The following is a 57,117-nucleotide window of genomic DNA, read 5'->3' on the forward strand; positions in this document are numbered from 1 at the left end:
CAGTCGAACATGAGTCATCCTTGAAGCGAGGTGTTTAAAAACGCACAGCGGCTGCGCAAAAACTAACATTCTTTTGACGAAAGCTAACAACTAGGATGACCGACAACAAGAACAACAACATGAGGTCACGGATGCAGACTTCCCTGGATGAATACGACTACATCGTGGTCGGGGCCGGCCCGGCCGGTTGTTTGCTGGCCAATCGGTTGTCGGCCAACCCGCAACATCGCGTGCTACTGCTAGAAGCCGGCGGCCGCGACAACTATGCGTGGATTCACATCCCCGTGGGTTACCTGTTCTGCATCGGCAACCCGCGCACCGACTGGTGCTTCAAGACTGAAGCGCAACCCGGCCTGCAAGGTCGCGCCCTGAGTTATCCGCGTGGCAAGGTGCTCGGCGGCTGTTCCTCGATCAACGGCATGATCTACATGCGCGGTCAGGCCGGCGACTACGACGGCTGGGCGGCTCAGGGCAATCCCGGCTGGAGCTGGAACGACGTGCTGCCGTTGTTCAAAAAAAGCGAAAACCATTTTGCCGGCGACTCGGAGTTTCACGGCGCCGCCGGTGAATGGCGGATCGAACGTCAGCGACTGTCGTGGCCGATTCTCGATGCCTTCCGTAGCGCCGCCGAGCAAAGCGGCATCGCCAGCATCGATGACTTCAACCAGGGCGACAACGAAGGCTGCGGCTACTTTCAGGTCAACCAGAAGGCCGGTGTTCGCTGGAACGCGGCCAAGGCGTTTCTCAAACCGATCCGCAACCGCCCCAATCTCACCGTACTGACTGACGTCGAAGTCGACCGAGTGCTGTTGGATAACGGCCGTGCGTCAGCGGTCAGTGCGCGTTGGCAGGGTCAGGCGAAAACCTTCAAGGCGCGCAAGGAAATCGTGCTGTGCGCCGGTTCCGTCGGCTCACCGAGCATCCTGCAACGTTCCGGGATTGGCCCTCGCCCGCTGCTGCAACGATTGGGGATCGGCGTTGCCCATGAACTGCCCGGCGTGGGTGGCAACCTGCAGGATCACCTGCAACTGCGCCTGATCTACAAACTGGAAAACGCCCGCACCCTTAACCAGATCGCCGGCAGCCTGTGGGGCAAGATGGGCATGGGCCTGCGTTACCTGTATGACCGCAGCGGCCCGTTGTCCATGGCGCCGAGTCAACTCGGGGCCTTCGCCCGTTCGGGACCGGAGCAGACGTCGGCGAATCTTGAGTACCACGTTCAGCCACTGTCGCTGGAGCGTTTCGGTGAGCCGCTGCACACCTTCCCCGCCTTCACGGCGTCGGTGTGCGATCTGCGCCCGCAAAGCCGTGGTCGCATCGAGATTCGCTCCACCGACCCGCAGGAAGCGCCACTGATTCAGCCCAATTACTTGAGCCATCCGGAGGACTTGCGGGTGGCAGCAGATGCGATTCGCCTGACCCGCCGCATCGTCGCCGCACCGGCCCTGCAAGCATTCAATCCGGTCGAGTACTTGCCCGGCGACAGTTTGCAGAGCGACGAGGAATTGCATGAAGCCGCCGCTCGCATCGGCACAACGATTTTCCATCCGGTCGGCACCTGCCGCATGGGCAACGACGCGGACGCCGTGGTTGATGCGCAACTCAAAGTCCATGGCATCCCAGGCCTGCGCATCGCCGACGCCTCGATCATGCCGCGCATCACCTCGGGCAACACCTGTTCGCCTACGCTGATGATTGCCGAAAAGGCAGCACAAATGATCCTTAACACTTCGACTGTAAACCTATCCCCTGTGGGAGCGAGCCTGCTCGCGAAAGCGGTGGATCATTCAACATCGAGTTGACTGACACGACGCCATCGCGAGCAGGCTCACTCCCACAAGGATCGCACTAGATTCACGGACATTGAGCTTTAACCCTGCAAGGAACACGCAACACCAGTGGAACAAAAAAAACAATCACTGTGAGGGATACCGATATGTCAGAACATGTTCAGCCGTTGGAAGCCGTGCGTAGCGCGGGCACCAGCAAGGAAACCCAGAAAGTCATCTTCGCTTCGTCGCTCGGGACGGTCTTCGAGTGGTACGACTTTTTCCTCTATGGCGCCCTCGCGGCGGTGATCAGCAAACAGTTTTTCGCCGGGGTCAACGACACTACGGCGTTCATCTTTGCGCTGATGGCCTTCGCTGCCGGTTTCATCGTGCGGCCGTTCGGCGCGCTGGTGTTCGGCCGGTTGGGGGACATGATCGGGCGTAAATACACCTTCCTTGCGACCATCATTCTCATGGGCTTGGCGACCTTCTGCGTCGGGCTGCTGCCGACCTACTCAAGTATCGGCATCGCCGCGCCGATCATTCTTGTGCTGCTGCGCATGCTTCAAGGCCTGGCCCTGGGCGGTGAATACGGCGGAGCTGCCACTTACGTGGCCGAACATGCGCCGATGGGCAAGCGCGGCTTCCACACCAGCTGGATTCAGTCCACCGCAACCCTCGGCTTGCTGCTGTCGCTGCTGGTGGTGCTCGGTTGCCGCTACTTCACCGGTGACCAGTTCGAAGTCTGGGGCTGGCGGATTCCGTTCCTGTTTTCGATCATTCTGCTGGGCATCTCGACCTGGATTCGCATGAGCCTGCACGAGTCGCCGGCGTTCGTGAAAATGAAAGAGGAAGGCAAACTCTGCAAGTCACCGCTGCGCGATTCCTTCGGCAAATGGGAAAACCTTAAAGTCGTACTGATTGCCCTGTTCAGCATCAACGCCGGGCAAGCCGTGACCTTCTACGCGGCGCAGTTCTACGTGCTGTTCTTCCTCACCCAGTTCCTGAAAATGGACCCGGCGCTGGCCAACAGCCTGCTGATCGTCAGCGTGATCATCGGCGCCCCGTTCTTCATTTTCTTCGGCTGGCTGTCGGATAAAGTCGGGCGCAAACCGGTGCTGATGATCGGCCTGCTGTTGGCGACTGCACTGTACTTCCCGATCTTCAAATCCATCGCCCACTACGCCAACCCGGCCATTGACCAGGCCAGCCGTCAGGCACCGATCACCGTGCTGGCGGACCCGGCCACCTGCACCTTCCAGTTCGACCCGGTGGGCAAGGCGAAATTTGATAGCCCTTGCGACAAGGTCAAAACCTTCCTGGTGAAACAGGGCCTTCCCTACAACAGTGAAGCCGCACCGGCCGGCAGCGCCATACAGGTGAGCGTCGGTGAAGTGAAACTCGAAGGCTACGATGAAGCGGCCCTGCGAGGCGCCGTGACCCTGGCGGGCTATCCGTCAAAAGCCGACATTCAACTGATCAACAAACCGATGATCGTGGCGCTGATCGTCGCGCTGATCATCATCTCCGCCATGTGCTACGGCCCGCTGGCGGCGCTGATGGTCGAACTGTTCCCGACCCGCATCCGCTACACCTCGATGTCCCTGCCGTACCACATCGGTAATGGCTGGTTTGGCGGTTTCCTGCCAACGGTGTCGTTTGCCTTGGTGGTGTACACCGGGGACATCTTCTACGGGCTGTGGTACCCGGTGCTGATTACCGGGGTGAGCCTGGTCGTCGGGATGATCTGTTTGCGTGAGACCAAGAACGTAGACCTGGATACCAACTGACAGCACGAGCAAAAAAAACGCCCCGCAATGCGGGGCGTTTTCGTTAATCTGACTCTACGCTCGACGCAACCATCGCCCCGCCACTCACAGACCGAGGCACCATGATCATTTCATCCGCATCTGACTATCGCGAGGCAGCACGTCGCAAACTCCCGCGTTTTTTGTTTGATTACATTGATGGCGGGGCCTACGCAGAGCATACGCTGAGGGCCAATAGCGCTGATCTGACGGGCATCAGCCTGCGTCAGCGCATTCTGAAAAACGTCGAAACCTTGAGTCTTGAAACCACCCTCTTCAACCAACCGCTTTCAATGCCAATCATATTGGCCCCGGTCGGCCTGACGGGCATGTTCGCCCGTCGTGGCGAGGTGCAGGCGGTTAAAGCGGCGGAGAACAAAGGCATCCCGCTTTGCCTATCAACGGTTTCGGTGTGCTCGATCGAGGAAGTCTCGGCACAAAGCCAACAGTCCATCTGGTTTCAGCTGTATGTGTTGAAGGACAGAGGCTTCATGAAAAATGCACTGGAGCGGGCGAAGGCCGCCGGTGTGAAAAACCTGGTGTTCACCGTGGACATGCCCACGCCCGGCGCCCGATACAGGGACGCACACTCGGGCATGTCAGGCCCTTTTGCATCATCGCGGCGAATGCTTCAGGCCATGACCAAACCCGACTGGGCATTCAACGTCGGCGTCATGGGACGTCCACACGACCTGGGCAATATCTCGAAGTACCTTGGCAAAGCCGTCACGCTCGAAGACTACATGGGCTGGTTGGCCAACAACTTCGACCCTTCGATCAGCTGGAGCGATCTGGAGTGGATTCGTGAGTTCTGGAAAGGCCCGATGATCATCAAAGGCATTCTCGATCCTCAGGACGCCAAAGATGCGGTCAGCTTTGGCGCGGATGGCATTGTCGTGTCGAACCACGGTGGACGACAGCTGGACGGCGTGCTCTCTACCACCAAGGCATTGCCGCCCATCATGCAAGCCATCGGTAATGATTTGACGGTGCTGGTCGACTCGGGAATCCGCTCGGGGCTTGATGTCGTACGGATGTTGGCGCTGGGCGCAAAAGGCGTATTGCTGGGGCGCTCTATGGCTTATGCACTGGCCGCCGATGGTCAACGTGGGGTGGAGAATATGCTGGATATTTTCGCCAAGGAAATGCGCGTCGCCATGACCTTGACCGGGGTGACTTCGATTAGTCAGATTGATGAATCCACGCTGGTGGGGGCTGTTCGATGAGTTGAGCGCAAGGTTGGGGGGCATATCCGTTTCTGCGGTGATGGCGGCTGGCGGTTTCGCTCTTACAGCGACTCCCTTTTCCAAACGCCGAAAAGGAAGCAAAAGGCTTTGCCCCTCCATTCGGTGCCTCGCTGTGGCTCGGCATGCCCTCACTCCGGCATTGCTCCGGGGGCCCGCCGCCATCGGCCATCCATGGCCGGGGGCGGCTACCGCGGCATCCTTGCCGCGGTGCCCCCTGCGCAACGCCTGCGTTCGGCCTCTGGGAAAGGGGCAAGCAGATCAAGATCAAAAGCCAAAGCAACAGCAACAGCAACAGCAACGGCAACGGCAACGGCAACGGCAACGGCAACGGCAACGGCAACGGCAACGGCAACGGCAACGGCAACAACAAGATCAACAGCTTCGCGAGCAAGTCGAATCGTCGCACCGCCGCTCCCACATAAAGCAGATCGGCGTACAGCTTTTGCTTCTCACCACTCAACAGGCCGAGCGTTAGCTCGCCTGCAGCTTTTGATCTGGATGCACCGCCGCCTCGGGAGGCCGAGGGGAGGTTCTGCGCAGTGGGCAACCCGGCATGGATGCCGGGTTAGCCGCCCCCGGCCATGGATGGCCGATGGCGGCGGGCCCACGGAGCAGGACCGGAGCGAGGGCATGCCGAGCCACAGCGAGGCACCGAACGATAGGGGCAAGAGCCCTTGGTTACTTGGGGCTTTTCCAAGTGACTCGCTGTAAAAGCGAAACCGATAGCCGCCGTAACCGCAAAAACGGATATACACACAAAAAATCAAAACACAGCTCGGCCGACTCACTCAACGTCTTTGAGAACTTCAAAGGTCACTTGATCGGGATAAAACGCCATGTAACCGCGAATCTGCTCTACCGACACTTTGGGGTCTTCATAGCTCCACACCGCGTTAGCACCCTCATGTCCCGGGACTTGCAGACTGAAATAGCTGGCATCGCCCTTATAGGGGCAATAACTCGTGTGATCGGTGCGGGCATAGTACTTTTCATCGATGTCCTCACGCGGTACGTAATACACCGGAGGATAGTTGGCCTCGAGCAACACCAGCGCCCGTGCGGAGGCGGCCACCTGGATACCGTGAAACTTCACAAGCAGGCAGCCCGGCTGCTCTGCAATGGTGATGACAGGACTAGGACCGGTGCTTTTCATGAAATACGTTCCTCATGACGGTGATGGACCTGCAGGTGCGAGCGATGCGACTTGCCCGCGATGGCGTCAAGCCAGACACATCGGGTTATCGTTCATCGCGAGCAAGCTTTGCTCCTACAGGGGCACGCCGCGACCGCGATTTATTAGGTATACCTCATGTTTTGCACTCACGACGGCTTCGCAGCCGAACGGGAGAAAGCCCCCTCGCCGACCGCTCGATTCTGGACCGGATCAAGCACCAGATGCAGCGTTAAGCGGGGCAAACACTCGAAGTCGGTGAAACATCGTCTACGATCAATAAGACCGTTGACCTCCCTGCTGCCCAGACAGGCAGTCGTGGCATGGCGTGGGGATTTGAGTCTCAGAAACTTGAGGGTCTCACCATGCCCGCCACACAGTTTTCCCTCGACCAAAAGATCATCACCCTCGACGCCCGTCCGGATCGCCTCGACCTGCGCGATCGCATTTTTACCCCACGGGTCCAGTCACTGCCGCCCTCCTGGCCCGCCGACAAGGACATCGCCTGCGAACTATCGGGTTACCTGGACAAAAACATGGTGCTCTACCAGGGCAGCGAAGGCGCGTGCACCGGGTTCGGACTGGCGGCGGTGGTCAATTTTCTGTTGTGGCGGCGAGACAGGGCCTCCACCAAAACGAGTCCGCGCCAGCTCTATCATCTGGCCAAACTCTACGACGAGTGGCCAGGCGAGGACTATGTAGGTTCCAGTTGTCGTGGCGCGTTGAAGGGTTGGCACAAACACGGCGTCTGCGCGCAGGAACTGTGGCCCTATACCGTCAAGCCGGACGGATCGGTTCCAGCCTTTGAAGCACCGGCGGAGAATTGGGCAATGGATGCCATGACGCGGCCGTTGGGGGTTTACTACCGCGTCGAGAAGGACAATGTCACCGCCATGATGGCGGCGCTGTACGAGGCCGGCGCGCTCTACGTCTCCGCCAATGTGCATCAGGGCTGGGCACTGATGCGGCCCAAAGGCAAAAAACAACCGGCGGTGGAATTCCAGAGCATGTCTCAGTTGCCCGTCATCAAATGGCCGGCGGCCAGTGAGGGCGGTCACGCCTTTGCCTTGATCGGGTACACCAATCAGGGGTTCATCGTGCAGAACTCCTGGTCAACCGACTGGGGATTTTCCGGCTTCGCCATCCTGACCTTCGAAGACTGGCTGGCCAATGGTACCGACGCCTGGACTGTGGCCCTTGGGGTGCCGATCGAACGCGGCGCGTTATCGCAAAACGCACGCCCTTCAGGCTCCCGCAACGGTGCTCAATCACCGTTTCGTAGCGCGCTGTCGAGCTCCAGCGCCAAGCGCGAAGGGTTTTCCCTGTTCACGGCCAGCGCCTGCGAGCCCGATCGCAAAGGGCCGCCGCTGTTGACCAAGGATCAGGCTTACGGCCTGACCATCGTGATGGAAAACAATGGCAGCATCGGCCCTCGCCTTACCGACGTGGAAAATGTCCGGGCGGGCGTCAAGCGCATCGTCTACGAGGCGCCTCGTGCCTGGTACGACAATCTGCCAGCCGCAAACAAACCCTCTGTGCTGCGCATCGTCGTCATTGCCCACGGCGGGCTCAATTCCGAGCAGGATTCGATCAATCGAATCTGTGCGATGGCGCCCTACTTCCTTGAAAACGGCATCTATCCGCTGTTTGTCACCTGGCGCACCGGGGCCCTCGAAACGCTGGCGGATATCGTTCAGGACACCCTGCCCGGACTGTTCCCCGAAGCCGGCAGCATCAGCGATGCATTGAAGGCGATCAAGGACAAAGCCGTGGAAGGCTTCGATCGCACGCTGGAACTGGCGACCAAAAAACCCGGCGGCGACCAATGGAGCCAGATGAAACAGAACGCCGAAGCCGCCGCAGTGGCCGGGTTTACCCCGCGTGGGCTGGTGGAAATGGCGGAGAACCTGAAAAGCCTGATCGCCGACATGGGCAAGAAAAACGTCGAGCTGCATTTGCTCGGACATTCCGCCGGCTCCCTGATCAATGGCCACTTGATTCAACTGCTATGGACCAGGGGTTTGCCCACCGAAACATCGACGCTGATGGCCCCGGCCTGCACCCTCGATTTCGCCAACCAGACCTACCGCAAAGTCATCGAAGGTGGAGGTCTCAAGCGCAAGGACTTCCACATCCACCTCATGTCCGACAGCCGCGAACAGGATGACAACGTCATCGGCGTGTACCACAAATCGCTGCTGTACCTCGTTTCCCGGGCCTATGAAGAACTGCAACGCATGCCGCTGCTGGGCATGGCCAAAAGTCTGGACAAGCAGTGCCAGGACTTCAGCAATCCCGATCTGGCGGAGTGGAACATCGCCGCCAAAAACATGACCGAACAGTGGAACCAGTTTTACTTTGGGAAAACCATTCCGACCGGGTTTGCCGCAACGGGTCGCGGGCTTCCCGAAGCGTTCGCGCAAACCCTGCATATCTTCAACGATCCGAAAATGAACTATGGCGCGGGCACCAAAAAAGACACCTCCCACGGCGGCTTCGATAATGATGTGAACGTGATTACCGCCGCGTTGCTGACCATTCTCAGGCGAGAGCCCGGCGCGAAGCTGGACCAACCGGTGGTTAACCTGAACTATTGAGGAGCCTGCGCAATGAATCGCAACGCACCGACTGTACATCCATACAGATAAAGATTGCCCCATCGCTCTTCAGCCGCCATTCTGTCCGCCTCTCGACAGTTGATGAGCGATGGTGGTTATGCGGCTGTACCTCTGTGAAAAACCTTCCCAGGCCAAAGACATTGCGGCCGTCCTCGGCGCCAGGCGTCGTGGCGACGGCTGCTGGCTGGGAACGGACGTCACTGTGACCTGGTGCATCGGCCATCTGCTGGAAACCGCGCCGCCCGACGCCTATGACGCGCGTTACAAGCGCTGGGTGCTGGCGGATCTGCCGATCATTCCAGAGAAGTGGAAGATGACCGTCAAACCGCGCACGGCCAGCCAGTACAAAGCGGTCAAGCGGCTGCTCGGCGAGGCCAGCGAACTGGTGATCGCCACCGACGCCGACCGCGAAGGCGAGATGATCGCCCGGGAACTGGTGGAGCATTGCCGTTATCGCGGGCCGATCCAGCGGCTATGGCTGTCGGCGCTGGACGATGCGTCGATCCGTAAGGCGTTGGCAGCCCTGAAGCCGGGGGCCGAGACCTTTAGCCTCTACCATTCGGCACTCGGGCGCTCCCGGGCCGACTGGTTGATCGGGATGAACATGAGTCGGCTGTTCACGCTGTTGGGGCGTCAGTCCGGTTATCAGGGCGTATTGCCGGTCGGTCGGGTGCAAACGCCGACCCTGCGCCTGGTGGTGGATCGCGACCGCAGCATCGCCGATTTCGTGCCGGTCGCCTATTGGGCCATCGATGTGCAACTGCTGCACGACGGCACCACGTTCACCGCCCAGTGGCGTGCGGCCTCCGAGGTTTGCGACGATCAGGATCGCTGCCTGAATCAGGCGTTGGCGCAGCAAGCAGCGGCGGCAATTGGCAGTGCGGCGAGTGCCCGGGTGATCAAACTGCGTACCGAGCGAATGCGCGAAGTGGCCCCCCTGCCCTTCGATCTGGGCACCTTGCAGGAAGTCTGCTCGAAGAAGCTCGGCCTCGGCGCCCAGGAAACCCTCGACATCGCCCAGGCCCTGTACGAAACCCACAAGGTCATCACCTACCCACGCAGCGACTGCGGTTATCTACCTGTGAGTCAGCACAGCGAAGCACCGGCCATTCTGGCCGCGCTGAGGCAGGCTGATCCGGCACTGAACGCCTTGAACGATTTCCTCGAGCCTCAACGCCGCTCACGGGCCTGGAACGACGCCAAGGTCAGCGCTCACCACGGCATCATCCCCACCGCTGCGGCGAAAAACCTCGAGCGACTGGCGGGCAAGCAGCGGGCGGTCTACACCCTGATCCGCGCGCGTTACCTGGCGCAGTTCCTGCCCAACCATGAATACGACCGGACCCAGGCCGACTTCAACTGCGCCGGTGAAGCCTTGCGTGCCGTCGGCAAGCAGATCGTCGAACCCGGCTGGAAACGCGCCCTGCCCGAGGCTCTCGCCCCAGCCAAGGGCCGCGAAGCACCGGCGCCGCAAACATTGCCGGCATTGGCCGAAGGGCGTGACTGCGCGGTGGCCGACGTCAAGCTCAAGGACCTCTGGACCCAACCGCCCAAACCGTTCACCGAAGGCGATCTGATCAAGGCGATGAAGAACGTCGCCAAACTGGTGGAAGATCCGCTGCTCAAGCAGAAACTCAAGGACACCACCGGCATCGGCACTGAAGCGACCCGCGCCTCGATCATCCAGGGCCTGCTCGACCGTGGTTATCTGATCAAGAACGGCAAGGCCCTGGCCGCCACCCCGGCCGCGTTCAGCCTGATCGATGCCGTGCCGCGTGCCATCGCCGACCCCGGGACCACGGCGATTTGGGAACAGGCGCTGGACATGGTGCAGAGCGGCGAGATGAGCCTGGAAGAATTCGTCACCAAGCAGGCCGCGTGGATGAGCAAACAGGTCGCCCGTTGCGCCGGCCTGAGCCTGACCATCAGCGGACCGGCAAGCCCCGCCGGGCGCGGAGCCACGCCATGGAAAAACAAACGCAAGCCCGCCAAACGCAAGCCCTCGACGGGCACCAAACGCGCGGCAAAACCGGCGAGCAAGGCTTGAGGGCACTTCGACCGAGCCAAAAGGGTCTAGTGTTCTTCAAGCCCGGCAACAGCCCCATTTTCTGATAAGGCATCGACCATGATTATCGTGCATCACCTGAACAACTCCCGGTCCCAGCGGATTCTCTGGTTGCTGGAAGAACTGGCCATCCCTTACGAGCTGAAGTGCTATCAGCGCGACCCGAAGACCAACCTGGCACCGCCGGAATTGAAAGCGATCAATGCCCTGGGTAAATCACCGGTCATCGAAGACGGCGCGCAGAAGCTGATCGAATCCTCGGCGATCATCGACTACCTGATTCGCCGCCATGGCGACGGTCGCCTGCAACCCGATCCGTCCACCCCCCGCCTATGACGAATACGTGCAGTGGCTGCATTTCGCCGAAGGTTCAGCGATGTTGCCGCTGATGTTGAACCTGTACGTGGGGCGTCTCGGTGAAGCCGGCGCGCCATTGCATCCGCGGATCAATTCGGAGGTGGCCAACTACCTGAGCTACCTCGACACGGCTCTGAGCCAGTCCGATTACCTGCTGGGCAATGAGTTAAGCGCCGCCGACATCCAGATGAGTTTTATCGGTGAGATCGCCAGGGCCCAAGGCAAACTCGGTGACTATCCTCATATTGCGGCCTGGATTGAACGCTTTCAGGCTCGCCCGGCCTATCAAGCCGCACTGAAAAAAGGCGGGAAATACGATTTCGCCCCCCACTGAGTGATCATGCCCGGGCCAAGGATGGCCTGCACCTCAGGAGCTATCAACATGCCCTTGATCGAACTGCACGCCGCCCAGCGCGACGAACTGGAAACGATTGAAAACCTGATGCAGTTCTATATGTATGACTTCAGCGAGTGGCTGCCGCTGAAGCTGGGTGAGCATGGCTTCTTCAACGCCCAGCCCAAACCGGGTTACTGGCACAACCCTGCCACCAGGCCGTTTCTGATCAAGGTCGACGGAGAATTGGCCGGTTTTGTGACGGTGGATGACGAAACCCATCTTCACGGCGCCGAGTACAACATCGGCTACTTCTTTGTCAGTCGACGCTTTCGTGGCCAAGGCGTCGCGAAGTTTGTCGTTTCCACCCTCTTGAGCCGGTTCCCCGGTCAATGGCAAATTTTCCACCTCGACGTGAATCAGCCTGCGCAGCGGTTCTGGGCCCGGGTCTTGGCCGACCTCACCCATGGCGAGTTCACCCTGCATCAGCTGCCGATAGACGGTTATCCCTGCACCGTTTACCGATTCCAGGCATCGCTGCCAGCGTCCTGACTGGCGCTTTCCCATTACGCTTTTTAATTCCAAACGACTTTGTCCGACAATATGTAGTGAGCAAAAATAATCACTACAAAACCGTTGACGCCTCCGATTTGCCCTTGCATGATGCAGACGTCTCCCCGATCGGGAGTACAGGCAACACGTTTGAGCAAGCTCGTCTGACCGCCGAGCTGTTTTTCCCGGATACACGCTGCCCACAAGGCAGATTGAAGAAGCTGACCTGGCCTGAACGTCCAGTACAAGGACGAGAAGCGCTGGCGATCAATCCTCATGAAGCTTGTGGCCGACCCTGAAAATGTCGGCAGTGGCCTGAAGGTTTTCGCTGCTTCTCCTCGTTGTGACGCTATTGCGTAGCAGTTATTCAACACGACTACATGCAACAGACGCGGGACCCCGTCAATTTGGCGGCTGACCGCTGACGTCCTGGTTTCGGTGCCAGGGATCAACTAACCGATGGGCTACCTGTATTAGCGAATCAACTTTGAAAGATCACCAAATGGTCAAGGGGCTTACTATGAATCTGAACAATCAACCCACTATCGATGAACTGGCTCATCTGTTCGCTGCGCAAAAAGACAGCCATGACAGCCATATTCTGTGGATCAGCAAGTCGGGCCAGGTGCATATCGACTGCCTGTCGCCTCACGCCCATGAAGCGGAGTTCGACAAGAACAACCAGAACCTGCTCGCCCGACTGAAGATGTACCGTCGCGGCCAAGGCTATGTCGGCAAGAAAGCCGCGGCTGACAAGGACTTCATCGGTCATGTTCTGCAAACGCTGAAACAGGCGTGGGCCTCGATGCAGAACCAGAACGAAGTTCGGGTGATTGACCGGTTCTACTGATACCTCCACACCCCATCCATAAAAAGGCCCCGCTCGTCACATCGAGCGGGGCCTTTTTGTTTGTCTCGTACGCACCAAACAACGCTATTGTTAACCGTGTGCACTGGATCAATGGAGGTTTGTGATGAACATACAACTGACAGGCTTGCTGTTGCTCGTAATGGCCAGTGCTGCCCATGCAAACAGCATCACTGGCGTGCCGTTGTTCGATGCGGATTGCCCCGGCAAAATCATCGTCCACGCGGATCAGGACGGACCGGTGTTGATAAACAGCAAGGAAGCCGAGACCAAAGCCATCGACGATCGACGATTCGAAGCCAAGGGTTCTGGCGTCGTCATCTCGATCCTCCTCTCCGATGACGACTCGGTCACGGTGTCCTCCACGGGCAAGGCGCCCAATGGTGTCTGCCAATTAGTAGAGGACTGAGGTCGTCGACTCACCCGCAACCGCCCCCAACACCAGCTCCATAAACGCCACCGACGCTGCACTGTGATAGTTGTTTTTGCGTCGAAGCAGCGCGGCTCCTCTTTTGGGCGCCTCTCCCAACAACGGGATTTTGCGCAACGCCCGGTCCTCGGTGGCAATGGGCTCCGGAAGGATGGTGGCGATGGCCGTGTGCCGAATGACTTCCAGCAAGGTGCTCACCGAGTTGACTTCGATCACCACCTTCGGCGTGATCTGCTCCTGGGCAAAGTACTCATCAATGCGGGTGCGGGTCACGAAGTCCGGGGCCAGCAGCGCAAATTCCAGTTGCGCGACCTCTTGTGCGGACAATGCGACCTGGCTTTCGTATAACGGGTGATCGCGCCCCACCATAACGCCCAAGGTCTCGGTAAACGCCGGGATCGACTCGATGTCGGCATTTCTGACCTGGGTAAACGCGATGGCGATGTCCAGTGAGTCATCCACCAGCCCGGCCTCGATGTCATCCATCGACAGCTCGAAAATCTGCAGATGGATGTTCGGATACCGCGCCACGTAATCGCGCACCAGCGGCCCCACCAGGTACGCCATGAACGTTGGGGTCATGGCCAGTCGCAAGGTGCCGCGGGACAAATCCTTTACGTCATGCAGCGCACGTTTGCCTGCCTCCAGTTCCACCAGCACCCGACGAGCGCATTCGATGTAGGCCTCTCCCGCATCGGTGGGTTTGACCGTGCGCGAGGTTCGGTCGAACAGGCTCACGCCCAGGGTTTCTTCCAGTTGCCGGATCTGCTGGGACAGGGTCGGCTGCGAAACGTGAAGCGCCTCGGCGGCGCGGGTGAAACCGCCGTGGTCGGCGACCGCCAGCAAATAGCGCAAATGTCGGAGCAGCATTGGGAACCACCATCTATAGGCTGTGCTTATGCGCTGCATTGTATATCGGTCTTGGACGCTATGGGTCGATCGGCAGAAGATGGCTCCACACCCAAGCAACATCACTCCCGACAGGAGAATCACCATGCAACAGTCCCACGCTTACAACGACCCAAGCCTGGCCCTGACCACGTCGATCCTCGATGCAAAAGCGCGCAAGAACCTGTCCTGGCAGGACCTGACCGATGGCACCGGCCTCGGTCTGGCCTACGTCACCGCCGCCCTGCTCGGTCAGCACCCGCTGCCGGAAAGCGCCGCCAAAGTGATTGGCGAAAAACTGGACCTGGACGCCGACTCCGTGGCCCGTCTGCAGATCATCCCATTGCGCGGCAGCCTCTCGGGTGTCCCGACCGACCCGACCATCTACCGCTTCTACGAAATGATCCAGATTTACGGCACCACCCTGAAAGCCCTGGTTCATGAGCAATTCGGCGACGGCATCATCAGTGCGATCAACTTCAAGCTCGACATGAAGAAAGTCGAAGACCCGGAAGGCGGCTCCCGCGCGGTGATCACCCTCGACGGCAAGTTCCTGCCACTGCGTCCTTTTTAAGTGAATACCGGCCCGCACGGATGTGCGGGCCAAACCCGACTCACCCATGAGGACATCGCCATGAAAGCGCTCATCGAAGGTTTTTTGAAGTTTCAGAAAGACGCCTTTCCGCAACGCACCGACCTGTTCAAACACCTGGCCACCACCCAGCATCCGGGCACGTTGTTTATCACCTGTTCCGACAGCCGTGTAGTGCCGGAGCTGCTGACCCAACAGGAACCCGGTGAACTGTTTGTGATCCGCAACGCCGGCAACATCGTGCCCTCTTACAGCCCACACCCCGGCGGTGTGTCGGCCACGGTCGAATATGCGGTCGCGGTGCTCGGCGTCACCGACATTGTGATCTGCGGGCACTCGGACTGCGGCGCCATGACCGCTGTCGCCAAGTGCACATGCATGGACCACCTGCCCGCTGTCAGCGGCTGGTTGCAACACGCCGAGTCAGCGAAAGTCATCAACGAATCCCGCCCTCACGCCAATGAAGCGGCGAAGGTGAGTTCAATGGTTCGGGAGAATGTCATCGCGCAACTGGCCAATATCCAGACGCATCCGAGCGTGCGCCTGGCTCAGGAGAAAGGCCTGTTGAATTTGCATGGTTGGGTTTACGACATCGAGACCGGTTCGGTCGACGCACTGGATGCCAACAGCCACCGTTTTGTGGCGCTCGCCGAGTATCCGGACACCTGCGCCCTTCAAGCCCGATCCGTAGAAGCAGCAGCCTGAAGTGTGTATCCATTGGCAGATAGACGATCGACGCAGCGCTCCCCGCTCACGGGCGCGCTGCACTGACACGATCGACCGGGTTATTTATCGTCCATCTTTGTAGACGATTGAGGCCGGGTTTCAGGGGCCTCTTCCGCGTTGGGTGGTTCTGGAATACTGCCTGGCGTGAACACGTGAGTCAGCAAGTCTCTGGCATCGACATCGACGACCCCCTGAACCGAGCGGGTCAGAGCAACAGCCTGCTCACACTGTTTATGGGTGTTGACGCGGCCGCTCAATGCCACCGTGCCCCCATGGGTTTTGACATGGATTTGCAGGCCAAGGCTGGGTTCGGCCATTGCCAGGGCTGACTTCACCCTGGCGGTAATCCACGTGTCGTGAACGCCCCTTTCCAGATCATGAGAGTATTGTTGGAAGGAATGAAGTTTCATGGTGTAACCCTCTCTCCGTCATCAGATGCACTGCCCGTCCATTGGCTGTGCAGCCTTGACGCTCAGGCGAGCGTTATGGACATCTGATTCGTTTTGGAGTGCTCGCCACGCCCCTACGGACGCACATTAAGTATAGTGCGGCCGTTGACCGGGGTCGTGGTGCTGGATCAGCGTTTGACCGACAGATCCGTCTGGGTCATGCGACTGCGGATCGTGAACACCCCATCTCCCGAGAGAATCGCGCTGCGAGCAAACAGGCGGCCGCTCTCCCAGTTCGAAAGCCCCAGTTCCGGCTTGTTCAGCGCGTACTGTCCGTCGACCCAGCGGGTAATCCCGTTGCCGACAAAAGGTGCGTTGACCGCGTTGTAGAAGCGTTCCTGAGCCGCGGCATCTTCACTGATCAGCGACACGGTGAACTGCGGGCTGTAGCGATTGAACAACGCGATGGCGCTGTCCAGGTCATCGACAATCTTCAGGCTGACTTCAGGGGTTTCTTCCCATTCCCACTCGCGGCCCAACTGATCCTCGGGCAGCGGTTCGGCCAACGCTTCGGTTTGATAGCCTTCGGCGCGGTACACCTCAACGCTGGCGGTCTGCCAATCGGTCGGCAAGTACGACTCGCTACCCTCGACGATGTGCAATTTGCAGCCCTGCCCGCGTGCGGTGCCGGCCTGTTGCAACGCGTCGAGGAACAGCGGCAGCAGTTCTGCGACACGGTCACGGTGAATCAGGCAGACGTTCATCGTGTTGCAGACTTTGCGATCCAGCGAGTTGCGCACTACAGCGGCAAAGCGCGGGGCATCGGCGTTCTTGTCGGCGATCAGCCAGGCACCCCCGGTGCCGTGCAGGCTGACGGCGGTGCCGGCCTGTTGGGCGATGCTGCCCAATTGACTGACGGCACGACCTGAACCACGGGCCACCGCCAGCGACAGGCGTCGGTCGGCGAACATCGCCCAGCCGGCCGCGTGATTGACGCTTTCCACCAGCGACACCGCGCCGGTCGGCAACCCGGCGTCACTCAGTGCCGGATTCAACGCGTGGGTGACGATGGCTTGCGCCGTGCCCAACGCATCGCTGCCAATGCGCAGCACCGCGGTGTTACCCGTGCGCAACACACCGGCGGCGTCGGCAAAGACGTTCGGCCGGCCTTCGAAGACGAACGCGACGATGCCCAGCGGCGAGACCACTTGCTCTACTTTCCAGCCGTCATGCTCGATGCAACTGACCACTTTGCCGCGCGTGGCGGACGCATCGCGCCAGGCCCTGAGGCCGGCGATCATGTCGCGGCGCATGCGTTCATCCGCCAGAAGCCGCGTGGTGGAGCGTCCGCGGGCCTTGGCCCGCTCGATGTCGGCCAGGTTAGCGGCTTCGATCAAGGCCCAGCAGGCAGGGTCTTCCAGGCGTTGGGCGAAGCGATCAAAGAACTCGCTGATGGCTTGATCGGAGACCGCGGACATTGCGCTGAAGGCCGCATCGGCACGCTCGATTGCAATGGCCGCCGCTTGCTGGTCGGCCACCGGGATCTGCAACAATTCGCCGCTGACCTGCTCCACCAGCAAATGGTCCCCGGGCTGAAAGCGCGCGGCCAATTCGGGGCTGACCACAGTGACACGGTTACCAGCGAAAGGGATCGGCGTGCCAGCGACTAGACGTTCGAGCGCAAGAGACATGAAGCGGTTTCACCATGCAATGGGCGGCCGGAAAATGTATAGGAAAATCCCTGGAGCGTCATTAACCGCACGCCTGACCGGTGATCGAAAACCCGGCGGCCCTGCACCCGGTCCTCCTACGCTGAAAGAGATACATCAGCGTTTCCTGTTTTCCAAGGAGGCCGTCATGAGCGATGAATTCACAAGCCATGGAGCGGCCCTGGACGATGAAGGTCTGGCGCAGGCGCTGGACCTTGCCAAAGTCAGTGCCGCGCAACTCTGGGCCGTTTTGGCAGTAGAAACCTCCGGCAACGGGTTCTATCCCGATCGCCGTCCGAAAATCCTTTACGAGCGCCACGTCTTCAGTCGGCTGACCCACCAGAAGTTTGACGCGCAACACCCGGATATCAGCAGCAAAGCCCCCGGCAACTACGGTGCAACGGGGCCGCATCAGTATGACCGTTTGAACCTGGCCGTCGGCCTGAACAGGAACGCAGCCTTGCAAAGTACCTCTTGGGGGCTGGGGCAGATCATGGGATTCAATTTTGCGCAGACCCGTTCGGCGGATGTCGAGACGATGATCAGCCGAATGGTCGAGTCCGAAAACCAACAACTGCTGTGCACCGTTGGCACGTTGATCGAAGGCGGCTCAGTCGCGGCATTACGGGCCAAGGACTGGGCCAACTTTGCACGCCGCTACAACGGCCCCAACTACGCAATCAATAACTACGACGTGCGGCTCAGCGCGGCGTATCAGAAGTTCTCCTATGGCGGGACGCCGGACCTGAGAATCCGTATGGCGCAAACCTACTTGACGTATCTGGGCTGGCATCCCGGCCCCGTCGACGGCATCGTCGGCAAACAGACCCGGGATGCGATGAATCTGTTTCAGGCACAAGAACACCTGAATATCACCACAGTGCTGGACGATGAAACGCTGGCGTGTTTGCGCAGCCGGGTCGAAGCGTTGCCGCTCTGACCTAGAACACCGACCAGCCAATCCGCTGACTCAGCAACTCCAGCGCGGCCATGCCCGCGAGGGAGTTGCCGGCGGTGTTCAATTCCGGCGACCAGACGCACACCGTGAATTGCCCCGGCACCACCGCAACAATCCCTCCGCCCACGCCGCTCTTGCCGGGCAAGCCGACGCGATAGGCAAAGTTGCCGGCTTCATCGTAGAGGCCGCTGGTGGCCATGATCGAGTTGACTTGCTGGGTCTGGCGGGCGGTGAGGATCTGCTCGCCGCTGTGCTTGCAGAAGCCGTCATTGGCCAGAAAACAGAACGCCCGCGCCAGATCCACGCAGCTCATGCGCAGCGCGCAATGGCTGAAGTAACTGCGCAACACCGCTTCGACGTCGTTGTGGAAATTGCCGAACGACTGCATCAGATAGGCCATCGCAGCGTTGCGCGCGCGGTGCTGGTATTCGGACTCGGCGACCTTGCCGTCCACCATGACTTGCGGGTTGCCGGACAGTCGACGGACAAAGTCGCGCATCGACAGTGCCGGCGCGGCAAAGCGTGACTGGTTGATGTCGCAGATCACCAGCGCACCGGCATTGATGAAGGGATTGCGCGGGCGCCCACGCTCGAATTCCAGTTGCACCAGCGAATTGAACGGTTGGCCGGAAGGCTCGTGACCCAGGCGCTGCCAAATGGCTTCGCCGGAGTGCTCGATGGCCTGCACCAGGCTGAACACCTTGGAAATACTCTGTACCGAGAACAGCGTATGGGCATCGCCGGCGCAATACAGTTCGCCGTCATTGCCGTACACCGCGATGCCCAGTTGATCGGCCGGCACCGTACCGAGGGCGGGAATGTAGTCAGCCACCTTGCCCTGGCCGATCAGGGGACGAACTGCGTCAAGGATCTCGTTCAACAGCGCTTGCATGCCGGGTTCCGAAGTCTCGCCCCATGGGATTGCGGGGACACAGACGCTAGACGCCGGTGGTCAGTGCTGGATCACACAATCTTAAAAACACCGCTGTCCCTGTGGGAGCGAGCCTGCTCGCGATAGCGGTGTGTCAGTCAACATCATTGTTAAATGACACACCGCTATCGCGAGCAGGCTCACTCCCACAAGAGATCAGTGGTTTACGTATCACAATGTGTACAGCGCCCCTTCCGACACACCCCGTCCCTAAAACCCCACGCCAAAGACACATCGCAGATACACCTGCTTGATGAACTGTGCCTGTCGATTGGCCACGCCGATCAAAGCGCTCAACTCACTCAATGCTACGGAGTATCACCATGTTCAAGCTCTCGACTTCTTCCTTGACCCTCGGCCTGATCATCGCTGGCGGCCTGGCCTTGTCCAACGTGGCTTCTGCCTCTGAGTCCGAGGCGTTCAGCATGAAACAACTGGCCCACGGCTACAGCCAGGTCCAGGCCGACTCGGCAGAAAAACCGGCGGAAGGTAAATGTGGCGAAGGCAAGTGCGGCGCCAGCGAGTAACCCTTTACATGGGGCACCGCTGTGCCCCTCCTCCCTGACTGAACGGAGATCAAGCCCATGACCACCTCACTCTCATCGGCCGTCAAAGGCCTGCACCTGAACCTTGACCGTGCCGGTAGCTGGATTGCGCCGCTGACCCTGCGGGTGTTCCTCGCCTGGGAGTTCTTCGAATCAGGCCTGGAAAAATTCAATGGCGAAAACTGGTTCGCCGATATTCAGGACAGCTTCCCGTTCCCCTTCAACCATGTGCCAGCCACGCTGAACTGGGAACTGTCGATGTGGGCCGAACTGATCTGCGCCCTGGCCATACTGGTCGGCCTGGGGACGCGGATCTCGGCGATCATTTTGATCGTGGTCACCGTCGTCGCGACCGCCGCCGTTCACTGGCCGGCCGATTGGTCTACATTGAGTGAGCTTGCTCAGGGTTACGCCATCAGCAACAAGGGTCACGGCAACTTCAAACTGCCGCTGATCTACCTCGCGGCCTTTATGCCGCTGTTGCTCTCGGGCGCCGGCAAGCTCAGCCTCGATGCGCTGCTGGCTCGAGTCTTCTGGCGTCGCGATAACCGCTGAAGGGTATTTGCAGTGGACGGTTTCGCCGAATGATGGAAACGTATGCAGGCGATGCCAAGCTTCAAGACCACACAGCCCCAGTAACCTTCACCCCACTCACTTGTGTAGACAGGAGCCACCATGAGCGTGACCACCCAATGGATCGAGATCAACAGCGCCGACGGTAAATTCGGCGCTTACCTGGCGATTCCGCACACCCGCAAAGGCCCGGGGATCGTGTTGATCCAGGAAATTTTCGGCGTGAATGAACACATCCGCTCGGTCGCCGAACAATACGCTGCCGACGGTTATCTGGTGATTGCACCGGACCTGTTCTGGCGCAGCGGCCACCGCATAGAACTGGGTTACGACGAGGCCGGCTGGAAACGCGCCGTCGAGTTGATGAACGCCACCGACGTCGGCAAGGCACAGGCCGACATCGAACTGGCCATCGACGCCTTGAAAGCCCAGCCGGGTCTGGATGGCGGGATCGCTTCGATTGGTTACTGCTTCGGCGGTCTGCTCTCCTACCACACCGCCGCCAATGGGCTGGTGGACGTGGCCATCGCCTATTACGGCGGCGGCATCCAGAATCATCTGGACCGAGCCGATGAAATCGAAGTGCCGCTGCTGATGCACTTCGGTGAACAGGACAGCCACATCCCTCTGGAAGCCGTGGAGAAAATCGCCGAGCGTTTCGATACCAACGATAACGTCGAAATTGTCGTGTACCCGGAGGCCGAACATGGCTTCAACTGCTCGCATCGCGACAGCTACAACCAACGCGCAGCGGCTGAGGCCCATGGCAATACGTTGATCTTTTTGGGTCAGGAACTGTAAGACCAGAGTTTTTTCGCGCCTGTAATGGCCTCATCGCGGGCAAGCCATGCTCCTACAAGGGCAATGCATTCCCCTGTAGGAGCATGGCTTGCCCGCGATGGGGTCGACACGGTCTCAGCCGCTTAACGACTGGTTTCTTCTACCACCTCGTTCACCATCAACGTCGGATGAGCACTGCGTTCATGCACATGGCTCGTCGGTGTGCGATCAATCAGCAGGCTCAGCAGTTCCGGGCGGCTGTAGTGACCGCGCGAATCCATCATGCGTTTACGCTTATCGATCAGTCCCATGTCGAGGTCGACGATCACCTCGCCTTCGCCTTCGGTCAGCGAGCCCTGCACTACGCCGTCCGGGCTGATGATCGCGGTGAAGCAGCCACCGGAAATCGGGCCGATGGGGCAACCGGTGTCGGCCATGATTTGCGCCTGTTGTTCAGGGTTCAGCCAGGCGGTGGAGTTGACCACGAAGCAGGCCGCCTCCAATGCATGCTGGCGGACGCTGACTTCCATTTGTGAAGCGAACAAAGGCCCCGCAAACGATCCTGGATACATCGCCGCATGGATCTGTTCGCCATCGGCCATCAAGGCGTAACGGGCCAGCGGGTTGTAATGTTCCCAGCACGCCAACTGGCCGATGCGCCCTACCGCGCTGTCGGTGGCGCGCAGGCCTGAGCCGTCGCCCATGCCCCAGATCATGCGCTCGTGATAGGTCGGGGAAATCTTGCGCCGATGCTGAATCAGGGTGCCGTCGGCATCGAACAACAACTGCGTGTTGTACAGCGTACCGCCGTCACGTTCGTTAACGCCGATTGAAACCACCATGCCGGCCTGTCTGGCAGCGGCGCCGATGGCCTCGGTGGCAGCCGAAGGGACAGTGACGGCCTGATCCAGCAGTTTGAGGTGTTCAGCCGCCATTTCGAAAGGCGACTGAACGAACGAGAAGTACGGGTAGTAAGGCACGATGGTTTCCGGGAACACGGCGAACTGCACGCCCTGCTCGCCGAGTTCGAGAATCTTCTGCACCACTTTGTCGACGGTGCCTTCACGACTGTAAAGAACGGGGCTGATTTGTACGGCGGCGGCTTTTACGAGGGTCATGGCGGTGATCTCATTGAGGGAGTGGACTTCAACGAGATCAAAATTACGCTAATAATATTTAGGCCGAAATGTCGAATACACCACCTTTTAGGACATCCCGAGCATCACCCGCGATTGGCGCGTTGAATGACCTGTGGTGGCTGGCCAAATGCACGGATAAACGCCCGACGCATCCGCTCCCGATCGCCAAAACCGGTATCGGTTGCCACTACATCGATCGGGTGCCGGCCGGTTTCCATCATCAGGCGCGCCGCCTCCACCCGCAGGTTTTCGATGGCCTTGGCCGGTGATTGCCCGGTTTCGGCATGGAACACACGACTGAATTGCCGAGGGCTGAGATTGGCGGCGCTGGCCAGTTCCTCGACTGACAGCGCGGACTTCAGGTTCTGCTTGGCATAGGCCAATGCGGCCTGGATGCGATCAGTCTTGGGCTCGAGTTCGAGCATTACCGAAAATTGCGACTGCCCTCCCGCGCGCCGGTGGTACACCACCAATTGCCGGGCCACCCGCCGCGCCACTTCCGCGCCCAGATCCTTTTCCACCAGTGCCAGCGCCAGATCGACACAAGCGCTCATGCCCGCGGCTGTCCAGATGTTGCCGTCGTTGATGAAGATCCGGTCTTCCTCGACCTTCACCTTCGGGTACGCCTTCTGCAGCGACGGGGCATGGCACCAGTGCGTGGTCGCGCGCCGGCCATCCAGCAAACCGGCCTCGGCTAGCGCAATGGCGCCGGTGCAGATCGAGCCCAGACGCCGGGTGGTCCGGCTGGCGTTGCGCAAAAACGCCACCATGCCTGGTGATACCGGACGGATCAGGTTGTCGCCCATCACCAACAGCGTGTCGAACGAGCGCTGGTCGAACGCCGTAGTTTCCACGCCAAACCCGGCGGAGGTCTGCACCGTACCGCCGCGCTCGGACAGCAAGGCAATGTTGTACGCCGGTTCGGCGGTGGCCATGTTGGCCAACTCGAACGTGGCGCACATGGCCAGGCCCAACACCTGAAACCCGGGGTAAACGATGAGTCCGATTGTGTGCATGGCGGCGGCTTCTTTTGACCTTAAAGGTGGCATGACTGATTTTACCGCCACTGACTTTGCACTCAACCCTGTTATTGGGTCTATACATAACTGTAATCAGTTGGCCGAGAACAAGAGGCACAGGCCATGGACAACAAGGGTTCTGGCACTAACCTGGCCTTCTGGCTGCCAGGCAGTGCGGTCATCCTGAGTCTGGTGGTATCGATGTTCGCCCTCAACCGCGAACCGTTCCTTGAACCGCGGCCGATCGGTGCACAGTTCCAGGCGCAACTGCCCATCGAAGCCCGGTTATGGCAAGACCCTTTTGACGCGGTCGAGCGTTATCGCAAGAAGCTCACCGACAGCAAGAACCCGGATGCCGAGCATGTCTGCAGCCCGGATCTTTCTCCCCTGGCCGGCGACAAACCGGCGCCGGACATCATGGTGGCGCTGGTCGAAGGCGGCCCTTACGCCGACGAGGTCGAACGGCGCCGGCGCATTCGTTATGCGCTGCTGGCAGGGTTCAAGAATTCCCACCGGGTGCCGGATCAGGAGCAATACATCCATTGCTTGAGACTCGCCGCCAACCTGTCGCTGGAGGCCCCGCAGAAAACCGGTTTCGTCGACGCGCCCTATGAAGTGTTCGTCTCCAACCCCTTCGATCCACCGACAGCCCTTGAAGGCGCGCCACCACCGCCTGACCGAACGATCGTGTTCTGGTTCAAACAGGACGTGCTCGGCTCGACCCCGCTGCAATCGCTCGAAACGCTACGCCAGACCCTGAAAAATAAAATCGCTGTGGCATGCGCTCCAAAACCGTGTGCCGAGCCACCCGACACGGCTGTCCTGAAGGTCATCGGCCCCTCAACCTCAACCGTCCTGCGCGACATGTTCCAGGACCAGGACATCGGCCAGGCCACGCCGAAGGTCGAAATCTACTCACCACTGGCCACGGCCGATAACGAGACGCTGGATCGCGGGTACCCGAAGCTGTCGCCGCCGCTTGCGAGCAGACAATCCATGAAGTTGCTGCGCACCGTTAGCGACGACGGCACCATGACGCAACTGATGTTGGAGGAGCTGAAGTTGCGCCGCGTGGACCCGGCCACAGGCGTGCGTTGCAGCGAAGGCAAGCTGCGACGGATCGGCTCACCGTGCACCCGCGACCTGCGCCGCAGCGGTCACCGTATCGCTCTAATTTCCGAGTGGGACAGTTTCTACAGCCGCGCCCTGATCGAAAGCTTCAAGACACAGGTGGCCAGGGATGCCCACCTGGGCAGCGACGAAAAAAACCATAGGGATGTGGTCGATCAGTGGATTTTGCGCTTCAGCTATTTACGCGGCCTGGACGGACGCCTCCCGGAAGAGTCCGCGAGCAACGACAAGAGCGCCAGTTCCGATCCCGGTAAAAACAAAGACCCCACCCAACTTGATCTCAGTCCGTTGGAGAAATCCGACGGCAACTCCCAGCTCGACTACTTGCGGCGCCTCGCCGACCATATCGCCAACGAGGACGCGGCCTATCGACGCAACGGCGAAAGCGGCATCGGCGCGATTGGCGTACTGGGCGTCGATGCCTACGACAAGCTCCTGGTGCTGCAAGCGCTGAAGAGCCGGATGCCATACAAACTGTACTTTTCCACCGACCTCGATGCCCGCATGTTGCAACGGGGCCAGGCGCAAACCACGCGCAACCTGATACTCGCCGCCCCCTACGGACTCACCCTGACCCGCGCGCTGCAACAGGACGTGCCACCGTTTCGCGACAGCCTGCAAAGTGCGGTGTTCATCTCGGTGCTGGCGGCACTGGCGCCGCAATCCTTCGACGCCAAGCGCGCGAAGTTCGACTATTCCAAATCGGAGCTGCTGTCGCCGGGCATCTATGAAGTGGGGATCAGCGGCTTCATTCCCTTGGCGAGCCGGCTGACCGCCTCACGCCCGGCAAGCTGCGAGGCACCGACACAATCGCAGTCGGAACGAGGCGTACGTCCGCACGACCTGATGGCGCTGCGCTGCCTCCAAGACCCCTCGCCACCGCCCTACCCTGAACCCCAAAAATCAATTCGCGACCGCTTCAAGCAAGCCCAATCCTTCTTCTGGGCAGGGCCACTGACGATCACCCTGCTGATACTCGGCGGGTTCATCGTCTGGTGGCGGATCGAGGGCCCGAAAGATGACCATGACGCACGGCTGGCCTGGGTGCGCGGCGTGCCGATGACGCTGTTTATGGTGGCGGCAGCCTGCGCATTCATCGCCACGCGGTTCTGGCATGCGGAGTTTCTCTGGTTCACCTTCGTGCTGATATTGCTTGGGATCATTTCCTCGAACCTGACCCGGCGCTCCGCGAGGCAACTGGCGATGGCCAAGGACTCGACAGCCAGCATGAGCACGGGCTTATACGACTCCCGGGCGTGGTACATCGTGGTCCCCCTCGTCATGTTCATCCTCGCACTGATGTTGGCGTACCAGATGCGCAGCACATTGACGGAGAACGGACTGGGTGAGCCGATGTTCCTGTTTGAAGGCATCAGTGCCTGGCCCACCGTGGCACTGCGGCTGCTGGCTGTGCTGATCTCCCTCTCGGCACTGGCCTGGGGCTGGCGCAACCTGCGCATCAACCGGACCGAGATCGAAGCCACATTCCATTTGCGCCTGCACATGCGCAAGTACGAGATGACCTTGTGGGGACAGGTTCGGCGCTTGATTCGCCGGGGCAAGGGCTGGACATTGCGTCGTTGGTGCAACGAGCTGGGGCACTGCCTGCTGAGGATTTTCTTCCCGTTGCTGACCGCCAGCGAAGATTGGTCAACGTCCTGCGCACCGGCACAGGCCGCTTGCACGGACGGGCGCAAGATGATCGTGATTGCTCGCTTCTGGGGTGAGCACTGCGTCTGCGGCTCCTTCGGCGCCCGAATGCTGCGGGCCATGCTCGCCACCTGGGTTTACGTCGTGATCACCAGCGTGCTGTTTGTCATCTGGCCCATGGAGGGCATGCCCGTTCGCGGCGCATCGATGTGGTGGATGATGAGTTGGCTGATCCCCACCCTGACGTTCCAGGTGCTGGTGTTCTGGGTCATGGATGCCAACCTGCTGCTGACGCGATTCATCCGCCATCTCAGCGAACATCATGCGATCTGGCCAGGCACCTTGCAGATGGAGCACAAGAAGACCTTCGGCATGCTCCGGCACCCGTGCATCGACGAGTGGATGGATTTGCAGCTGATTGCCAAGCGCACCTCGGCCGTTAACCGCCTGATCTATGCGCCGACGGTGGTCATGTTGATCCTGTTCGCATCGCGCAGCAGCCTGTTCGATAACTGGCCGACACCGCCCAGCCTGATCATTTCCTACCTGCTGACGGCGCTGGTGCTGCTGGTCTCCGCGCTGTCGATGCGCCGTGCCGCGGAAAAATCCCGCACGCTTGCACTGCAACGACTTGACGCCTACCTGCTGCAAACACCTGAAACGACGCCTTGCTACAGCAAGTTCAAGATGATCCGCGAGCGGGTCGCGACGCTCAGTAGCGGCGCGTTCTCACGCTACGCTGAAGACCCGCTGATCCGGGCGCTGCTGCTGTCGCTGACCGGCATCGGCGGCTCGGCCATTGTCGATGCGTTGAACTATGCGAAGTTCTAGCAGCCACGGGTAAAGCGGCAACGAACACAACCCTGTGGCGAGGGGGCTTGTCGGACCGCCGCATCGCCCCGTTGGGTCGCGAAGCGGCCCCCAGTGTTCCTTCAGACAAATCGAGCTGTCCGGATTTACGGCTGCTGCGCAACCGAACGGGGCGATGCGGCGTTCCGACAAGCCCCCTCGCCACAGGGTGATCACCAGGCTCAAGATCTACGTTTTATGAGTAGCTATGCTTAACGTGTTATCAGTCATCGTGAAAGGAGGCGTTCGAGATGCAACTCATCACGTTGAAAATCGACAAACCGGAAGCGACGAACTTCATTTTCGGTCAGACCCACTTCATCAAGTCCGTCGAGGACATCCACGAAGCGTTGGTCAATGCCGTGCCAGGTATCCGCTTTGGCGTGGCCTTTTGCGAAGCTTCCGGCAACTGCCTGGTGCGCTGGTCTGGCACCGATGCCGCCATGATCGACCTGGCCCGGCGCAATGCCCAAGCCATCGGCGCAGGCCATAGCTTCATCATTTTCCTCAACGATGGTTTCTATCCCGTAAACGTGTTGAACGCCGTCAAAATGGTTCCAGAGGTGTGCCGCATTTTTTGTGCAACGGCCAATCCGACTGAGGTGATTCTGGCCGAGACGGACCAAGGGCGAGCCATTCTGGGCGTGGTGGATGGCCTCTGTGCCCGAGGCATTGAAGGCGAGGAAGACATCCTGTGGCGCAAGAACCTGTTGCGGCAGATCGGCTACAAACTTTGAGCAAAGCAGGCGCTGAGATCACGTTCAGCGCCTCATACCTTACGCCCGAGAAGCTTTTTGCAGACCTGGCAGCACGGAACCTGCTCCCAGCGCTGAATGAGCCGCGATAACCTCTGCCTGAGCCGTCGCGGGTTTCTCCCCTTCGACCTCACCATTCAACGCCTTGTGCATTTTCACGGTGTCCAGCGCCCCGACCCATTTGGCAATGGCCATTGTTCCGACGCCATTGCCGATGGTGTTGGTGATCGCACGCGCTTCCGACATGAACCGGTCGACGCCCAACAGCAGCACCATGCCCGCCACCGGAATGGTGCCAAGGGACGATAACGTCGCTGCCAGAATGATGAATCCCGAGCCGGTGACACCAGCAGATCCCTTGGAGGTAAACATCAGCACGGCCAGGACGATCAACTGATCCGTCAGGGTCAGCGGTGTGTTGGTTGCCTGGGCGATGAAGATCGCGGCGATGGTGTAGTAGATCGCCTGCCCGTCCGGGTTGAAGGTCAGGCCCGAGGGAATGATCAGGCCGGCGACGGGTTTGGAAACACCGGCCTTTTCCATCTTGGAAATCATCTGCGGCAGCACCGATTCCGAAGAGCTGGTGCCGAGGACGGTAAACAGTTCTTCCTTGATGAATTTCAGAAACTTCCACAGGCTGAATCCGCTGTAGCGGCAGATCGGGCCCAGTACAAAAATCACGAACACCGCACAGGTCAGGTAGACACAGGCCATCAGCTTGCCGAGCGAGAACAGCGAGCCAAAGCCGTATTTGCCGATGGTGAAAGCAATCGCTCCGAAGGCGCCGATGGGTGCCAGGCGCATGACCATGTTGACGATGCGAAACATGCCCTGCATCAGGCTGTCCAGCGTGTCGACGAACACCTTGGCACGAGGTCCGACATGCGCCAGGGCAATGCCCAGCAGAATGGAGAACAGCAATATTTGCAGCACGTTGCCCTTGGCGAAGGCATCCACGATGGTGTCGGGGATGATGTTCATCACAAAGTCCATGAACGACGCATGCTTCACGGCGCTGGTGTAGGTGGCCAGGCTCGACGTATCCAGCGTGGCGACATCGATGTTCATGCCGACGCCGGGTTTGAACACATCGACGACTACCAGACCGACGACCAGCGCCAGGGTGGACACCACTTCGAAATAGATCAGCGCACGAAAGCCGACGCGCCCCAGCTCTTTCATGTTCTCCATGCGCGCGATGCCCGTGACCACCGTCAGGAAGATCACCGGGGCGAGGAGCATTTTGATCAGTTTGATGAACGCGTCGCCCAAGGGTTTGAGCGCTGTTCCGGTTTCGGGCACGAATACCCCGACGATGGCGCCGAGGATCACGGCGATGAGCACTTGTACGTAAAGTTTGCCGAATATTCTTTTCATGACAGGGCCCTGATTTTTTATTGTTGTCAGGAAATGCCAAGGGGCTCTGATCAGTGATCAGCCCCTTGGCGTTGTGCCGCCGCTTGAATCAGCGTTTGATCAACTCGATGACCGCATCCGTGATCTGGCGGGTGGTGGCCGTACCGCCCAGATCCGGGGTGTGCAGACCGCTCTCGGTCACCGCCTCGATAGCCGACATCAGGTGCTTCGCCGCAGCCGCTTCGCCCAGGTGTTCGAGCATCATTGCCGCCGTCCAGAATGTTGCGATCGGGTTGGCCACGCCTTTGCCGGTGATGTCGAAGGCCGAGCCGTGGATCGGTTCGAACATCGAGGGGAATTTGCGCGAAGGGTTCAGGTTGGCGGTCGGCGCAATGCCCAGGCTGCCGGACAACGCGGCGGCCAGATCGGACAGGATGTCGGCGTGCAGGTTGGTGGCAACGATCACGTCCAGCGTCGATGGTTTGAGCACCATGCGCGTGGTTACGGCGTCGACCAATTCCTTGTCGATTTTGACGTCCGGAAAGTCCTTGGCGACTTCGTAGAAAATCTCGTCCCACAGCACCATGCCGTGACGCTGGGCGTTGGATTTGGTGACCATGGTCAGGTGCTTGCGAGGACGGCTTTGCGCCAGTTCGAAGGCGAAACGATGAATGCGCTCGACCCCGGCACGGGTGAACACCGACACCTCGGTGGCGACCTCTTCAGGCAGCCCCCGGTGGACACGACCGCCATTGCCGGAGTACTCGCCCTCGGAGTTTTCACGCACCACGACCCAGTCGATTTGATCGCCATTGAGCAGCGGGCTTTTAACCCCTGGCAGTACGCGAGCCGGACGCACATTGGCGTACTGGTCGAAGCCCTGGCAGATCGGCAGGCGCAGGCCCCACAACGAAATGTGATCCGGCACGTTGAGCGCACCGACTGCGCCGAAGAAAATGGCGTCGAAGGTTTTCAGCTCTTCCAGGCCACCGTCAGGGATGTAGTAGCCGTTTTTAAGGTAGTTATCCGAGTTCCAGTCGAAGTGTTTGAAATCCAGTTCGAAGCCGGATTTCTTCGACAAGGCTTGCAGCACCTCGACGCCCGCAGCGATCACTTCTACACCGATACCATCACCTGGAACTGCAGCAATTTTGTAGGCGCTCATTAGTTAACTCCACTCTCTTCACGTTCTTGTTGTGCCTGTCGAACGGGGCTGTTCAATCAGGGTGTGAGCGGAGTATATGTAGTGAACAAATGAGCGTGAGTTACTCCAAATCACTACATAGATGAATTTGAGTTACCAATGAGCCAAACCCTGGATTTGTCTTTTTTCTACCTGCTGGCCAACAAAGGCAGCCTCGCGGCGACGGCTCGCGAGTTGGGCGTCACCCCGCCGGCGGTGAGCAAGCGCCTGACCGCGCTGGAAGCACGGCTAGGCATCCGCCTGGTCAACCGCACCACGCGCTCGATGAGCCTGACCTCGGAAGGTGAACTGTATTTCTCCCATGCCGCGCGCATCCTCACGCAGATCGATGAGGTCGAGCAGCTGATCAGCAGCAGCCGGGCAACGCCTAAAGGCCTGATCCGCGTCAACGCTTCGCTGGGATTCGGTCGGCGCTATATCGGCCCGGCCTTGGGCGCGTTCTTCGCGCAGTACCCGGAGGTGGAAATACAACTGGAAATCAGCGACCACCCACTCGACCTGACGACTCACGGGTTTGACCTGGGTATTCGTTTCGGCACGCTGCCGGACGCCGCTTTCCATGCCCGCAAGATCGCGTCCAATCGCCGTCTGTTATGCGCCTCGCCCCTGTACCTGGAAAAGCATGGCGTGCCCCAACGCCTGGCGGATTTACAGCAACACAACTGCATCTTCCTGCGGCAAAACGAAACGCCCTACGGCGTGTGGAGTTTCACCAACGGCGGGCGCACACAAAACATCAAAGTGCGCGGCGCGTTGGGCTGCAACGACGGTGAAGTGGCCCTGAACTGGGCACTGGAAGGTTATGGCATTCTGCTGCGGGCCGAATGGGACATCGCCCGTTACGTGCGCAGTGGCCGCTTGCGCCTGGTGCTGGAAGATCAGACCCCCACCCGCGCCGATGTCTACGCCGTGTATCCGCAACAGTTGCACCTGTCGGCGCGGGTACGCAGCCTGATCGATTTCCTGGTCGAGCGCTTCAAGCACATCGATCATCTGGAAGAACCGGAATCTACGCGCGAATGAACAGGTTGGCGGGCGACTGCTATCGGGCCATTAGCGGGCGTTCGGCCTACATCCGCTTTTGATTGTGGATTCAACTGCTCGACAGAAGTCGAAAATCAATCCCGAGCAATCTTGTCATTTGCCAAGGCTTAGGGCAGGGTCGATACCACTGAGATCTCTGTCAAAGGAGTCACCCCATGTCAAAGCTATATCCCAGTATCGATCCCGAGGGGCTGGTCGAGTACTCAGTGGTCTACACCGACCGCTCGCTCAACCACATGTCGCTGTCATTTCAAGGCGTGATGAAGAACATTTCCAGGACCCTGAAACAGGTCTACAACGCCCAGGCTGTTGCGGTGGTCCCGGGCAGCGGCACATTCGGCATGGAAGCGGTGGCGCGACAGTTTGCCACCGACCAGCAATGCCTGGTGATACGCAACGGCTGGTTCAGTTATCGCTGGAGCCAGATCCTTGAGATGGGCAACATCCCGGCGGCCACCACGGTGCTGAAAGCCCGACCGGTCGAGACTGGTCGCCAGGCTGCCTACGCCCCACCCCCTCTGGACGAAGTGCTGACAGCCATTCAGGCGCAGAAGCCGCAGATTGTCTTCGCCCCCCACGTTGAAACCTCATCAGGGATTATCCTGCCCGACGAGTACCTGCGGGCCGTCGGCGACGCCGTGCATGCGGTGGGAGGCCTGTTCGTGCTGGACTGCATCGCCTCAGGCACGATTTGGGTTGATATGCAGAAATGCGCAGTCGACCTGCTGATCAGCGCACCGCAGAAAGGCTGGAGCGCTTCCCCTTGCTGCGCCCTGGTGATGCTCAGTTCTTTGGCCCTCGAGCGCATCGAACAGACGCAGAGCAGCAGCTTCGCCTGCGACCTGAAAAAGTGGCTTCAGATCATGCAGGCCTACGAACAGGGCGGACATGCCTACCATGCGACCATGCCCAGCGATTCCCTCGCGCGATTTAACGAAGTGATGAAAGAGACGCAAGCCTACGGTTTCGACAAGGTCCGCGGCGAACAACAGGCTCTGGGCGATCGGGTGCGCGCAATGTTGACCGGCAAAGGCATCAAAAGCGTGGCCGCAGCCGGCTTTCAGGCCCCTGGCGTAGTGGTGAGCTACACCGATGATGCCGACATCAAGAGCGGTAAGAAATTTGCCAGCCACGGCCTACAGATCGCCGCCGGAGTGCCATTGCAATGCGACGAGCCGGCCGACTTCCAGACCTTCCGCATCGGTCTGTTCGGACTCGAAAAGCTGCACAATATCGAGCGCACGGTCAGCACCCTCGAGCAGGCACTGGACGAAGTGATGGTTAACTAAAAGCGGGCCGAGCATGAACGATGTCTCATTCAGACATCACAATTCCCGACATGAGCGGGCAAATGCCCGCCCTTAACTATCGAGGATAACGCGGCCTGTGCAGACGCCAAAAAATGAAGGTGCGTGTCAGCAGGTCCACGAGGCCTGGCTCTCACTGTCCAGTCCATAGCGCTTGATCGCCTCGGCGCATAGTTGTCGATCAACCGTGCCTTCGTCGGCAAGGGTAGCGAGGGCTGCCAACACGATGTGATGGCGATCGACTTCGAAAAAGTCGCGTAAGGCCGCACGGGTATCGCTTCGCCCAAACCCATCGGTACCGAGTACGGTATAGCGTGATTGCAGGTACGAGCCGATCAGTTGCGGCAACGCGCGCACGTAGTCAGACACAGCCACCACCGGCGCGCCGCAGGGCAGGCATTCGCCAAGATAGCTGGTGCGGACGTCGGCTTGCGGATGCAACCGGTTCCAGCGCTCGACGTCCCGCGCATCACGAGCCAGTTCACTGAAACTGGTGACGCTCCACACCTCGCTCGCAACCTGCCAATCGTTGGCCAGCAACTCGGCGGCGGCCAGGGCTTCGCGCAGGATAGTGCCCGAGCCGAGCAAGCGCACCTTGCCTTTCGGAGTTGCCGGGTGCTGCTCAATGAAGCAGTACATGCCGCGAATGATCGCCCGCTCAATTCCCTCGGGTAAGGTCGGTTGCGGGTAGTTTTCATTCATCAGGGTCACGTAGTAGAACTCGTCGACGTCCTGTTCGAGCATCTGGCGCATGCCATGGTCGAGAATCACCGCAAACTCGCTGGCGAACGCCGGATCGTAGGCGCGACAGTTGGGTACAGTGGCGGCGATCAGGTGACTGGTGCCGTCCTGATGCTGCAAGCCTTCACCTCCGAGCGTGGTTCGCCCAGCCGTGGCGCCCAGCAGGAAGCCACGGGAACGTTGGTCAGCTGCGGCCCATATCAGGTCGCCGACCCGCTGGAAGCCGAACATCGAATAGTAAATGTAGAACGGCAACATACGCAGGCCGTGGGCCGAATAGCTGGTGGCGGCGGCAACCCAGGAGCTGATGGCGCTGGCTTCGCTGATGCCTTCTTCGAGAATCTGCCCGTCGGTGGCTTCACGGTAACTGAGGATCGAGCCGATGTCTTCGGGCTCGTAACGCTGACCGACGCTGGAGTAGATACCGATCTGCTTGAACAGGTTGGCCATGCCAAAGGTGCGCGCTTCGTCGGCGACAATCGGCACAATGCGCGGGCCCAGTTGTTTGTCCTTCAGCAGACTGCTGAGCATCCGTACGAAGGCCATGGTGGTGGACATTTCCTTGCCCTCGGCCTGAGTGGCGAAGCTGGCATAGCTTGCAATCGGAGGCACCGGCACGGCGGCGGCCGTACGATTGCGCACCGGCATGTAACCACCAAGAGACTGTCGCCGCTGATGCAGATAACGCATTTCGCGGCTATCTTCAGCCGGTTTGCAAAAGCTCAACGACTCGACCTGTTCATCCGACAGCGGCAACTGAAAGCGGTTGCGGAAAGCGATCAACGCTTCGCGGTCGAGCTTCTTCTGCTGATGCGTGGTCATCTTGCCCTGCCCGGCTTCGCCCATACCAAACCCCTTCTTGGTCTGGGCAAGGATCACCGTCGGCTTGCCCTCTTCCTGGCTGGCTGCAAGGTAAGCGGCGTAGATTTTGATGATGTCGTGTCCGCCACGTTTGAGGCGGTCGATCTGCTCATCGCTCAAGCCGTGGGCCAGCCGCGCCAGTGATGCGCTTTGGCCGAAGAAATGTTCGCGGTTGTAGGCGCCATCCTTAGCGGCGAACGTCTGGAATTGACCATCGACAGTCTGCGACAGGGTGCGCACCAGCGCGCCATCCTCGTCCCTGGCCAGCAACGCGTCCCAGTCCGAACCCCAGACCACTTTGATCACGTTCCATCCGGCACCGCTGAACAACGCTTCCAGTTCGTCGATGATCCGCCCGTTGCCCCGCACCGGGCCGTCAAGCCGCTGCAAATTACAGTTGACCACCCACGTCAGGTTATCCAGGCCTTCACGGGCGGCCAGGGTCAGCGCCGACATGCTCTCCGGCTCGTCCATCTCGCCATCGCCGAACACCCCCCAAACGTGCCGGTCAGTGGTGTCTTGCAGGCCACGGTGCTGCAAGTAGCGCATAAAGCGCGCCTGGAAAATCGAGCTGATCGGACCGATGCCCATCGAACCGGTGGGGAACTGCCAGAAGTCCGGCATCAACCATGGATGCGGATAGCTCGACAGCCCTTGGGCACCAGATTTTCGAGCGGTGATTTCCTGGCGGTAGTGCTCAAGATCGGTTTCGCTCAATCGCCCTTCGAGGAAAGCGCGAGCATAGATGCCCGGTGCCGAATGAGGCTGGAAGAACACCAGGTCACCGTCGAAGACGTCGTTACGCGCCCGGAAAAAATGGTTGAAGCCCACCTCGAACAGATCCGCTGCGCTGGTGTAACTGGCGATATGGCCGCCGAGTTCGCCGTACGCCCGATTGGCCCGGACCACCATGACCAAAGCATTCCAGCGCATGATCGAAGCAAGGCGTTCTTCCGTGGCGAGATCACCAGGGAACAGCGGTTGCTGCGACACAGGGATGCTGTTGACATAAGACGTGCCCCGGCGCGGCTGCCAGCCAACGGACGGATCACGTGCCGCTTCAGCCAATTGGTCGAGCAACCGGCGCGCATGCTCGGGGCCGCGAGTGGCCACCAGCGACTCCAGGGCCTCACGCCATTCGCGCAGCTCGTCGAGATCGTTCTGGGTCAGGGGGGCGGCGGTTGTATCGGGATGACTGGAATGGAAACGGCTCATAGGCACCTCCTCGCTTTTTTAATAGTCTATGCCGAGGCCCGCAGCTTTTTTGATCGTTATGCAGCCCCACTTCGATCATTGGCGGCATAAAACACTGTCCATCCTAAAAGTAGAAGCACAATGAACTTCGACAGTATTGACCTGAAGATCCTTAGAGAGCTGCAAAACGACAGCAGCCTGTCAAATGTGGAACTGGCCAAGCGGGTTCATCTTTCACCCTCCCCCTGCCTGGCTCGGGTCAAGGCCCTAGAGGCATCCGGTTGCATTCGCGAGTACGTGGCGCTACTGGCGCCCGAGGCGCTGGGCTTGCGTTTGAATGTTTTCATCTCCATCAGCCTCAAGCAGCAAGGCCGGGAGTCTTTGCAGAATTTCGAGCGCAATATCTGCGAATGCGACGAGGTCATGGAGTGCTATCTGATGACCGGTGATGCTGACTATTTGATTCGCGTAGTGATGGCAGATATGCAGGCGTTGGAGCATTTCATCATCGAGCGACTTTCGCCTATGCCAGAAGTAGAAAAAATTCGTTCCAGTCTGTCGTTGAAACAGGTCCGCTATAAAACCGCCCTGCCCTTAAGAAAAGAAAACGGATAACCACTGTACTTGGCGCATGTCAGTAGAGAAACTTCGCTAATACGTGAACGGCAGAGGTCGGCCGGGAACGGACGTTCAGCCTTCTCACTAAAGACCGCGGAACAGAGTTAACGATGAAAATTATGCTCGGCGGTTCGAATGTGGGCTTTAATGTCCGTGCTTATATGCAGCCACATTAGCTTCGACTCCCTACGAAGGTGGACGCGCCTAACGGCGGGTTCAGGTTGCCATGCATTTGTCTAATCAAGGAAGAAACGACATTGAAAATAGCTTTTGGCGCCCTGTTGTTGACCTGGCTGACTACTCTCGCACTCGCTGACGAGAACCCTGTCGGCTTCCACTCTTCCACACTGGCGGACTCGCAAAATGGCCGTGCACTGGAGATGGTCGTCTGGTACCCCAGTGCAACTACCGCCGCCACGCAATTGATCGGCGATGATGTGGTGTTCGTCGGGGCTTCTGCCGTTCGTGACGCGCCGCCCGCTGCTGGCAAGCATCCATTGTTGGTGCTCTCCCACGGGTACAGAGGTAACTGGAGCAACCAGATCTGGCTCGCCAGTGCTCTGGCTCATAAGGGTTACATCGTCGCCGCAATCAATCACCCTGGCACCACCACTCATGACCGTAGCCCTCAAGCAGCGGCGCAGTTATGGCAGAGGCCCGTTGATTTGAGCCGAGCCATTGATAGCGTCACGACTCAACCTGAAAAATTCGGCTGGGTCGCCAATGACCGAATTGCAGTGGTGGGCCATTCACTCGGCGGCTGGACCGCCCTGGAGATCGCCGGTGCTCGCTTCGATCCAGACCGCTTCGCCCATGACTGCAAAGCCCACCCGCAGTTATCAAGTTGCACCGTCTATGGAAAGATAAACCCCGCAAGCACCTCAGAATCAAAGGCCGCGCTGGCCGCCGATTTGCGCGATAAACGCGTCACGGCTGTGGTTACCTTGGACCTGGGCCTTTCACGGGGCATGACCGATGAAAGCCTGGCCGCACTGCCGGTACCCGCGCTGGTGATCGCCGCCGGCGTACCGTCGGACGAGCTTCCCGCTGAGTTGGAGTCTGCCAACCTGGCCAAACGCCTGCCTGCGGCGTCAAGCCGTTACGTCGAAATCAGCGACGCAAGCCACTTCAGCTTCTTGTCGGTGTGCAAACCTGGCGCGCAAGTAATGCTCGAAGAAGAAGTACCAGGCGATGGCATCATTTGCCGGGATGGCGACAGCGCTCGCCCGCGCGGGGTGATTCAACAGCAGGTTACGTCGCTGATAGCAGAGTTTCTTCAGTCATCTATCTACAAAGAAGACAGTTTGTAGAATCGTGATACGAGAAACTGCCGCAGCTCAACAAAAAACCGCTGGAGCAGTTTAAACGCCCGTGCAATCTGTCAGATCGGTTAGCCAGGGATGAGCGCTCTGGGTCGATAGTGGTCGTTCGCGAGCGACTGCTATCGGCTGTGGATTCAACCGGTCGACCAAAGACGAAATGAAGCAAGTCAGCACGCCTTGTGCTGACAACCATCTATTCCCAATACGAAATGAACCTACGATTGAATAGATACCGATGCAGTCATTTGCGCGTGACACACCGCCAGAATCTCATCGGCCAGCGCCGAGTCGTCAGGACAGGCGCGCGATAACATGATCGCGCCGACCGCGCGCGCCAGCAGGTCGATCATTTTCACCCTCGCCTCACCCGCCGGCGCATCCGGCCCGGTCGGGTATTTTTCGCCGAGCGTTTGCAACGTGCGCTCAATGCCCTCAGCGAATGCTGACTTCAAATCGCCGGACTGACGCGCAGCGTCGCCGCACAACGCCGCCATGGTGCAACCCGTGGCGCGCCCGTCGCGATGATCCCTGGACACATACACATCGATGAAATCCTTGATGCTCAGTGCTTCAGCGCTGATCAGCGATTGCGCAAGGCTGTTGGCCGAGGCCTCAGCCATCAAGTCGGCCTTCGAACCGAAATGTTTGTAGAAACCGCCATGGGTGAACCCGGCAGCGGCCATCAAGTCGGCCACGCCGACACCGTCAAAACCGCGTTCGCGAAACATGACCGAGGCCGTTTCGACGATGTGCTCCCGATTTGCCTGGGCCTGGGCCTTGCTCACTCGCATGTTCGATACCTCGTTACCGCTTGGAAATTCATGGGTTGATGATACATAGATGTTGACCATAATCAAAGTTGTTGACAGTTTAGATTTCGATCATCATCCTAAATACCAGCAATATGAAGTTCACCAACGGGCACGGAACAAACACCCATGAGCGACCAGAATCTGTTTTCCCCTTACACGCTTGGCACGCTGAAACTGTCAAACCGCGTGGTTCTCGCCCCGCTGACACGCAATCGCGCCGGAAAAGGCTTTGTACCGAGTGAATTTGCTGCTGCCTATTACAGCCAGCGAGCCAGCGCGGGCTTGCTGATTTCCGAAGCCTCGCAGATATCTCAGCAGGGACAGGGCTATCAGGACACGCCAGGCATTTACACACCGGCTCAGATAGAGGGATGGCGCAAGGTGACCGATGCCGTGCACGCCAAGGGCGGGAGAGTGTTCCTGCAACTGTGGCATGTGGGCCGTGTTTCCCACGTCGATCTGCAACAGCACGGTGCGGCGCCGGTAGCCCCTTCCGCGCTTCGTCCTGCGACCAAGGTGTTCGTCAACAACCGCTTCGAGGACGTTTCCGAGCCGCGAGCTTTGGAAGCTGACGAGTTGCCGGGCATCGTCAACGATTTCCGCCAAGCGGCGGCAAACGCCATTGCGGCAGGCTTCGATGGCGTGGAAATCCACGGTGCAAACGGCTATTTGCTGGATCAGTTCATCAAGGACGGCTCCAACCTGCGTACTGATGCGTACGGCGGCTCAATCGAAAACCGTGCGCGTCTGCTGCTGGAAGTGACGGCTGCCGTGGCCGCCGAGATTGGTGCTGATCGCACGGGCATTCGCCTTTCGCCGGTCTCGCCGGCCAACGGTGTATCGAGCCGTGATCCGCAGGCTCAGTTCGATTACATCGTCGATCAACTCAATGCTCTGGACATCGTTTATCTGCACGTCGTCGAAGGCGCGACCGGTGGACCTCGCGACGTGGCGCTCTTTGATTTCGGCGCCTTGCGTCAGCGCTTCAAGAACACCTACATCGCCAACAACGGCTATGACCTGGACCTGGCCACGGCACGCCTTGCGCATGACAAGGCCGACCTGATCGCCTTTGGCCGTCCTTTTATTGGCAACCCTGATCTGGTGGAGCGGCTCAAAACCGGTGCGCCACTGTCCGCCTTTGACCCTTCCACGCTCTACGGCGGCGGAGCGGCGGGATACATCGACTACCCGACGCTTGGCGAATCCAGCGCTGTCGCGAACCAGGCACAGGCTGATCGGGCCTGATTTTGATCGTGCATCCATCCCATTCATGTTCCCGAAAAAAGAGCTGACATCATGACTACTCGTCCTACCGTTCTCATCACTGGCGCTTCCACCGGCATCGGCGCGGTTTATGCCCAACGTTTCGCCCAACGCGGGCATGATCTGGTGTTGGTCGCCCGCGACCACTCGCGCCTGGAAACGCTCGCCGCAAGGTTGCGTGACGAACACAGCGTCGCCATTGAGGTGGTTCCGGCCGACCTGACTCAACTCAGCGATCTGCACACTGTCGAAGCGCGCCTTCGGGATGACGAGCGTATCGGCATCCTCGTCAACAATGCCGGTGCCGCGCAGTCCGGCACCTTCATCGAGCAAAGCACCGACAGCGTTGCGCAACTGGTGGCCCTCAACACCACTGCACTGGTGCGACTCGCCAGCGCCATCGCGCCACGCCTGGCCAAAGCAGGTGAAGGCGCGATCATCAACATTGGTTCGGTGGTGGGTCTGGCGCCTGAGTTTGGCATGTCAGTCTATGGGGCGACCAAGGCGTTTGTGCTGTTCCTTTCCCAAGGCCTGAGCCTGGAACTTTCGCCTCTGGGTGTTTATGTGCAAGCCGTATTGCCCGCCGCCACCCGCACGGAGATTTGGGACCGCGCCGGTATCGACATCAACACCTTGAGCGAAATCATGGAAGTGGATGACCTGGTCGATGCCGCACTGGTTGGCTTCGATCGCCGCGAACCGGTGACCATTCCTCCGTTGCAAGAAGGCGAGCGCTGGGATGCCCTGCAAACCGCACGTCAGGGTCTTTTGTCGCAGATCAGACAGTCCGCCGTGGCGCCACGCTATTTGACTCAGGTCTGAACCCTGTCGAGCAGGTCGGCCTCGCCCCGCAATCGGACGGAATAAACATGACTCTTTTGGCTAGAAGCAATCATCCAGGTTCGCAGTCGTCATTTATCAACGCGGCGAACCAGTCGGTTCTGGTTGACGGGATACCTTTTGCCTATCGTGATCTGGGACCCAGAACGCAGGTCCCTCTGGTCATGTTCAACCATTGGGGGGCAGTGCTGGATAACTTTGACCCCAGGATCATTGACGGTCTGGCAAAAAAACGGCGTGTCATCACCACCGATTACCGCGGTATCGGTGGCTCGGGTGGTACCGCGCCATTGACCGTCGGTGAGATGGCTGACGATGGCATCGGCTTTATTCGTGCGTTGGGTTTGGACAAGGTTGACCTGCTCGGCTTTTCACTCGGCGGCTTCGTCGCTCAAGACATCGCCCTGAAAGCTCCCGAACGTGTGCGCAGGCTGATCCTCACCGGAACCGGACCGGCCGGCGGCGCAGGCATCGACAACGTCGGCTCAGTGACCTGGCCGTTAATGATCAAGGGTCTGCTGACGCTACGAGATCCCAAGTTCTACCTGTTCTTTACCACCACGGCCAACGGGCAACGCGCCGCGTCCGAGTATTTGCAACGATTGAAAGAGCGCCGGCAAGACCGCGACAAAGGCCCGACACCCCGCGCGTTTTTACGGCAATTGAAAGCCATTACTGCGTGGGGCAAGCAGGCGCCGCAAGAACTCGGGCGCCTGCGGATGCCGACGCTGATAGCCAACGGGGACAACGACATCATGGTGCCCACTGTCAACTCGCTTGAGCTGGCAAAGCGAATCCCCAACGCGCAACTGATCATTTACCAGGACGCCGGGCACGGCAGCATTTTCCAGCACCACACCGATTTCGTGGCTAAGGCTTCGGCATTTCTCGACGCCTGACAGCCTGAACGTCGCATCGCATCAACGTTGCCGGGGCCGCGCCCCATTCTCATTCCACCGACAAGAGCAGCTGCAGCATGAAGGCATTTTTTATTGACCGCTACGGCAAGCAGAACGGAATGATTGGCGAAGTGCCCGATCCTGCGGTCGGTGTGCATGACGTGCTGATCCAGGTGCATGCAACGAGCGTGAACCCGTTGGACTCAAAGATCAGAACCGGGGAATTCAAACTGATCCTGCCCTATACATTTCCCTTGGTATTGGGCAATGACCTGGCGGGTGTGGTCGTTCGCACAGGTTCGGCGGTGAAGCGATTCAAGCCAGGAGATGAAGTCTATGCACGCCCTCCCGAGGACCGGATCGGGACGTTTGCCGAACTGATCGCCGTGAACGAAAACGCGCTCGCGATGAAACCCTCGAACCTTGACATGGCCGAAGCGGCGTCCGTCCCCTTGGCTCTCTTGACGGCCTGGCAGGCGCTGGTTGAGACCGCCCAGTTGAAAAAAGGCCAGAAGGTGTTGATTCATGCCGGATCCGGCGGTGTCGGCACGTTTGCCATTCAGCTCGCCAAACACCTCGGCGCCTTCGTTGCGACGACCACCAGTACGGCGAATGTCGAATGGGTGAAGGCGCTCGGGGCAGATGTGGTCATCGACTACAAGCAGCAAGATTTTGCAACCGAATTACACGATTTCGACGTGGTGTTGAACAGCCTGGGCACCGATGTACTGATGGATTCAGTCGAGGTCCTCAAGCCCGGCGGACAGCTCATTTCCCTCTCTGGACCACCGACAGCAGAATTTGCCCAAGAGCAAGGCTTGTCCTGGATGCTACGGCAAGTCATGCGCCTGCTGAGCAGCGGTATTCGTAGAAAAGCCCGCAAGCATGGGGTGAGCTATGAATTTTTGTTTATGCGTGCCAACGGGGTACAACTGCAAAAAATCACCTCGCTTATCGAAGCTGGCATCATCAAACCGGTCATCGATCGTTCCTTCCCTTTTGAATCGACTGCAGAGGCGTTGCGGTACGTCGAGCAGGGCAGATCAAAAGGCAAAGTCACCATAACAATCAAATAAGCGCACTACAAAAAATGTCCGTAGATAACGTGCATGCCGCCAAGTATCACATTCCAGCGCCTGAACCAGAGGAGCAGCCACCGCACAACAGACACACGCAGGAGCAGTTGCAACCGGAAGTCGCACCTCTAGAAAAGCCGATGATCATTTGGCGTAGCTTGATGCTTGAGCAGTAACGAGAAATGGTTGAAGCCACTCCTCAATCGAAACAATGCTTACATCGTCACAAGCTCGTAGCGAATGGCAAGTTTGCAAAAAGCGAATGTAGGCAGGATTGACATATTTGCCTAAGTCAACCATATAATTGACAAAAGCAACTATATGGGGATTTTCCATGTCCGCAACCATTACTGAGCGCGCCGAAACGGTACGCCGCTTTAACCGGTTCTACACCCACCAGATCGGCGCGTTGCAAGAGCACCTGCTTAAGGCCGAATTTTCGTTGACCGAGGCTCGCATCCTTTATGAATTAGGCGCCAGTGCTGGCCTGAAGAGTTCAGACCTCTGTCAGATGCTTGGCCTGGACGCCGGCTACGTTAGCCGGGTCATCGGTGGATTCGAGAAAAAAGGCTTGATTGGCAGGACTCGCTCGGCAAGCGATGCCCGAGCATCTCAAATCCAGCTCACCGATCCTGGTCGCACCGTGCTGGCCTCGCTGGAGCAAGCCGCTCGCGAGGAAGTCGTGTTGATGCTGCAAGGCTTGCCTGAGCCACAGCAAGAGCAATTGACCCAAGCCATGAAACGGATACAGGCGCTATTAGGCGACACAGATCCCTCCTACCTCCTGCGCGATCCTGAAGCGGGTGATATGGGGATTGTCGTTCAGCAGCAAGCTCAACTATATGCCCGCGAATACGGATGGAATTCGGAATTCGAAGCGCTGGTGGCAGAAATAGTCGCCAAATACCTTCGTGAATTCGATCAGTCCTGCGAGCGATGCTGGATCGCGGAAAAAGATGGCAAGGTTATCGGTTCGGTCTTTGTCGTCAGGCATGACGAGACGACCGCCAAACTGCGAATGCTCTACGTGGATGCAAGTGCCCGAGGCATGGGAATCGGCAATCGGTTGCTTGAAGAAAGTCTGCGATTTGCACGGGGCGCCGGTTACACGAGCATGATGCTCTGGACAACCAGCGTGCTTTGCGATGCCCGAAAGCTCTATCAAAAGGCAGGTTTTCAATTGGTCGAAGAGGAACAGGTACGCAGTTTCGGAAAAGACCTCGTCAGCCAGACCTGGGCTCGGGATCTGTAGTGGCGTTGACGGCACCAAGTGCGGGGTTGCCCACCATCCGCATGGGTCAGTATCTGACCTATCGACGTTGCCATGAAGCTATCGGCCAGGAGCTGCCGGTGGTCGTTGCATTACGCTTGTCACCGGCGTTTGACTAAGCTGAACAAATCGGTACGAACAGAAACCCAAGTGATAGCCGCCATCAGCGGATCCGGGTGGGTATCAAGACGGTAAATCATAAAGGAGACGACTATGTATGCGGTCATAAGAACCTACTCAGGCCCTGGTGCAAAGCAGCTTTTCGATGTTTTAGAAAAGCAAAAGGCCGACGTCGAAGCTGCCCTCCGGAAAGTGGCTGGCCTCGCAAGCTACACACTGCTACCTCTCGGTGATGGTGGTATGTCGGTGACGGTTTGCACGGACAAGGCCGGCACCGATGAGAGCATGAAAGTCGCTCGCGACTGGATTCAGAAAAACGCCTCGCACATCCACGCGAACCCGCCGGTCGTTACGGAAGGTCCGGTCATTGTGCAGATCAATTAGCGCGCCCTAGCGATCCTCACGACAACATTCGTCATGCGTTAATTGTGTTCACGTGAACATTTTTACCTGCTTGCGCAGCAGAAACTGGTAACGAGTCTAATATTGAATTGCCATAGATCGGTCCATCCCCTATCTGCGTAAAGAGGCGAAGGACCGTTGGCAGGCAGGTGTCTCTGGAGCCAACACCGGACCGGTGCCGGCTAGATAGATTTCAAATTGGAGGGAACCATGAGCAATCTCATCGCCAGCGGCGAGCCACCTGAAGCCGTTCGCCTCATGGTCAAGGTTTATGCTTACTTGCTGCTCGCAGGATTTGCGTTTGTTCCGGCCTATCTGATTGGCTACTTGTACGTCTTTCAAGACCCTACCCTTATTTTCGAGAACCACCTGTTCCATATCATTGCGATCACGGCAGCCACCTTGGCGGGCTTGTTTGTGACTTACGTCACGTGGCGCTGCTATCAGTCATCGGGAGATCCGCTGCTGCGATGGATGACGCTTGGTTTTCTCGGTTTTGTACTGATCTACGCGCTGCATGGTGCGTTCACCGGGCTTGCACACCACAATATCTGGCTCTTCCTGCTGTATGGACCGGCCTCTCGATTGGTCATGTCGATGCTGCTGTTAGTCGGAATGCTGTCTTACCACCGCCCACCTGATGACGCGGACCAACGAATGAAGGCCCGTCCGTGGTTGACCTGGATAGGACTGTTCCTGCTGGTTGATGTGGCTGTGGCGTACGTCGCGAATTCACCGATCGCCGGCAATCTCGCAGTGCGCCTCTCGATGGAAGGTGGTGCCCTCATTCTTTCCACATTGACCGTGGTAATACTCCTGCTGCGCCGTATCCGTTCGCCGCTGATGATGATTTTTGTCGTCTCGGTCACCGCGTTCGCGCTGTCGTCGCTTGCCTTCATCCTTGCACGTCCATGGAACCACATGTGGTGGCTCGCTCATGCGATCTTCGCCGGTGGGTTCTTCATGTTGAGCTATGGGGTCGTGCAAGCGTTCCTCACCACACGGTCGTTCTCGAAGATTTACAGCCAAGAGGAGCTGATGGTGCGTCTGGCCGAAGCGATGGCCTATACCGAGAGCGCCCTGCAGGAACTGCAGCGCACCAATCAAGAACTCGGGCACCTTGCGGCCACCGATCCTCTGACGGGTGCTGATAATCGGCGTCGGTTCATGGAGCGGGTTGAAGTCGAAATGGGCCGGACCAAGCGCGGCGGTGAGCCGTTCTCCGTGTTGGCACTCGACCTGGATAATTTCAAGTCCATCAACGATCGCTTCGGGCATCAGGTTGGCGACGACATCCTGAAAGATTTCGTGGAGAAATGCCTCGATTCGATCCGCCCGTATGACGGCGTAGCCCGAGTGGGCGGGGAAGAATTCATGATTCTGCTACCGCAGACTTCACTTGAGGGCGCGCACGTCATCGCTGAGCGTCTGCGAAGCACCGTCGCAAATAATTCTTTTCATGGCCTGCAGCGGTTAACCGTGGTCACCGTGAGCATCGGCGTAGCGCAATCCGGCCGCGACGGCGACACCATCGAAACCATTCTGCGTGCAGCCGATCAACGCCTGTATCACGCTAAACACGAAGGCCGTAACCGTGTGGTCACGACCATCGAAGCCAGCCTCCAATCGCTGTGAAAGCGTCGGCACCGATATTCAGCTTTGCACCACAGCATTGGGCGTTAGGTTGGTGATGTACCATTAAGCCACGGCATCGAAGCTGAGGTTTGCGGCTAGCAAAGTCGGCTTTCATCTCCCTGGCGTTGATCCACCCATTTCAAGCCTGCCTGATCACAGGGAGGGAGCAATGCGTATTCCCTTGTTTTACGCGATGTCGGTTGCACTGTTCTTGAGTGGATCTGCGTGCCTTGCGCAAACCACGGGCGCGACCGCCCCTGTCCCGACGAATACAGCCCCGACAACCCCTGCCGGGACAGCGCCCGTCACGGCACCGGCCAAGGATGCCGTGTTTACGCAGGAGCAGTTGGCCCAAATGCTGGCGCCCATCGCCCTTTACCCGGACCCGTTGCTGGCGCAGGTATTGATGGCGAGCACCTACCCCGGCGAAATCGCCGAGGCGGTGACCTGGTCCAAGGCTCACCCGAACGCCAAGGGCGACGAGGCGGTCAAGCAAGTGGCCAGCCAGCCGTGGGATCCGAGCGTACAGGCACTGGTCGCCTTCCCGCAGGTCCTGGCCACGCTGGGACAGGACCCGGTCTGGGTACAACGCCTGGGTGATGCCTTCCTCGCGCAACCGGACGATCTCATGGATGGCGTGCAACGCTTGCGTCATCAGGCGCAAGCCGCAGGCAATCTTCAGAGCAACCAGTACCAGAACGTGACGGTGCAGAATGTTGCGACACCGGCACCCGCGCCCACAGCTCAGGCACCCGCCCCCGCGCCTGCCAGCAGCACGTCGACCATCATCATTCAGCCCGCCGATCCGCAGGTGGTGTACGTACCCGCTTATAACCCGACAACCACCTACGGCACTTGGGCCTACCCTGCGTCGCCGCCCCCGTACTACCCGCCGCCGCCCGCCTATTACCCCGGTTCGGCACTGATGGCCGGATTGGCGTTCGGGACCGGTGTGGCGATCATCGGCTCGCTGTGGGGAGACTGTGACTGGGGCAATAACGACATCGACATCGACGTCGATCGCTACAACAACATCAATCGCAACAACCAGATCACCAATAATCAAAACAAGTGGCAGCACAACGCCGTTCACCGTGATGGCGTTCCCTATCGAGACTCTCGGAGCCGTGGACAATACGGCCGGCAACTCAACGGTGCCAACCAGCGTGAGGCGTATCGAGGGGACGATGCCCAGCGCGCCCAGGCCCGTGAAAATGCCCGTAGTTCAATGGACAAACACGGTATCGAACGACCTGCCACCAGCAACCGCCAGGCCCGTGATCAAGCGCGCAAGGCGCAGTCCGATGCCTCGGTCGGCAATCGGATGCAAGCCGGTGCGGACAGACCGAGGACGGCTGACCGGAGCCAGGGCACGGCCAAAAACATCCGTGAGAATCAGCAGCCCAGGAGAGAGAACGCTCAGGTGAATCAGCGCACAAAAGACTCTTCGCAGGCGCGCCAGACTGCGCAGAGGCAACCGGCCGCCAGTCGCGGCAGCGCCCGCGACAATGCCTTCGCCGGCGCGCGTTCCCCTTCCCAGTCCAACGCACAAGCACTTCGTGGCCGGACCAGCCAGGCATCCGCCCAGCGCCCCAGTGCCGCGCGATCGACCGGCCACCAGATCAGTCGGCCGTCCGCGCCGGCGCGTTCAAGGGGGGGACGTCGGTGAACAACTCTCTGCGAGTGAAGGTGCTCATGGGCCTGCTGGCGATAACGGCCGGCTTGGCGTGGACGTGCATGGCGGCGGCACAGGAGGCATTTCCAACACCGGAAGAAGCTGCTGAGGCGCTCGTCAAGGCCTTGGGTACGGGAACCCCCGATCAGGTACGCCTGACAGAGCTGCTGGGCGATGACTGGCGCACTTACATTCCCCGCGAAGGCGTGCAAAGCAGTGATGTGGATGCGTTTTTGAAGCAGTACCACGAGCAGCACCAGATTGAAAAACCCAGCGAGCGCAAGGCGATCCTGTCAGTCGGCAGTGACCACTGGACACTGCCTATCCCCATGACAAAAGGTACGAACGGCTGGCGCTTCGACATGAAGGTCGCCGGCGTCGAAATCCGTGCCCGTCGCATTGGCCGCAACGAACTGGACGCCGTGCAAGCGGCGCTGACCTATCACGATGCTCAGATGGACTATGCCTCAGTGGATCGTGACGGGGACGGCGCACTTGAATATGCGCAGAAAATCTTCAGCACCCCCGGCAAGCATGACGGCCTCTATTGGGCGGACGACGACAGCGGTCAGATCAGTCCGTTGGGGCCGTTGTTCGGCAAAGCCATCAACGACGAAGACTGGCATGGTTACCACTTCCGCATCCTTGATGCCCAAGGTCCGTCGGCACCAGGTGGCGCCTACAGCTACCGCATCGGCGACAAAATGAGCCGAGGCTTTGCCCTGATCGCTTGGCCGGCAAAATATGATGACACCGGGGTGATGAGTTTCATGATCAGTCATGAGGGACAGGTGTTTGAGAAAGACCTTGGCCCCAATGGCGATAAACTGGCGAAGGCAATGAAACGCTTTGATCCGGATGACAGTTGGAAGGAGGTTTCTGAAGACCAGGAGCCATCCAGACTTTGATATCAGGTCGTTCTGGAAAATCACTTTCCGATGTTCATGAGGGATATCTCAACACGCGCCCTCAAAAAATCCCGCCCCAGTCGCTGAGGCGCTCTTTGCGAGTCTTTTAATAGCGAATCCATTCACTGATCCGCAGACCCGGTAACGGCGAAAATGTTGCAGGGCACTTGATACAGAACATGCTCCGTCGTACTGCCCACCCATTTGCCCAGTCCCTTGCGATGTGCATTTCCCATGACGATCACATCGGCCCGGTGATGCGCTGCAAAGTCGGACAGCGCTTTGCCAGGTGGCCCTTCAACGAAGTGTTGTCGCTCAGTGGGCACACCGTAGTGGTCGGCCAATGCGATAAATGACTTTTGCAGTGACTTGCGCACATCGCTGCTGAAACCTGGCATCGTCACTGCACCAGCGCCTGCGTCGGATATATGTGTCCGCGATAGATCGTAGGCATGCAGTAGATGCAGTTCCGCGCTGCATTGCATTGACAATCCGTTCGCCGCCTGGATGATGCGGTCGTTGATGCCAGTGATCTGAGTCTCAGGTTGTGACGGATCGACTGCCGCCACTACCACCCGCGGAAGTGGACACCTGATTTCGCTGACCAGATGCACAGCCACCGGACATTCACGCAACAGGTGCCAATCCAGAGGCGTAATGAAAACGCGTTTGAGCGCTGACTCGTGATGCACGTCCTTGATAACCAGTTCGGGCTGCATTTCTGCCACATGCCGAAGTATTTCTTGCAGCGCAGTTCGCGTAACAAGCACTTCGGTACTCACCATGACCCCGCGCTCGCGTATTAGATCGGCCTCATCCTTCAACCATTTTTCGTTCTCTTGCTGACAGGCCTCACGAAAACGTGCACCAGCGCTCTTCAAACCCAAGAGGCTGGAGTCTTCGATAAACACCGTGATGTGCAGCGCTGCGCCAGTGGCTTCGGCAATGGCGACAGCTCGCTCCAACGCCGGGGTATGACGCATGCCTGGACCGGCTATCAGAAAGAGTCGTTGATACTGGCTCATGTAACACCTCCAAACGTTCCGGGATATCTAGCTCCCCCAGCACTCTGGCCTGTCACACCACCGGCGATTTACTATCGCCTCAACAATCTGGATCGACACTATCAATATACGCCTGGATTCCCGAGTTTGAAGCCATAGGCTTTGAGGATGGCGTGGACCTCGCTCATGCGAACGTCCCTACTTCGCCGTCCCACCCCGCGGCTTGTAAAAAAGAAACATCGAGGTCTCGGTGGTCTTGATGTATTTCCTGGCCCAAGCGGGTTTCACTTTCCTGTCGTGGAAATACATCGCGCCGTGGGTTCGGTCGTTCAGTTGCTTGTTGAGCGCCTTGCGCGCGATTTCCTTGGCAATCGCGTATTGGGTTTCTTCCTGGACCTGATCCGAGCGCCCATCACACCACCACGAAAACTGACAATTTTTGCTTTCAGAACCCTGCTTGACCACGGCGCATACCGTGTCCGGAAAGCCCTCATGGCCCAAGCGGTTCATGACGACGCTGGCGACGGCTTCCATGTCGGCGGACGATTTGCCTTTGGACTCCCAATAGATGGAGCGGGCCAGACAGGTGATCGCATCGTCCAGCGGCGACGCGCCGGCGGGATCGACGGCCTGAACTTCAGAGGTGGTGATGGTTTCGGACTTGGGCACAGGGACTTCGGTGCCCTTCTCCGCAGCTTTTTGCTCCAGGACCTCGGCCTTGTCCTCAGCCACTTCCTTTTTTTGCTCCTGCTCAGACGCGATGGCCTGGCCGGCGAGAAGGGTTATTGCCAAGCAGGTGGCTATCCAGACAACTCGCATGATCGACCCTTCGGACGGAACCGGAAGCACGCCGAACCGGCGACTTTGCTTGATTGTAGTTGCCAGAATTCATTCCAGCAGACGGACAAAAAAACTGTCGTCGGGCGTGAAAAGTCATTGCGCTCGCGGGGGTGAAATCGCGCATCATGGGCGCAGTCAGCTCAAGGGGAATTCCATGCGCTTCAAATCATCTGCTATGCGTCTTGCCACGTTGTCACTGGGGATGTTGTTCGCCGTGAATGCATTGGCGGCCGACGAGAAACAACTGATTGATTCGATCAACCTCTACCGCAGCCAGGTGCAGCGCTGCGCAGGTCAGGTCTCGCAGGAACTGCCACCGCTGGCCGGCGACCCACGGCTGGCGCTGAACGCCAACAGCGTCGGCAATCTGCAACAGGCAATGGCCAGCGCGGGTTATCCGATGAAGAATGTACAGGCGATCAGCCTGTCCGGGCCGCGTGATGCTCCATCGGCGATGAAAGCCATTCAGGAAAGCTTTTGCCAGATCGTGCTGGACCCGCAATTCGTCGATGTCGGCGTCAGCCATCAGGACCGCGAGTGGCGCATCGTGCTGGCGCGTCCACTGTTGAGCGCTCGCCTGGGCGACTGGCAGGCGGAAGGCCAGAAGCTGCTGGCCGAGCTCAACGTCGTACGCAGCCAACCGCGCCAGTGCGGCACGCAATCCTTTGCCGCCACCACGCCACTGGCCTGGAACGCCGCGCTGGCGACGGCGGCCGAGGAGCACGCCCGGTCAATGGCCAACAACAATTACTTCGATCACAAGGACCGCGATGGTCGCATGCCGGGTGACCGGGCTGAATTGGCCGGTTACAGCGGCGGGCAGGTCGGCGAGAACATCGCTGCCGGCCAGGACACCGTGCGCAAGGTGGTCGATGGCTGGGTGTCCAGCGCCGGTCACTGCGCGAACCTGATGAACCCACAGTACCGGGAGTTGGGCGCGGCCTATGCGGTTGATCCGAAGAGTGATCCGGGGATTTACTGGACGGCGATGTTCGGGGCGCAATAAGTTCGGGACGCCCGATAGAAAAAAACCGGAACCCTGTCATGGGGCTCCGGTTTTTTTTTGCAGTGATCGTCAGTGGGTACTCATCCCGGCCGCCTGCATCAACAATCGCAATGCCCCCGCCACGACACCCAACGCCAGCACACTGCCCAGCCAGATCAACACAAGCCACCCGAGGCGCCGATACCAGCGCGCGGGTTCAGGTTGACGCGATTTAATGGTAGCCATCACCGATCCTCACTTTGCCGCGGAACACGTAGTAGCTCCAGCAGGTGTACATCAGGATGATCGGGAGAATGAACAGGGCCCCGATCAAAATGAACAACTGGCTGGAGGGTGGTGACGCCGCAGCCCACAGGCTGATCGACGGTGGCACGATGTTCGGCCAGACGCTGAACGCCAGCCCGATGTAACCCAAGAACACGAGCATCAAGGTGAAGGCGAACGGCCAATGGGTGTGGCGTTGACGCAAAGTTCTGAGCAGCCCGAACATCGCCAGCAAAGCCAGTACCGCCAACGCACCGAACACCGCCAGGTGCGCATGGGCAAACCAGCGGGTTGCAATCTCCGGGTGCAGGACTGGCGTCCAGACGCAGATCACCCCGATCACCGCCAACAACAGCCAGGCCAGCGGCCGGGTGAACAGGCGCATCCGCGATTCCAGCATGCCCTCGGTCTTGACCAGCAACCAGGTACTGCCCAGCAACGCGTAAGCGACGACCAGACCAAAACCGCAGAACAACGGAAACGGTGCCAGCCAGTCCAGCGTGCCGCCGGCGAACTGTCGATCGACCACCGGGATGCCGGCAATGTAAGTGCCGATGACCACACCTTGGGAGAACGTCGCCAACAGCGAACCGCCGATAAACGCCAAGTCCCAGATGTGGCGCTTTTCAGGGCTGGCCTTGAAGCGAAACTCAAATGCCACGCCGCGAAAAATCAACCCGCACAACATCAGGATCAGCGGCAGGTACAACGCTTCCAGAATCACCGAATACGCCAGCGGAAACGCGCCATACAGGGCCGCGCCACCCAGCACCAGCCAGGTCTCGTTGCCGTCCCAGACCGGCGCGACGGTGTTCATCATCACATCGCGTTCCCGTACATCCGGGATCAAGGGGAACAGGATGCCCAACCCCAGATCGAACCCGTCCATGATCACGTACATCATCACGCCGAAGGCGATGATCACGCCCCAGATCAACGATAAATCGATACCTTGAATACCCATGACTCAACTCCCCTTCTTCAATGGACGCGAGCGTCGGTTTCGAGGGTTTCGGCGTCGGCGGACAGCGGCCTGCGCGGCGTGATCACCTGACCGAAAGCGTCGCCACCCGGATGTTCGTGATGCGGTTGCGGCCCTTTGCGCACCAGTTTCATCATGTAGCCGATCCCCACCGTGAACACCGAGAAGTAGATCAACACAAACAGCGCCAACGAAATGCTCAACTGCATGGCGGTGTGATGAGAGGCGGCATCGGCGGTTCTCATCAGGCCATACACCACCCAGGGTTGGCGCCCCACTTCCGTGGTGATCCAGCCGGCCAGCATGGCGATCAGACCGCTTGGCCCCATCCACAGCACGAAGCGCAGGAACCCGCGATTGCGATAAATCCCACCGCTGCGGCGCAACAGCAGGCCCAGCGCGCCGGCAAGAATCATCAACATGCCAAGGCCAGCCATGACGCGGAAACTCCAGAAGATAATCGTCGCGTTGGGCCGATCCTCTTTCGGGAAGCTTTTGAGCGCGGGGATCTGTTTGTCCAGGCTGTGGGTCAGGATCAGGCTGCCCAGGTACGGAATCTCCAGGGCGTAACGGGTTTTCTCGGCCTGCATGTCGGGGATACCGAACAGCACCAGCGGCGTCGGTTCGTCATTGTTGTTTTCCCAATGCCCTTCAATGGCGGCGATTTTCGCCGGTTGGTGCTCCAGGGTATTCAAGCCGTGGGCATCACCCACCACCGCCTGAATCGGGCAGACGATCAACGCCATCCACAACGCCATCGACAGCATCTTGCGCACTTGTTTGGTGTCATTGCCGCGCAGCAGATGCCACGCCGACGACGAGCCGACAAAGAACGCGGTGGCCACGAACGCTGCAATCGCCATGTGCGCCAGACGGAATGGGAACGATGGGTTGAACACAATGGCCAGCCAATCCAGCGGCATGACCCGGCCGTCAACAATCTCGAAACCCTGAGGTGTTTGCATCCAGCTGTTGGACGCGAGAATCCAGAACGTCGAAATCAACGTGCCGATCGCGACCATGACCGTCGAGAAGAAGTGCAAGCCGCGCCCTACCCGGTTCCAGCCAAACAACATCACGCCGAGGAAACCGGCCTCAAGGAAGAATGCGGTGAGCACTTCGTAGGTCAGCAACGGGCCGGTGATGCTCCCGGCAAAGTCCGAGAAACGGCTCCAGTTGGTGCCGAACTCGTAGGCCATGACCAGCCCCGAGACCACGCCCATGCCGAAATTGACGGCAAAGATCTTCGACCAGAAATGGTAGAGATCACGGTAGGTGTCGTTGTGAGTCTTGAGCCAAAGCCCTTCAAGCACTGCCAGGAAACTGGCCAGGCCGATGGTGATGGCGGGAAAGATGATGTGGAACGAAACCGTGAACGCGAATTGAATTCGCGCCAGGTCCAGTGCCTCCAGGTTAAACATGATGAATATCCTCATCGATGCTGAAAAAAATGCGCCACACGGTCGGGCCACCGCCAGGCCGTTAGGCCTGCAGCCAACACGTGTTGAAAGGTTTTTCGGTGAACCCGGAGCGGCGTGGATGACCGCCCCGGTTTGAACTACGCGACGGAAGACGTAATCACGTTACTCGCGCCCGCTTGCTCGAGCCGGATGGCGACGAACTTGGAAGTCGGGGTGTACGTACGGTCACCGTAACTTTCCAGCGGCACCAGCGGGTTGGTCTCCGGGTAGTACGCGGCCGCCTGGCCGGCCGGAATGTCATAGGCGATCAGGGTAAAACCGCTGACCCGACGCTCGCGATCATCGTCCCAGAGCGCCACCAGATCGACTTTCTGCCCCGGTTCGAAACCGAGTCGACGGATGTCTTGCTCGTTGGCAAACACCACATCGCGCATGCCGTAAACCCCGCGATAGCGATCGTCCAGACCGTACAGCGTGGTGTTGTACTGATCGTGGGAGCGCATGGTCTGCAGGATCAGATGCGGCTTCACTTTCAGGTTGCGCACGCCTTCGCTGATCAGATGTTCCGGCAGTACGCTCGGGATGAATCGGGCTTTGCCGGTCGCGGTTTTCCAGAGACGATTCGACGCGTCGTTCGGCATATGGAAACCACCCGGGTGCAGCAAGCGTTGATTGAAATCCTCGAAGCCGGGAATGGTGTCGGCAATCATGTTGCGGATGCGGCCGTAGTCACCAATGGCCCAGTTCCAGTCGATCGGATGCTTGCCCAGTGTCGCCGCGGCGATCCCGGCAACGATCGCCGGTTCCGAACGCAGGTGTACCGACTTGGGTTTCAACTGACCATGGGAGATGTGGATCATGCTGAAGGTGTCTTCCACGGTGACGCCTTGCGGCCCCTCGGCTTGCACGTCGATGTCGGTGCGGCCCAGGCACGGCAAGATCAGCGCTTCACGCCCGGTGACCAAATGGCTGCGGTTGAGCTTGGTCGCGATGTGCACCGTGAGGTCGCATTTGCGCAAGGCCGCATGGGTACGCGGCGTATCCGGGGTAGCCTGAGCGAAGTTGCCGCCCAGGGCGATAAACACTTTTGAAAGCCCCTGCTCCATCGCACCGATCGCCATCACGGTGTTGTGGCCATGCTCACGCGGCGGTTTGAACGAAAAGCGTTTTTCCAGCGCATCGAGCAATTCGACCGGCGCCAGTTCGTTGATGCCCATGGTGCGGTCGCCTTGCACGTTGCTGTGCCCGCGAACCGGCGACAGGCCAGCGCCGGGACGACCGACATTGCCGCGCAGCAACATCAGGTTGATGACTTCCTGCAGCATCGGCACCGAGTGCGTGTGTTGGGTCAAGCCCATCGCCCAGCACATGATCACGCGCTTGGCTTTGGCGTACATGCGTGCGGCCAGTTCGATGTCGGCCTGGGTCATGCCGGACTGCTGCTCGATGTGCGCCCAACTGGTCGCGTCGACTTCGGCCAGATAAGCCTCCATTCCCGAGGTGTGTTCGGCGATGAAGGCATGGTCAAACACAGGCTCGCCACCGCTGGCCTGCGCTTCGCGCTCCCACTGCAAAAGGAACTTGACCATACCGCGCATGACCGCCATGTCCCCGCCCAGCGCCGGACGGAAGTAGGCGGTGTTGGTCGGTTCGGAGCCGTTCATCAACATCTCGATCGGGTGTTGTGGATGCTGGAAACGCTCCAGCCCACGCTCTTTGAGCGGGTTGATGCAAATTACCTGCGCCCCGCGCTTGACCGCCTCGCGCAGCGGTTCAAGCATCCGTGGGTGATTGGTGCCGGGGTTCTGGCCGATGACAAAGATCGCATCGGCATGCTCCAGATCGTCGAACACCACGGTGCCTTTGCCCACGCCCAGGCTTTCAACCATGCTCACGGCACTGGCCTCGTGGCACATGTTGGAGCAGTCCGGAAAATTGTTGGTGCCGTAGGCCCGCACGAACAATTGGTAGAGAAATGCCGCCTCGTTACTGGCCCGACCCGAGGTATAGAACTCGGCCTGGTCCGGCGATTCCAGCGCATTGAGGTGCCGCGCGATCAGGGCGAACGCTTCGTCCCATGTGGTTTCCACGTAATGATCGGTGGCGGCGTCATAGCGCATCGGATGGGTCAGTCGCCCCTGATACTCCAGCCAGTAATCGCTCTGCTCGGACAGCGTCGAGACGCTGTACTTGGCGAAAAAGGCCGGGTTGACCAGGCGACCGGTCGCTTCCCAGTTAACGGCCTTGGCACCGTTTTCACAGAACTTGACCATGCCGCTTTCCGGCGACTCACCCCACGCGCAACCCGGGCAGTCAAAGCCACCGTTCTGGTTGGTCTTGAGCATGGCGCGGATATTTTTCAGGGCATTTTCACTGCCTAACCAGTTCTTGGTGACACTGATCAGCGCGCCCCAACCGGCGGCGGCGCCTTTGTAGGGTTTGTAACGGTCGACTTGAGACATGGTAATTCTCCGTGACAATGCACACAGGCTTCGACCTGATTAAGGTCTTTGTTCGATTGACGGAGAAAGAATATGAATGGGGATTAAATATTGTCTAATCGCTATTTACGACTGCATTATCGATGACATCTATCATTAGTTTTTATCGTTAAAAATCATACAGTTAGAAATACATAAAACAACTTTCTCTGCTCAAACAAACCCTTCATCGACGCTGTCGATCAGCCGGTCATTAATAGTGATTGGACGCCCACTCTAGTTGCTCTTAGCCTGCGCTCAACAGCTCCGTTAATAGCGGAATACCCATTTCACGGATGCAGGTGAGGATGTCATGTCAGAGCGAGTCTTGATCGATGGGTTCTCCAGGCGTGTGGACTATCTGCGGATGTCTGTCACCGACCGCTGCGATTTCCGTTGCGTGTATTGCATGGCTGAAGACATGCAGTTTCTGCCCCGCCAACGGGTACTGACCCTGGAAGAAATCTATCAACTGGCCGAGAGCTTCGTGGCGTTGGGCACCCGCAAGATCCGCCTCACGGGTGGCGAACCGCTGATCCGTCCGGGGGTGGTGCAACTGTGCGAAAAAATCGCCGCCCTGCCCGGCCTGCGTGAACTGTGCATGACCACCAATGGTTCGCAGCTGGGCAAGCTTGCAGCGCCCTTGTTCGAGGCCGGGGTCAAACGGCTCAACATCAGCCTCGACAGCCTGGACCCGCAACGCTTCCGTGAGCTGAC

At 59.1% G+C, this 57,117-nt stretch carries 52 protein-coding genes and 1 pseudogene (2 of these 53 only partly in view); 34 read left to right on the forward strand and 19 right to left on the reverse strand.

From position 1 onward, the window contains the following. On the reverse strand, window positions 1-11 hold the 5' end (the start) of the coding sequence (locus tag PMI27_RS20500; RefSeq protein ID WP_008155082.1) for a LysR family transcriptional regulator. 874 nt of this gene lie to the left of the window's left edge; only the first 11 of its 885 coding nucleotides appear in the window; the start codon lies at window positions 9-11; its stop codon lies beyond the left edge, outside the window. Window positions 12-131: 120 nt separating this feature from the next. Between PMI27_RS20500 and PMI27_RS20495 the strand changes: the two genes are divergently transcribed. The 4 genes from PMI27_RS20495 to PMI27_RS31765 all read left to right on the forward strand — a co-directional run bounded on the left by PMI27_RS20495 (window position 132) and on the right by PMI27_RS31765 (window position 5,246). Further along, window positions 132-1,802: a GMC family oxidoreductase gene (locus PMI27_RS20495; protein ID WP_008155081.1), complete on the forward strand. Its 1,671-nt coding sequence runs from the start codon at window positions 132-134 to the stop codon at window positions 1,800-1,802. A gap of 134 nt (window positions 1,803-1,936) precedes the next feature. Next, the gene (locus PMI27_RS20490) at window positions 1,937-3,559 is read left to right on the forward strand and encodes an MFS transporter (protein ID WP_008155080.1); all 1,623 of its coding nucleotides are present in this window, start codon (window positions 1,937-1,939) and stop codon (window positions 3,557-3,559) included. A 101-nt stretch (window positions 3,560-3,660) separates the two neighbouring features. Next, window positions 3,661-4,803 (forward strand): FMN-dependent L-lactate dehydrogenase LldD, encoded by a 1,143-nt coding sequence (gene lldD / locus PMI27_RS20485; protein ID WP_008155078.1) that lies wholly within the window; start codon window positions 3,661-3,663, stop codon window positions 4,801-4,803. A gap of 143 nt (window positions 4,804-4,946) precedes the next feature. Beyond that, entirely contained in the window at window positions 4,947-5,246 is a 300-nt protein-coding gene (locus tag PMI27_RS31765) for a hypothetical protein (RefSeq protein ID WP_024164550.1), read from the forward strand. A gap of 362 nt (window positions 5,247-5,608) precedes the next feature. Here the strand turns inward: PMI27_RS31765 and PMI27_RS20480 are convergent, their stop codons facing one another. Then, window positions 5,609-5,977 carry a DUF427 domain-containing protein gene (locus PMI27_RS20480; RefSeq protein ID WP_008151451.1) on the reverse strand — a complete coding sequence of 123 codons (369 nt, stop codon included), beginning with the start codon at window positions 5,975-5,977 and terminating at the stop codon, window positions 5,609-5,611. A gap of 383 nt (window positions 5,978-6,360) precedes the next feature. Here PMI27_RS20480 and PMI27_RS20475 point away from each other — a divergent pair, with 383 nt between their 5' ends. The 6 genes and pseudogenes from PMI27_RS20475 to PMI27_RS20455 all read left to right on the forward strand — a co-directional run bounded on the left by PMI27_RS20475 (window position 6,361) and on the right by PMI27_RS20455 (window position 13,198). Continuing rightward, window positions 6,361-8,592 (forward strand): C1 family peptidase, encoded by a 2,232-nt coding sequence (locus PMI27_RS20475; RefSeq protein ID WP_008151453.1) that lies wholly within the window; start codon window positions 6,361-6,363, stop codon window positions 8,590-8,592. A gap of 118 nt (window positions 8,593-8,710) precedes the next feature. Continuing rightward, the gene (locus PMI27_RS20470) at window positions 8,711-10,660 is read left to right on the forward strand and encodes a DNA topoisomerase III (RefSeq protein ID WP_008151456.1); all 1,950 of its coding nucleotides are present in this window, start codon (window positions 8,711-8,713) and stop codon (window positions 10,658-10,660) included. 78 nt (window positions 10,661-10,738) lie between these two features. After that, window positions 10,739-11,369 (forward strand): annotated as a pseudogene (locus PMI27_RS0229280) (glutathione S-transferase family protein). A 48-nt stretch (window positions 11,370-11,417) separates the two neighbouring features. After that, window positions 11,418-11,921, forward strand: a complete 504-nt coding sequence (locus tag PMI27_RS20465) for a GNAT family N-acetyltransferase (protein WP_008151462.1) — start codon at window positions 11,418-11,420, stop codon at window positions 11,919-11,921. Window positions 11,922-12,441: 520 nt separating this feature from the next. Further along, window positions 12,442-12,771, forward strand: coding sequence for a hypothetical protein (locus PMI27_RS20460; protein WP_008151464.1), 330 nt, complete (start codon window positions 12,442-12,444; stop codon window positions 12,769-12,771). A gap of 124 nt (window positions 12,772-12,895) precedes the next feature. Continuing rightward, window positions 12,896-13,198: a hypothetical protein gene (locus tag PMI27_RS20455; protein ID WP_008151467.1), complete on the forward strand. Its 303-nt coding sequence runs from the start codon at window positions 12,896-12,898 to the stop codon at window positions 13,196-13,198. Here PMI27_RS20455 and cynR read toward each other — a convergent pair. After that, window positions 13,184-14,089, reverse strand: a complete 906-nt coding sequence (gene cynR / locus PMI27_RS20450) for a transcriptional regulator CynR (RefSeq protein ID WP_008151469.1) — start codon at window positions 14,087-14,089, stop codon at window positions 13,184-13,186. The two genes, PMI27_RS20455 and cynR, sit on opposite strands and share 15 nt — an antisense overlap. Window positions 14,090-14,213: 124 nt before the next feature. Between cynR and cynS the strand changes: the two genes are divergently transcribed. Beyond that, the gene (gene cynS, locus PMI27_RS20445; protein ID WP_008151471.1) at window positions 14,214-14,681 is read left to right on the forward strand and encodes a cyanase; all 468 of its coding nucleotides are present in this window, start codon (window positions 14,214-14,216) and stop codon (window positions 14,679-14,681) included. A gap of 60 nt (window positions 14,682-14,741) precedes the next feature. Beyond that, complete coding sequence (locus tag PMI27_RS20440) at window positions 14,742-15,404, forward strand: carbonic anhydrase (protein WP_008151474.1); 663 nt, start codon at window positions 14,742-14,744, stop codon at window positions 15,402-15,404. Between the two features lie 80 nt (window positions 15,405-15,484). On the opposite strand, the gene PMI27_RS20435 is transcribed toward PMI27_RS20440, so the two are convergent. Together PMI27_RS20435 and PMI27_RS20430 are read right to left on the reverse strand one after the other, a co-directional pair. Then, complete coding sequence (locus tag PMI27_RS20435; RefSeq protein ID WP_008151477.1) at window positions 15,485-15,835, reverse strand: BON domain-containing protein; 351 nt, start codon at window positions 15,833-15,835, stop codon at window positions 15,485-15,487. Window positions 15,836-16,002: 167 nt separating this feature from the next. Beyond that, window positions 16,003-17,505, reverse strand: a complete 1,503-nt coding sequence (locus PMI27_RS20430) for an aldehyde dehydrogenase family protein (RefSeq protein ID WP_008151479.1) — start codon at window positions 17,503-17,505, stop codon at window positions 16,003-16,005. A gap of 166 nt (window positions 17,506-17,671) precedes the next feature. Here PMI27_RS20430 and PMI27_RS20425 point away from each other — a divergent pair, with 166 nt between their 5' ends. Then, window positions 17,672-18,463 carry an N-acetylmuramidase domain-containing protein gene (locus PMI27_RS20425; RefSeq protein ID WP_008151480.1) on the forward strand — a complete coding sequence of 264 codons (792 nt, stop codon included), beginning with the start codon at window positions 17,672-17,674 and terminating at the stop codon, window positions 18,461-18,463. Window position 18,464: 1 nt separating this feature from the next. Here the strand turns inward: PMI27_RS20425 and glsB are convergent, their stop codons facing one another. After that, window positions 18,465-19,373, reverse strand: a complete 909-nt coding sequence (glsB, locus tag PMI27_RS20420; protein ID WP_008151482.1) for a glutaminase B — start codon at window positions 19,371-19,373, stop codon at window positions 18,465-18,467. Between the two features lie 362 nt (window positions 19,374-19,735). Between glsB and PMI27_RS20415 the strand changes: the two genes are divergently transcribed. The 3 genes from PMI27_RS20415 (at window position 19,736) to PMI27_RS20405 (ending at window position 21,331) form a co-directional block, all read left to right on the forward strand. After that, the gene (locus PMI27_RS20415; RefSeq protein ID WP_008151484.1) at window positions 19,736-19,939 is read left to right on the forward strand and encodes an HvfA family oxazolone/thioamide-modified RiPP metallophore; all 204 of its coding nucleotides are present in this window, start codon (window positions 19,736-19,738) and stop codon (window positions 19,937-19,939) included. 57 nt (window positions 19,940-19,996) lie between these two features. Next, complete coding sequence (locus tag PMI27_RS20410) at window positions 19,997-20,512, forward strand: HvfX family Cu-binding RiPP maturation protein (protein ID WP_008151486.1); 516 nt, start codon at window positions 19,997-19,999, stop codon at window positions 20,510-20,512. Window positions 20,513-20,632: 120 nt separating this feature from the next. After that, entirely contained in the window at window positions 20,633-21,331 is a 699-nt protein-coding gene (locus PMI27_RS20405; RefSeq protein ID WP_008151488.1) for a dienelactone hydrolase family protein, read from the forward strand. Between the two features lie 122 nt (window positions 21,332-21,453). Here the strand turns inward: PMI27_RS20405 and PMI27_RS20400 are convergent, their stop codons facing one another. Then, on the reverse strand, window positions 21,454-22,428 hold the full coding sequence (locus tag PMI27_RS20400; protein ID WP_008151490.1) for a nitrilase-related carbon-nitrogen hydrolase: 975 nt from the start codon (window positions 22,426-22,428) through the stop codon (window positions 21,454-21,456). A gap of 104 nt (window positions 22,429-22,532) precedes the next feature. Continuing rightward, the gene (locus tag PMI27_RS20395; RefSeq protein WP_008151492.1) at window positions 22,533-23,465 is read right to left on the reverse strand and encodes a GlxA family transcriptional regulator; all 933 of its coding nucleotides are present in this window, start codon (window positions 23,463-23,465) and stop codon (window positions 22,533-22,535) included. A gap of 126 nt (window positions 23,466-23,591) precedes the next feature. Between PMI27_RS20395 and PMI27_RS20390 the strand changes: the two genes are divergently transcribed. Then, the gene (locus tag PMI27_RS20390) at window positions 23,592-27,080 is read left to right on the forward strand and encodes a hypothetical protein (RefSeq protein ID WP_008151495.1); all 3,489 of its coding nucleotides are present in this window, start codon (window positions 23,592-23,594) and stop codon (window positions 27,078-27,080) included. Between the two features lie 269 nt (window positions 27,081-27,349). Further along, entirely contained in the window at window positions 27,350-27,835 is a 486-nt protein-coding gene (locus tag PMI27_RS20385; RefSeq protein WP_008151497.1) for an adenosine-specific kinase, read from the forward strand. Window positions 27,836-27,874: 39 nt separating this feature from the next. Here PMI27_RS20385 and PMI27_RS20380 read toward each other — a convergent pair whose 3' ends face one another. Together PMI27_RS20380 and PMI27_RS20375 are read right to left on the reverse strand one after the other, a co-directional pair. Then, on the reverse strand, window positions 27,875-29,230 hold the full coding sequence (locus PMI27_RS20380) for a dicarboxylate/amino acid:cation symporter (protein ID WP_008151500.1): 1,356 nt from the start codon (window positions 29,228-29,230) through the stop codon (window positions 27,875-27,877). Window positions 29,231-29,318: 88 nt separating this feature from the next. Continuing rightward, window positions 29,319-30,374 carry a tartrate dehydrogenase gene (locus PMI27_RS20375; protein WP_008151502.1) on the reverse strand — a complete coding sequence of 352 codons (1,056 nt, stop codon included), beginning with the start codon at window positions 30,372-30,374 and terminating at the stop codon, window positions 29,319-29,321. A 138-nt stretch (window positions 30,375-30,512) separates the two neighbouring features. Here PMI27_RS20375 and PMI27_RS20370 point away from each other — a divergent pair, with 138 nt between their 5' ends. Both PMI27_RS20370 and PMI27_RS20365 read left to right on the forward strand, forming a co-directional pair. Further along, window positions 30,513-31,436 (forward strand): LysR family transcriptional regulator, encoded by a 924-nt coding sequence (locus tag PMI27_RS20370; protein WP_008151504.1) that lies wholly within the window; start codon window positions 30,513-30,515, stop codon window positions 31,434-31,436. 176 nt (window positions 31,437-31,612) lie between these two features. Beyond that, window positions 31,613-32,746 (forward strand): aminotransferase class V-fold PLP-dependent enzyme, encoded by a 1,134-nt coding sequence (locus tag PMI27_RS20365; RefSeq protein ID WP_008151506.1) that lies wholly within the window; start codon window positions 31,613-31,615, stop codon window positions 32,744-32,746. A gap of 126 nt (window positions 32,747-32,872) precedes the next feature. Here PMI27_RS20365 and mdeB read toward each other — a convergent pair whose 3' ends face one another. Beyond that, window positions 32,873-35,581: an alpha-ketoglutarate dehydrogenase gene (gene mdeB / locus PMI27_RS20360; RefSeq protein WP_008151508.1), complete on the reverse strand. Its 2,709-nt coding sequence runs from the start codon at window positions 35,579-35,581 to the stop codon at window positions 32,873-32,875. Window positions 35,582-35,701: 120 nt separating this feature from the next. Here mdeB and PMI27_RS20355 point away from each other — a divergent pair, with 120 nt between their 5' ends. Together PMI27_RS20355 and PMI27_RS20350 are read left to right on the forward strand one after the other, a co-directional pair. After that, the gene (locus PMI27_RS20355) at window positions 35,702-36,175 is read left to right on the forward strand and encodes an Lrp/AsnC family transcriptional regulator (protein WP_008151509.1); all 474 of its coding nucleotides are present in this window, start codon (window positions 35,702-35,704) and stop codon (window positions 36,173-36,175) included. A 260-nt stretch (window positions 36,176-36,435) separates the two neighbouring features. Further along, window positions 36,436-37,488 carry an alpha/beta hydrolase family protein gene (locus tag PMI27_RS20350; protein ID WP_008151511.1) on the forward strand — a complete coding sequence of 351 codons (1,053 nt, stop codon included), beginning with the start codon at window positions 36,436-36,438 and terminating at the stop codon, window positions 37,486-37,488. Window positions 37,489-37,715: 227 nt separating this feature from the next. Here PMI27_RS20350 and PMI27_RS20345 read toward each other — a convergent pair whose 3' ends face one another. Next, on the reverse strand, window positions 37,716-38,291 hold the full coding sequence (locus tag PMI27_RS20345; RefSeq protein ID WP_008151512.1) for a TetR/AcrR family transcriptional regulator: 576 nt from the start codon (window positions 38,289-38,291) through the stop codon (window positions 37,716-37,718). A gap of 147 nt (window positions 38,292-38,438) precedes the next feature. Between PMI27_RS20345 and PMI27_RS20340 the strand changes: the two genes are divergently transcribed. The 4 genes from PMI27_RS20340 to PMI27_RS20325 all read left to right on the forward strand — a co-directional run bounded on the left by PMI27_RS20340 (window position 38,439) and on the right by PMI27_RS20325 (window position 42,393). Then, window positions 38,439-39,560, forward strand: coding sequence for an alkene reductase (locus PMI27_RS20340; protein WP_008151513.1), 1,122 nt, complete (start codon window positions 38,439-38,441; stop codon window positions 39,558-39,560). 51 nt (window positions 39,561-39,611) lie between these two features. Beyond that, window positions 39,612-40,400: an SDR family NAD(P)-dependent oxidoreductase gene (locus PMI27_RS20335; RefSeq protein ID WP_008151514.1), complete on the forward strand. Its 789-nt coding sequence runs from the start codon at window positions 39,612-39,614 to the stop codon at window positions 40,398-40,400. Window positions 40,401-40,447: 47 nt separating this feature from the next. Next, window positions 40,448-41,317, forward strand: a complete 870-nt coding sequence (locus PMI27_RS20330; protein ID WP_008151515.1) for an alpha/beta fold hydrolase — start codon at window positions 40,448-40,450, stop codon at window positions 41,315-41,317. Window positions 41,318-41,394: 77 nt separating this feature from the next. Further along, the gene (locus PMI27_RS20325; protein WP_008151516.1) at window positions 41,395-42,393 is read left to right on the forward strand and encodes an NADP-dependent oxidoreductase; all 999 of its coding nucleotides are present in this window, start codon (window positions 41,395-41,397) and stop codon (window positions 42,391-42,393) included. A 144-nt stretch (window positions 42,394-42,537) separates the two neighbouring features. Here the strand turns inward: PMI27_RS20325 and PMI27_RS31215 are convergent, their stop codons facing one another. Then, window positions 42,538-42,729: a hypothetical protein gene (locus tag PMI27_RS31215; protein WP_134097349.1), complete on the reverse strand. Its 192-nt coding sequence runs from the start codon at window positions 42,727-42,729 to the stop codon at window positions 42,538-42,540. Between PMI27_RS31215 and PMI27_RS20320 the strand changes: the two genes are divergently transcribed. The 6 genes from PMI27_RS20320 (at window position 42,728) to PMI27_RS20300 (ending at window position 48,403) form a co-directional block, all read left to right on the forward strand. After that, window positions 42,728-43,645 (forward strand): bifunctional helix-turn-helix transcriptional regulator/GNAT family N-acetyltransferase, encoded by a 918-nt coding sequence (locus tag PMI27_RS20320; RefSeq protein WP_008151517.1) that lies wholly within the window; start codon window positions 42,728-42,730, stop codon window positions 43,643-43,645. The two genes, PMI27_RS31215 and PMI27_RS20320, sit on opposite strands and share 2 nt — an antisense overlap. A 5-nt stretch (window positions 43,646-43,650) precedes the next feature. Further along, a complete protein-coding gene (locus tag PMI27_RS32240) occupies window positions 43,651-43,782 on the forward strand; it encodes a hypothetical protein (RefSeq protein ID WP_274519669.1) in 132 nt (43 codons plus the stop codon). Window positions 43,783-43,876: 94 nt separating this feature from the next. After that, on the forward strand, window positions 43,877-44,167 hold the full coding sequence (locus PMI27_RS20315; RefSeq protein WP_008151518.1) for a hypothetical protein: 291 nt from the start codon (window positions 43,877-43,879) through the stop codon (window positions 44,165-44,167). A 228-nt stretch (window positions 44,168-44,395) separates the two neighbouring features. Next, window positions 44,396-45,820 carry a GGDEF domain-containing protein gene (locus PMI27_RS20310; protein ID WP_008151519.1) on the forward strand — a complete coding sequence of 475 codons (1,425 nt, stop codon included), beginning with the start codon at window positions 44,396-44,398 and terminating at the stop codon, window positions 45,818-45,820. 169 nt (window positions 45,821-45,989) lie between these two features. Then, window positions 45,990-47,489 carry a DUF3300 domain-containing protein gene (locus tag PMI27_RS20305; protein ID WP_008151520.1) on the forward strand — a complete coding sequence of 500 codons (1,500 nt, stop codon included), beginning with the start codon at window positions 45,990-45,992 and terminating at the stop codon, window positions 47,487-47,489. Between the two features lie 26 nt (window positions 47,490-47,515). Then, window positions 47,516-48,403 (forward strand): DUF2950 domain-containing protein, encoded by an 888-nt coding sequence (locus tag PMI27_RS20300; RefSeq protein WP_008151521.1) that lies wholly within the window; start codon window positions 47,516-47,518, stop codon window positions 48,401-48,403. Window positions 48,404-48,525: 122 nt separating this feature from the next. Here the strand turns inward: PMI27_RS20300 and PMI27_RS20295 are convergent, their stop codons facing one another. Both PMI27_RS20295 and PMI27_RS20290 read right to left on the reverse strand, forming a co-directional pair. Beyond that, window positions 48,526-49,428, reverse strand: a complete 903-nt coding sequence (locus PMI27_RS20295; RefSeq protein WP_008151522.1) for a universal stress protein — start codon at window positions 49,426-49,428, stop codon at window positions 48,526-48,528. Window positions 49,429-49,605: 177 nt separating this feature from the next. Further along, window positions 49,606-50,226: a cell wall hydrolase gene (locus PMI27_RS20290; protein ID WP_008151523.1), complete on the reverse strand. Its 621-nt coding sequence runs from the start codon at window positions 50,224-50,226 to the stop codon at window positions 49,606-49,608. Between the two features lie 175 nt (window positions 50,227-50,401). Here PMI27_RS20290 and PMI27_RS20285 point away from each other — a divergent pair, with 175 nt between their 5' ends. Further along, window positions 50,402-51,253, forward strand: a complete 852-nt coding sequence (locus PMI27_RS20285) for a CAP domain-containing protein (protein ID WP_008151524.1) — start codon at window positions 50,402-50,404, stop codon at window positions 51,251-51,253. Window positions 51,254-51,322: 69 nt separating this feature from the next. On the opposite strand, the gene PMI27_RS30315 is transcribed toward PMI27_RS20285, so the two are convergent. The 4 genes from PMI27_RS30315 to PMI27_RS20270 all read right to left on the reverse strand — a co-directional run bounded on the left by PMI27_RS30315 (window position 51,323) and on the right by PMI27_RS20270 (window position 56,382). Then, window positions 51,323-51,478, reverse strand: coding sequence for a DUF2474 domain-containing protein (locus tag PMI27_RS30315; RefSeq protein WP_008151525.1), 156 nt, complete (start codon window positions 51,476-51,478; stop codon window positions 51,323-51,325). Then, window positions 51,465-52,481, reverse strand: coding sequence for a cytochrome d ubiquinol oxidase subunit II (gene cydB, locus PMI27_RS20280; RefSeq protein ID WP_008151526.1), 1,017 nt, complete (start codon window positions 52,479-52,481; stop codon window positions 51,465-51,467). The genes PMI27_RS30315 and cydB overlap by 14 nt, the downstream gene beginning before the upstream one ends. Window positions 52,482-52,498: 17 nt before the next feature. Beyond that, on the reverse strand, window positions 52,499-53,920 hold the full coding sequence (locus tag PMI27_RS20275; protein ID WP_008151527.1) for a cytochrome ubiquinol oxidase subunit I: 1,422 nt from the start codon (window positions 53,918-53,920) through the stop codon (window positions 52,499-52,501). Between the two features lie 137 nt (window positions 53,921-54,057). After that, window positions 54,058-56,382: an FdhF/YdeP family oxidoreductase gene (locus tag PMI27_RS20270; RefSeq protein ID WP_008151528.1), complete on the reverse strand. Its 2,325-nt coding sequence runs from the start codon at window positions 56,380-56,382 to the stop codon at window positions 54,058-54,060. A gap of 331 nt (window positions 56,383-56,713) precedes the next feature. Here PMI27_RS20270 and moaA point away from each other — a divergent pair, with 331 nt between their 5' ends. Then, window positions 56,714-57,117, forward strand: the 5' portion of a protein-coding gene (gene moaA, locus PMI27_RS20265) for a GTP 3',8-cyclase MoaA (RefSeq protein ID WP_008151531.1). The gene runs 595 nt beyond the window's last position; only the first 404 of its 999 coding nucleotides appear in the window; the start codon lies at window positions 56,714-56,716; its stop codon lies off the right edge, out of view.

Source organism: Pseudomonas sp. GM41(2012), from assembly GCF_000282315.2.
Lineage (GTDB): Bacteria > Pseudomonadota > Gammaproteobacteria > Pseudomonadales > Pseudomonadaceae > Aquipseudomonas.

Bases quoted from the DNA above. Each gene is read 5' to 3' on its own strand.
- PMI27_RS20435 (WP_008151477.1), bottom strand. From the start codon at position 15,835: ATGAAACTTCATTCCTTCCAACAATACTCTCATGATCTGGAAAGGGGC.
- PMI27_RS20400 (WP_008151490.1), bottom strand. From the start codon at position 22,428: ATGACCCTCGTAAAAGCCGCCGCCGTACAAATCAGCCCCGTTCTTTAC.
- PMI27_RS20320 (WP_008151517.1), top strand. From the start codon at position 42,728: ATGTCCGCAACCATTACTGAGCGCGCCGAAACGGTACGCCGCTTTAAC.
- cynS (WP_008151471.1), top strand. From the start codon at position 14,214: ATGCAACAGTCCCACGCTTACAACGACCCAAGCCTGGCCCTGACCACG.
- cynR (WP_008151469.1), bottom strand. From the start codon at position 14,089: ATGCTGCTCCGACATTTGCGCTATTTGCTGGCGGTCGCCGACCACGGC.
- PMI27_RS20345 (WP_008151512.1), bottom strand. From the start codon at position 38,291: ATGCGAGTGAGCAAGGCCCAGGCCCAGGCAAATCGGGAGCACATCGTC.
- PMI27_RS20465 (WP_008151462.1), top strand. From the start codon at position 11,418: ATGCCCTTGATCGAACTGCACGCCGCCCAGCGCGACGAACTGGAAACG.
- PMI27_RS20290 (WP_008151523.1), bottom strand. From the start codon at position 50,226: ATGCGAGTTGTCTGGATAGCCACCTGCTTGGCAATAACCCTTCTCGCC.
- PMI27_RS20455 (WP_008151467.1), top strand. From the start codon at position 12,896: ATGAACATACAACTGACAGGCTTGCTGTTGCTCGTAATGGCCAGTGCT.
- PMI27_RS20430 (WP_008151479.1), bottom strand. From the start codon at position 17,505: ATGTCTCTTGCGCTCGAACGTCTAGTCGCTGGCACGCCGATCCCTTTC.
- PMI27_RS20425 (WP_008151480.1), top strand. From the start codon at position 17,672: ATGAGCGATGAATTCACAAGCCATGGAGCGGCCCTGGACGATGAAGGT.
- PMI27_RS20330 (WP_008151515.1), top strand. From the start codon at position 40,448: ATGACTCTTTTGGCTAGAAGCAATCATCCAGGTTCGCAGTCGTCATTT.
- PMI27_RS20335 (WP_008151514.1), top strand. From the start codon at position 39,612: ATGACTACTCGTCCTACCGTTCTCATCACTGGCGCTTCCACCGGCATC.
- PMI27_RS20460 (WP_008151464.1), top strand. From the start codon at position 12,442: ATGAATCTGAACAATCAACCCACTATCGATGAACTGGCTCATCTGTTC.
- PMI27_RS20415 (WP_008151484.1), top strand. From the start codon at position 19,736: ATGTTCAAGCTCTCGACTTCTTCCTTGACCCTCGGCCTGATCATCGCT.
- lldD (WP_008155078.1), top strand. From the start codon at position 3,661: ATGATCATTTCATCCGCATCTGACTATCGCGAGGCAGCACGTCGCAAA.
- PMI27_RS20275 (WP_008151527.1), bottom strand. From the start codon at position 53,920: ATGTTTAACCTGGAGGCACTGGACCTGGCGCGAATTCAATTCGCGTTC.
- cydB (WP_008151526.1), bottom strand. From the start codon at position 52,481: ATGGGTATTCAAGGTATCGATTTATCGTTGATCTGGGGCGTGATCATC.
- PMI27_RS20395 (WP_008151492.1), bottom strand. From the start codon at position 23,465: ATGCACACAATCGGACTCATCGTTTACCCCGGGTTTCAGGTGTTGGGC.
- PMI27_RS20370 (WP_008151504.1), top strand. From the start codon at position 30,513: ATGAGCCAAACCCTGGATTTGTCTTTTTTCTACCTGCTGGCCAACAAA.
- PMI27_RS20315 (WP_008151518.1), top strand. From the start codon at position 43,877: ATGTATGCGGTCATAAGAACCTACTCAGGCCCTGGTGCAAAGCAGCTT.
- PMI27_RS31765 (WP_024164550.1), top strand. From the start codon at position 4,947: ATGCCCTCACTCCGGCATTGCTCCGGGGGCCCGCCGCCATCGGCCATC.
- PMI27_RS20495 (WP_008155081.1), top strand. From the start codon at position 132: ATGCAGACTTCCCTGGATGAATACGACTACATCGTGGTCGGGGCCGGC.
- PMI27_RS20365 (WP_008151506.1), top strand. From the start codon at position 31,613: ATGTCAAAGCTATATCCCAGTATCGATCCCGAGGGGCTGGTCGAGTAC.
- PMI27_RS20340 (WP_008151513.1), top strand. From the start codon at position 38,439: ATGAGCGACCAGAATCTGTTTTCCCCTTACACGCTTGGCACGCTGAAA.
- PMI27_RS31215 (WP_134097349.1), bottom strand. From the start codon at position 42,729: ATGGAAAATCCCCATATAGTTGCTTTTGTCAATTATATGGTTGACTTA.
- PMI27_RS20475 (WP_008151453.1), top strand. From the start codon at position 6,361: ATGCCCGCCACACAGTTTTCCCTCGACCAAAAGATCATCACCCTCGAC.
- glsB (WP_008151482.1), bottom strand. From the start codon at position 19,373: ATGCAAGCGCTGTTGAACGAGATCCTTGACGCAGTTCGTCCCCTGATC.
- PMI27_RS20285 (WP_008151524.1), top strand. From the start codon at position 50,402: ATGCGCTTCAAATCATCTGCTATGCGTCTTGCCACGTTGTCACTGGGG.
- PMI27_RS30315 (WP_008151525.1), bottom strand. From the start codon at position 51,478: ATGGCTACCATTAAATCGCGTCAACCTGAACCCGCGCGCTGGTATCGG.
- PMI27_RS20410 (WP_008151486.1), top strand. From the start codon at position 19,997: ATGACCACCTCACTCTCATCGGCCGTCAAAGGCCTGCACCTGAACCTT.
- PMI27_RS20440 (WP_008151474.1), top strand. From the start codon at position 14,742: ATGAAAGCGCTCATCGAAGGTTTTTTGAAGTTTCAGAAAGACGCCTTT.
- PMI27_RS20325 (WP_008151516.1), top strand. From the start codon at position 41,395: ATGAAGGCATTTTTTATTGACCGCTACGGCAAGCAGAACGGAATGATT.
- PMI27_RS20480 (WP_008151451.1), bottom strand. From the start codon at position 5,977: ATGAAAAGCACCGGTCCTAGTCCTGTCATCACCATTGCAGAGCAGCCG.
- PMI27_RS20385 (WP_008151497.1), top strand. From the start codon at position 27,350: ATGCAACTCATCACGTTGAAAATCGACAAACCGGAAGCGACGAACTTC.
- PMI27_RS20295 (WP_008151522.1), bottom strand. From the start codon at position 49,428: ATGAGCCAGTATCAACGACTCTTTCTGATAGCCGGTCCAGGCATGCGT.
- PMI27_RS20405 (WP_008151488.1), top strand. From the start codon at position 20,633: ATGAGCGTGACCACCCAATGGATCGAGATCAACAGCGCCGACGGTAAA.
- PMI27_RS20470 (WP_008151456.1), top strand. From the start codon at position 8,711: ATGCGGCTGTACCTCTGTGAAAAACCTTCCCAGGCCAAAGACATTGCG.
- mdeB (WP_008151508.1), bottom strand. From the start codon at position 35,581: ATGAGCCGTTTCCATTCCAGTCATCCCGATACAACCGCCGCCCCCCTG.
- PMI27_RS20305 (WP_008151520.1), top strand. From the start codon at position 45,990: ATGCGTATTCCCTTGTTTTACGCGATGTCGGTTGCACTGTTCTTGAGT.
- PMI27_RS20380 (WP_008151500.1), bottom strand. From the start codon at position 29,230: ATGAAAAGAATATTCGGCAAACTTTACGTACAAGTGCTCATCGCCGTG.
- PMI27_RS20310 (WP_008151519.1), top strand. From the start codon at position 44,396: ATGAGCAATCTCATCGCCAGCGGCGAGCCACCTGAAGCCGTTCGCCTC.
- PMI27_RS20490 (WP_008155080.1), top strand. From the start codon at position 1,937: ATGTCAGAACATGTTCAGCCGTTGGAAGCCGTGCGTAGCGCGGGCACC.
- PMI27_RS20355 (WP_008151509.1), top strand. From the start codon at position 35,702: ATGAACTTCGACAGTATTGACCTGAAGATCCTTAGAGAGCTGCAAAAC.
- PMI27_RS20375 (WP_008151502.1), bottom strand. From the start codon at position 30,374: ATGAGCGCCTACAAAATTGCTGCAGTTCCAGGTGATGGTATCGGTGTA.
- PMI27_RS20300 (WP_008151521.1), top strand. From the start codon at position 47,516: ATGGGCCTGCTGGCGATAACGGCCGGCTTGGCGTGGACGTGCATGGCG.
- PMI27_RS20270 (WP_008151528.1), bottom strand. From the start codon at position 56,382: ATGTCTCAAGTCGACCGTTACAAACCCTACAAAGGCGCCGCCGCCGGT.
- PMI27_RS20390 (WP_008151495.1), top strand. From the start codon at position 23,592: ATGGACAACAAGGGTTCTGGCACTAACCTGGCCTTCTGGCTGCCAGGC.